Genomic DNA, 53976 nt, shown 5'->3' with positions numbered 1-53976 from the left:
CTTTGCGGCGCTCGATCTTGGGGTGCTGGCGGGCGAGGCGGCAGAGGCCATGGCGCCGATGGTGGAGGATAGCGGCCGGCACCTGGAGGCAGGGCCGTTTCCCGCCACGCCCATTGCGGGCGATGCGCGATTGTTGATGCAACTGACCGTCAATCTGATCGAGAACGCCGTGCATCACACGCCGGAGGGGACGGCGATCCGCGTGGCGGTGGTGCGTGATGACGATGCTGTGGTGCTGCGCGTGGCCGATACCGGGCCGGGCATCGCCGAGGCCGATCGCGCGGTGGCGCTGCGGCGGTTCGGGCGGCTGGACCGCAGCCGGGGCATGCCCGGCCATGGCCTGGGGCTGTCGCTGGCACAGGCGATTGCGCGGCTGCATCACGGGGTGCTGGTGCTCAGCGATGCGCAGCCGGGATTGTGCGTGGAGGTCCGGTTGCCCGCCCGCGCCGAAGCGTAAAAAAAAGGGGCCCGGACAGCGGATGCTGCCCGAGCCCTGTGGTTCAGAGCTTGACGCCAACCTCTGCACCGATGGTGCGCGGCGCGTTGAAGTTGCCGTAATCGCCCAGCACGTTGCTGATGCTGCCGGTCAGGCCGGGCAGGCTGTTCGACGGATCGCGCCGATAGACATAGGCTTCGTTGAACAGGTTGCGCGACCAGACCGAGAACGTGACCTTGCGCCCGTCGTGCAGGTCGATGTCCGCCACCGACAGGCGAGCGTTCACCAGGAACGATGCGTCGTTCTTGGTCGCGAACTGGTCGAACGTCTGGGTTGCCTGGGCATAATTGGCGTCCAGATGCGCCTTCAGCGTCACGCCGCCCAGCGGCAGGGCATAGTCGATCGCGCCGCTGGCCGCGTTGCGGGGCGTGAACACGATATAGACGTTCTGCACCACGTTGGTGAACGGGTTCAGCACCGGCGGGATCTTGGTATAGGTATAGGCGTACGACCCCGTCAGCGTCAGCCCCTGGACCGGATTGACGGTCAGGTCCGCCTCGATCCCGCGGATCCTGGTGGTGCCGGGGGCATTGATCGTCTCGACCGTGTTGCGGTTCGAATTGGTGATCGCGTCGAACGACACCGAGCTGAAGTCGATCTGGCTGTTCTTGCGGTCCATGATGTACGCGGCGAGGTTCAGCCGGACGCGGTGGTCGAGGAATTCGGTCTTTGCGCCGATTTCGTACGACTTGACGTCCTCCGGCCCGAATTCGCGATAGTTGACCGAGCGCGAACTGGCGCCGCCCGAGCGATAGCCGGTCGCGTATTTGGCGTACAGGTTGATCCCCGGCGCCGCATCGAACGCCAGCGTCGCCATCGGATTGAAGCGGCTGGTGTTCTGGTCATAGGTATAGGGGCGGGCGATGTTGTTGACGATATAGAGCTGGCCGCTCTTGTCGTCCCACGTGCCGCGACCGCCGACCGTCAGGTGCAGCACGTCGACGGGCGACCAGGTCGCCTGGCCGAACACGGCATAGCTCTTGGCGAAGGCGCGGCTGGCGCGGTCGATCGAGCGATGCCCCGGCTGCTGGTTGGTCGGATCGTTGATCGTATAGCCGGTGCCGTCGGCGTTCCAGGTGTTCGAGTTCGGCGTAGCCGCGTCGTCGCGCGCGGTTTCGTTGAAATAATAGAGCCCGGCTGCGTAGTCGATGTTGGCGAGGCTGCCGACTGCCTGGAATTCCTGGCTGAACTGGTGCTGGTACAGGTCGGCGAGACTGTAGCGGCTGAATGCGCCATTGGCGGCGAACACCGGCGGGCGATGCGCGCCGCCGCTATTGTCCCACTGCACCGAGCTGACATCGCGCCATGCGGTGATCGAGCGCAGTTCGATTTCCGGGGCGACCTGCCACTTCAGATTGGCGGTATAGCCATGGGTCTTGTCGACGCTGGGCTGTTGCGGCACGCCGATGTCGGCGGTCTTCATGCGGCTGTCGCCATTGACCTGGACGATCGACGGCACCGGCTTGACCGATCCGGTCAGTGTCGTCGTGCTGGTGCCGGGCAGCACGCAGGTGCTGGTGGCAGTGACGGCACCGGCGGCGCAATGGTTCGGATTGACGTTGAGCAACTGGCTGTAGAACGGCGAGTTGGCGTCATAGCCGACATCGTAGGACAGATCGGCCGTGAAGTTCGACGCCGGCTGCCAGCGCACGGCGGCGCGGCCGCCGCGACGGTCATAGTAGTTCCAGCCGGTCTGCCCGGCGAGCGGGTTCTTGGTCGTCGGCCCCTGATACTGGACGACGCCGTCCAGCTTCACGCTGAAGCCGGCGACGGTCGGCAGGTCGATATGCACGTCGCCATTATAGCCGCCATAGGTGGCGACACCGGCAGTGGCGCGCATGTCGAACACCCCGGTCGGCGCCTTGGTGACGATGCTGAGCGCGCCGCCTTCGGTATTGCGACCGAACAGCGTGCCCTGTGGCCCTTTGAGGACTTCGATCCGCTCGACGTCGAACAGCGCGGCGTTGAGCCCGTGCTGGCGGCCCAGATACACGCCGTCGATATAGACGCCGACGCCCTGTTCGCGCGCGGGCTGGTTCGCATCGAGCGGGACGATGCCGCGAATGCCGATGGTCAGCGCGGTCTGGCGCGCTTCGAACGTCGCGACGCGCAGGCTGGGGACGGCGCCGTCGGCGAGGTCGTAAAGGCTCTGGACGTGGCGGTCGGCCAGCGCCTGGCTGTCGAGCACGGCGATGGCGATCGGGGTCTTTTGAAGATTGGTCTCGCGCTTGGTGGCGGTGACGACGATTTCGTTCAGGCCGTTCTGCGAATCATCGACGTCGGCGGGCGTCGGATCGGTGGCGGGCGCGGCGGGCGTCGGGTCGGATTTCCCGGTGTCGGCCAGTGCGGGCGTGGCGATGGTGGCGATCATCGCGCTGCCTAGGAGCAGCGCGGTACGGAAGCGCTTGGTAGTGAGCATTGAGAGTTTCCCCTTCGTCGGGACCTTTCCCGAGTCGAGGGGGAACTAGTCAGATGTCGGGGCAGTATTGTTACAGTGATTGTAACAATACTAGTATTGCCGGTTCATTTTCGTTTCATAATCCCGGAATCGGTAGTATTGATACTTGTAACCTCTGACAAACTTATGTGCTAACGTAATATAGCGTGCATCAGGAACCCGTAATACTGGGGAGCATCATTGTTGCAAATCTGCATCACATGGACGCAAAAGCGTTCGGCGATGCGGATCTCCGCCGTCAGTTCGGCTTTGCATCCGTCGCATAGGCGCGAAGGAAGACGTCGGTCACATAGGCCGCCTCTTCCGCAATGGCGTTGCCGCCGCCGAGTTCCTGGCCCCACAGCAGCCGCTGGTGTCGCCCCCCCATGCACAATATTGCAAGCACGCGGGCGACACGCAGCGGATCGTCACGCCGCAACTGGCCGGCGTCCATCGCCTCCCCGATAAAGCGCGCGAGCAGTTCGTGCGTGCGCTGCGGCACCCGGCGGTAAAAGATCGTCGCGACCTCCGGGGAGCGTCCCGCCTCCGCCGCGATCAGGCGGTGCAGCTGCAACGCATCGGTCGACGTCGTCTTGGTGATGAACCGCTCGGCGAACTCGCACAGCGTGGCGCGGAGGTCGGCCGAGGGCTTGAGCAATCCGGCCAGCTGCTCGCGAAAGGCGACCGTGGCCTCGTCCAGCACCGCCGCGAACAATTCCTCCTTGGACGGGAAATAACTCCACAGCGTGCCCTTGGACCCGCCCAGTTCGGCAGAGATCGCCGACATCGACGTGTTGGCATAGCCATGGTCCATGAAAGATCGATAGGCGATCGCCACGATCGCGGCGCGCCGGTCCTGCTTGCGGGCCTCGCGCTTGCTGGGGGGCTTTGCTGGGATACTCTCCATAGTAATCGTACTATAGGGTACGGTAATGGCTTGACAAGGGGCAGGCGCCACGCCATCTGCCGCGCCGTACTAAACAGTACGGTATATAAAAATCATGACAGTGCCAATGTTCCGTCCGTTTCTGCTTGCTGCGGTTGCCGGGTCCGCCGTCCTTTCGGCGTGCGCGCCCGTGCCCGATCTGGGCGCGCGGCCCGAGGTGCGCGCGGCGACCGACTATGCCGCCACGCAATCCCTGGCTGGGGCGGCGGCCTGGCCCGAGTCGCGCTGGTGGAGCGCCTATGGCGACGCCCAGCTCGACGCGCTGATCGAGGAGGGACTGGCCGGATCGCCCGATCTCGCCGCCGCCGCCGCACGGCTGCGCTCGGCCCGTGCGCTGGCCGAACAGGCGGGCGCAGCGCAGCTGCCGACGCTGGGCGTCGAGGGTGCCGCGAACGAATCCAAGCAGAGCTACAACAACGGCATCCCGCCGGCGTTCGTGCCCAAGGGGTGGAACGACACCGGGCGTGTCGCCGCCAGCCTGAATTTCGATTTCGACCTGTGGGGCAAGAATCGCGCCGCGCTGGCCGCCGCCACGTCCGAGGCGGAGGCGTCGCGGATCGACCTGGAACAGGCGCGGCTGGTGCTGTCGACCAACATCGCCGCTGCATATGCCGATCTGGCGCGGCTCGGCGCCGAGCGCGTCGTGCAGCAACAGGCGCTGGATGTGCGTACCCAGACCCGGCAGCAGGTTGCCGACCGGGTTGCGGCGGGGCTCGATACCCGCGCCGAGCTGAAACAGGCGGATGCGGCGCTGCCCGCCGCGCGCGCCGATCTGGCCGCGACCGACGAAGCCATCGGGCTGACGCGCAACCGCATTGCCGCGCTGCTCGGCAAGGGGCCGGATCGCGGGCTGGCGATCGCCGTGCCCACGACGGTCACGGTATCGCGCGCAGTACCGGCGGGCGTGACCACCGACCTGATCGGGCGCCGCCCGGACATTGTCGCGGCGCGCGCGCGCGTCGAGGCGGCGGCGGCACGGATCAAGGTTGCGCGGGCGGACTTCTATCCGTCGCTCAGCCTGGGCGCGCTGGTGGGATTCCAGTCGCTGGGCCTCGACAATCTGTTCAAGGGCGGATCGACCTATGGCCAGGTCGGCCCGGCCGTCAGCCTGCCGATCTTTCGCGGCGGGCAGTTGTCTGGCCAGTACAAGGGCGCCCGCGCCGCGTATGACGAAGCGGTCGCCAGCTATGACAGCGTCGTCACCGGCGCCTTCCGCGACGTGGCCGACGCCGCCGTCAGCCAGAGCGCGCTGGCGGTGCGCCTGTCCGAAAGCCGTCAGGCGCTGAGCGATTCCGAGCAGGCCTATGGAATCGCGCAACAGCGCTATCGCGGCGGCCTGTCGCGCTTCACCGACGTACTCACTGCCGAGGAGCGCGTGCTCCAGAACCGCAGAATCGTGGCCGATCTCGATGCGCGGGCCTTCGCGCTCGACATCCAGCTCGTTCGCGCGCTCGGCGGCGGATTTTCCAGCAACACCGCGGCGGACGCCGCACGCAAGGACCCGACCCATGGCTGATGCCGATCCCGCTCTCACCGCCGCTCGCGCCGATGTGGCGCCGGCACCGTCCAACCTGCGCAAGAAGCTGCTCGGCGGCATCGGTGCGGTCGTGCTGGTCGCCGGCATCGGCTATGGCGCGTGGTACACGCTGGTCGGCAGCCATTATATCAGCACCGACAACGCCTATGTCGGCGCCGACAGCGCCAGCGTCACGCCGATGGTCGCGGCGCAGGTGAAGAGCGTCGCGGTCGCCGATACCCAGGCGGTGCGCAAGGGCGACGTGCTGGTCCAGCTGGATGACAGCGACGCGCGCATCGCGCTGGCCCAGGCCGAGGCCGAGCTGGCGCGTGCCGGCCGCCAATATGGCCAGGCATCGGCGACCAGCACCGCGCTGGCCGCGCAGGTGCAGGCGCGCGAGGCGGACATCACCCGCGCCCGCGCCCAGCTGATCGCGGCGCAGGCCGATTATGACCGCGCGCGCATCGACCTGGAGCGCCGCCGCAAGCTGGCGCCCAATGGCGCGGTGTCGGGCGAGGAACTGACCAGCGCGACCAATGCGTTCGCCACCGCGCGCGCCAATCTGGAACTGGCCCGTGCCGGCGTGGCCCAGGCAAGCTCGACGCGCGGGGCGGCGACCGGCCAGCTGGAAGCGAACAACGCGCTGATCAGCGGGACCACCGCCAAGACCGCGCCCGAAGTGCTCGCGGCGCAGGCCAAGGTGGAGCAGGCGCGGCTCGATCTGTCGCGCACCGTCATCCGCGCGCCGATCGACGGCATCGTCACGCGCCGCAACGTCCAGGTGGGCCAGCGCGTGGCGCCGGGCACCCAGTTGATGCTGATCGTGCCGGTCGGCCAGCTCTATGTCGACGCCAACTTCAAGGAAGGCCAGCTGACCAAGGTGAAGGTCGGCCAGCCGGTCACGCTGACGTCCGACCTGTATGGCGGCGGCGTGGAATATCACGGCAAGGTCGTGGGGCTTTCGGGCGGCACCGGATCGTCGTTCGCGCTGATCCCGGCGCAGAACGCGACCGGCAACTGGATCAAGGTGGTCCAGCGCCTGCCGGTGCGCGTCGCGCTGGACCCCATGGAGCTTCAGGCGCACCCGCTGCGCGTGGGCCTGTCGATGGATGCCGAGATCGACGTCTCGGCCAAGTGAGGACCGGCGCATGATTGCCAAGGCCGACCAGGTCATGCCGATTACCGGCTTCCGCCTGATACTTGCGGGCGCGGTGCTGGCGCTCACCAATTTCATGGTGGTGCTCGACACCACGATCGCCAACGTGTCGGTCCCGCATATCGCCGGCGGCCTTGGCATCTCGGCCAGCCAGGGGACGTGGATCATCACGTCCTATGCGGTGGCGGAGGCGGTGTGCGTGCCGCTGACCGGCTGGCTGGCCGGGCGGTTCGGTGCGGTGCGGGTGTTCACGATCGGCATGATGGGCTTTGGCCTGTTCTCGATGTTGTGCGGCATGTCGACCACGCTCGGCATGCTGGTGGCGTGCCGGATCGGGCAGGGGCTGTGCGGCGGGCCGCTGATGCCGCTGTCGCAGACGCTGCTGCTGCGCATCTTCAAGCCAGAGCAGCGCGCGCAGGCGATGGGCGTATGGGCGATGACCACCGTGGTCGCGCCGATCCTGGGCCCGATCCTGGGCGGTACGATCAGCGATACCTGGTCGTGGCACTGGATTTTCTTCATCAACATCCCCGTCGCCGCGCTGTGCGCGTTCGGCGCGATGCGGCTGCTGCGCGCGGCGGAGACGAAGACCGAGCCGCTGCGCGTCGATCGCGTCGGGCTGATGCTGATGCTGCTGTGGATCGCCGCGCTTCAGATCATGCTGGACCTGGGCCGCGAACATGACTGGTTCCACGACACCACGATCGTGATGCTGGGCGTCGTCGCGCTGATCGGCTTTGCGGTGTTCCTGGCATGGGAGCTGACCGAGGCCGAGCCGATCGTCGATCTGCGGGTGTTCCGCCACCGAGGATTCACGGTATCGGTGCTGTCGCTGTCGCTGGCGTTCGGGACGTTCTTCGCGTCGGTCGTCATCATCCCGCAATGGCTCCAGATGAGCCTGGGCTACACCGCGACCTATGCGGGCTATGCGACGGCGTTCAACGGTGTGGCGGCGGTCATCATGTCGCCGATCGTCGCCAAGATGACGAACAAGTTCGATCCGCGCGGGCTGGTATGCTTCGGCATATTGTGGCTGGCGCTGACGTCGCTGCTGCGCGTCCACTGGAACAGCCAGGCCGATTTCTGGTCGCTGGCCTTCCCGCAGATGCTCCAGGGATTCGGCATGCCGTTCTTCTTCATCCCGCTGACCACGCTGGCGCTGGGATCGGTCGAGCCGCACGAGACGGCGTCGGCGGCGGGCGTCATGAGCTTCCTGCGCACGATGGCGGCGGCGATCGGGACGTCGATCGCGACGACGATGTGGGACAATGACGGCCGCGTCGCCCGCAGCGAACTCGTGTCCAAGCTCAACACCCAGAGCATCCAGGATTCGATGATGGCGCAGGGCTTTTCGCTGGATCAGGTGCGGTCGGTGATCGTGCGGCTGGTGGATAACGAAAGCACGGCGCTGGCGACCAGCCATATCTTCGCGCTGGCGGCGGTGATCTTTACCGGGGCGGCGATGATCATCTGGCTCACCCCGCGACCAAAGCGCGCGGTCGCCATGGGGGCCGCGCACTGACGAATATCCAGCGGTCGGGAACCTTTATGCGCTGACTGCATTGTGGAGCCCCATGGAGCCAATGTCCGCATTGCGCGCGATTAGATATTCCGCCGCGACACGATGGGCGTAGAGGGGGCCTGCAATGCAGGGTGAACCCGTCAAGATCCTCGCCGTCGATGACGTCGAAGACAATCTGACCGCGCTGGAGGCGCTGTTGGCGCATGACGGGCTGACGCTCGTCAAGGCGCGTTCGGGCATCGAGGCGCTGGAGGCGCTGCTGGTCCACGATGTCGCGCTGGCGCTGCTCGACGTGCAGATGCCGGGCATGGACGGGTTCGAGCTGGCCGAACTGATGCGCGGCACCGAACGCACCCGGCGCGTGCCGATCATCTTCGTCACCGCTGCGGCAACCGACGAGCGCCGCCGCTTTCGCGGATATGAAACGGGCGCTGTCGATTACCTGTCGAAGCCGGTCGATCCCCAGATCGTGCGCAACAAGGTGGAGATCTTTGTAGAGCTGTTCCGCCACCGGCGGGAACTGGCGCGGCAGCGCGACGAGAATGCGGCGGCGCTCGCCCGCTTGCAGGCGCATGGGGACAATTCGCCGTTGGCGATCATCGAATTCGACGCCGAACAGCGCATCATCGCCTGGTCGCAGGGTGCCGAGCGCATCTTTGGCTGGCGCGCCGCGGAGGTCGAGGGGTTTTCGGCGCAGGATTTCGACTGGCTCGACGCTGACGACGCCGGCCCGTTCGCGGCGCTGATGCGCGAGATGATCGCCGGGGAGCGCGTGCGCGCGATGCATCCGCTGCGGATGCGGACTTCGGTCGGCGCGCGCGTCGATTGCGAATGCTATTGCTCGGCGCTGCTCGACGGGGCCGGGCGGCTGTTGTCGGTCAACATCCAGATCCTCGACGTGACCGAGCGCAAGCGCGCGGAGGAAACCCAGCGGCTGCTGATCGGCGAGCTGAACCACCGGGTGAAGAACACGCTTGCCTCGGTCCAGGCGATCGCCACCCAGACGCTGCGCCATTCCTCGGGCCCGTCGGATTTCGCGCCGACCTTTATCGGGCGCATCCATTCGCTGGCGCGCGCCCATTCGCTGCTGAGCAGCACGACATGGCAGGGGGCGAGCCTGCGCGAGTTGGTGGAGGGCCAGTTGCACACCGGCACCATCGATCCCGAGCGGCTGATCGCGTGCGGCCCGGAACTGGAACTGGCGCCCGAGCCGGCGCTGCATCTGGCACTGGTGCTCCACGAGCTGACGACCAATGCGAACAAATATGGCGCGCTGTCGGTGCCCGAGGGCGCGGTACGGCTGGAATGGCATGTGGCCGACGGGATGCTGGCGCTGGACTGGCGCGAAAGCGGCGGGCCCGCTGTCGCGCCGCCCGCGCGCAAGGGCTTCGGCACTGCGCTGATCGAGCGCAGCCTGCGCGCCGAAGGGGGGAGCGCCACGCCGCTCTATGGCCCGGACGGCATGGGCTGGACGCTGGCGCTGCCCTATGCCGCATCGACGCAGGCGGGGCGCCGGGCACAGGCCGGTCCCGCACGCGGGCGCATCGGCGCCGGCGATTTTTCGGGTGACGCGCTGCGGGGCAGGCAGGTGCTCGTGGTCGAGGACGAGCCGCTGGTCGCGCTCGAGCTGGTGTCGATCCTGCGCGATGTGGGCGCGGAGATCGTCGGGCCGGCGGCCAGCGCGGATCAGGCGATGGCGCTGATCGCGGACGCGCCGATCGACGTGGCGCTGCTCGACGGCAATCTGCAAGGTGCGATGGTGGATGCGGTCGCGCTGGCGCTGGTGCAGCGCGACGTGCCGTTCCTGTTCGTCAGTGGCTATGGCCGCGAGCATCTGCCCGCCGGGTTCGACGAAGTTGCGATCGTCAGCAAGCCGTTCGATCCAGGCCAGTTGATCGCGGCGGCGGTGCGGCTGCTGGGGGCGGGGGCGCTGGCGGTGACGGATGCAGAGGGAGGGATGCGATGACTCAGGCCACTGCGCATATCGGGCGGGACCGGTATGCCACTCGGATCGAAGTCGGTCCCCGAATGGTGACGGCGGACGAGCCGGCGTCGCGCGGCGGCGGCGATACCGGATTTGCCCCCTATGACCTGCTGCTCGCCAGCCTGGGCGCGTGCACCGCGATCACGCTGCGCATGTATGCCGATCGCAAGGCATGGCCGCTGGAATCGCTGGACGTCGTACTGCGCCTGCACGGGGTTGGCGAGACCTTGCGGATCGAGCGGGTGCTGACGCCGCAGGGGCTGGACGACGAACAGGCGGCCCGGCTGGCAGAGATCGCCGAGAAGACCCCCGTGACGCTGACGCTGAAGCACGGGCTGCCGATCGACACGCGACTGGGGTGAGTGTTTGTGTGGAAATTCGCTCTTCCGCGAATTTCCAAGCGGGCGCTGAAGCATCGCGGCGTTTGGCGGATCGCGGCAATGTGCCGTAGAAACGCGGGATGGTCGATACGAGCACGGTAATGGACGATTCGGCGACGCTGCTGGTGGTCGATGACGACCGCGAAATCCGGATGCTGCTGGCCAACAGCCTGGGCACGCGCGGCTACCGCGTCGAGACGGCGGGCGACGCGCGCGAGATGGATGCCATCCTCGCGCGGACCAGCGTGGATCTGGTGATCCTGGACATCATGATGCCGGGCGAGGACGGGCTGACCGCATGCCGCCGGATCGCGCAGCCGGGCGGCCCGCAAGTGATCCTGTTGAGCGCGCTGGGCGAGGAACAGGACCGTATCCTGGGCCTGGAAGTCGGCGCCGGCCATTACCTGCCCAAGCCGTGCAGCCCCCGCGAAATTCTGGCGACCGTGCGGGCGGCGCTGCGCAAGCGGGGGGCGCCTGCGGTCGCCGCGCCCGGCAACGATGCCTATGTGTTCGAAGGGTGGCGCATCGACCTGGATTCGCACGAGCTGTTCGATCCGGACGGCGTGCTGGTGGGGCTCACCGATGGCGAATTCGCGGTGCTGCGCGTGTTTGTCGAGCGGCCGCGCCGGGTGCTCTCGCGCGAGGCGCTGCTGTCCGCTGCGCGTGGGCCGGATTCGGATGCCTATGATCGCGCGATCGACGTGCAGGTCAGCCGGCTGCGGCGCAAGCTGCGGGCCGGGGGCGAGGAAATCATCCGCACGGTGCGCAACGAAGGCTATCTGTTCGTACCGCGCGCAACCCGATTGTGAGCCACGGGCGGCGGGACCGGCGGTCGTCGCTGTTTGTGCGCGTGTTCGCGCTGATGCTGGTGTGTGTCTGTGTCGTGCAGGCAATCAATTTCGCCCTGCTGATCGCAGTGCAGCCGCCCCGTGCCAGTGTCTACACGATCAGCCAGATCGCCGAGGCGCTGACCGATAGCAGCGCGCGCACCGATTTGCGAGTGACTCGGCTGGCGCAGGTCGATCGAGCGCCCTGGCATCCGCGCGCCGAGCGGTTCCAGCTCGCGCTCGCGATGGTGATGGGGGTGTCGCCGGATCGCGTCCAGATCAGCTTTCCCACGCCGTTTCTGCAACGCCCGCCGATCTATGACCGCGCTAGCGTGCCGCCGCCAGCGCTGGGCGCGATCCGCGCGGTGGCTCGCGACCTGGTGGTGATCGACGAATTCCGGGCCGAGTTCCGCCGCGCCGACGGCAGCTGGCTGCGCGTTGAGCCCCTGCGCGCGGTCGATCCGTGGCGGTGGTTCCTGCTGTTCTGGCTGGTGCTGGCGGTGGTGGCGGTGGCGCCCTTTGCCTGGATCCTCGCGCGGCGGCTGGCGCGGCCGATCGGTGCGTTTGCGGCGGCGGCGGAGCGGCTGGGCCGCGATCCGCGCGCGGCGCCGCTGACCGTGGAGGGGCCGGCCGAGATCGCCGAGGCGGCAGAAGCGTTCAACCGGATGCAGGCGCGGCTCAATCGCTATGTCGACGATCGCACCACCGTGATGGCGGCAGTGGCGCACGACCTGCGCACCCCGCTGATGCGGCTGGGGCTGCGGCTGGAAAGCGTGGAAGAGCCCGTGCGCGCGGCGTGCGAGCACGACCTGCGCGAGATGCAGGCAATGGTTTCCGCCGTGATGGCGCATGTCCGCGACGCGGGCACGCTGGCGGCAACGCGCCGCCCGCTCGACCTGCGTTCGCTCGCCGAGACGGTGGTCGACGATATGAGCGACCGGGGCGATCCGGTGACGATCCTGCCCGGCGCGCCAGTGGTGGTGGAGGGCGATTCGATCGCGCTCAAGACGCTGATGACCAACCTGGTCGGCAATGCCGTCAAATATGCCGGGGACGCCGCCGTGACGCTGTATCGGCGCGAGGGGCTGGCGGTGATCGAAGTGCAGGACAGTGGCCCCGGCGTCGCCCCCGACGAGATCGAGCGGCTGTTCGAACCCTTTTACCGGGGCGAGAAGTCGCGCAGCCGCGACACCGGGGGATCGGGCCTGGGCCTGGCGAGTGCGCGGGCAGTGGCGCGCGCGCATGGCGGCGAGGTGACGCTGGAGAACCGCGCCGAAGGCGGTATGGTCGCGCGGGTGACGCTGCCCGCCTGACGCCGGTTTCGGGCTGTTGTGTCCGGGGTGGGCCGTGATAACGCTGTCATTGGACGGTGACCCTTCGCAAACAGGCGGGCGCCTTCGCGACGCGACGGGATCGGAGGGGATATGGACATGCAACAGGACCACGCCGTGCCGACGCGCACCGCCGCATGAGCGGCCCGCTGGCGACGCTGGCGCTGGTCGCCGCGAGCATCGGCGCGGTGATCGTGCTGGTGCTGCGCTTCAAGCTCCAGCCGTTCGTCGCGCTGCTGCTGGTCGCGCTGGCGACGGGGCTGGCGTTCGGTGCCGATCCGCAGGCGGTGATCGCCGCGATCCGCAAGGGCACGGGCGAGGCGCTGGGATTCGTCGCGGTGGTGATCGGGCTGGGGGCAGTGTTGGGCGGGCTGCTGGAGGCGTCGGGCGGGGTCCATGCCATCGCCCACCGGCTGCTTGACCTGTTCGGCGAGCGGCGGGCGCCCTGGGCGCTGACCGTGATCGGCCTTGTCGTCGGTATCCCGTTGTTCTTCGACGTGGCGTTCATCGTGCTGGCGCCGCTGCTCGCGACCCTGTCGGTGCGGGCAGGGCGGCGCGTCACTTATTTCGCGCTGCCGCTGCTCGCGGGCTTGATGACGATGCACGCGCTGTTGCCGCCGCATCCGGGGCCCGTTGCGGTGGCCGAGTTGCTCCATACCGATTACGGGCTGATGGCGCTCTATGGCCTGATATGCGGGATTCCGGCGGCGATCCTGGCGGGGCCGGTGTTCGCAACGCTGTTCCACGGCGCGCCGGGCTTTGGCGACCAGACGCCGCCGCCGATGCTGGACGAGAACGCGCCGCAGACCGACCCGATCGGCTTCTGGACCGCGCTGGTCGCCATGCTGTTTCCGCTGGTGCTGATCCTGGCCGCGGCGGTGGCGGGGCAGGCAATGCCGGCGGGCGGGCTGCGCAGCGCGCTGTTGTTCGTGGGGCATCCCTTCACGGCGCTGATGCTGGCGGTTTTGTCGGTCACGCTGTGGCTGCGGGGCAGGCACGGGGCCGACTGGACGATCCTGTCGCGGATCATGACGCGAGCGCTGGAGCCGGCGGGCGTGATCGTTCTCATCATCGGCGCGGGCGCGGCGTATAAGGAAGTGCTGATCGAATCGGGCGCGGGACAGCAGATCACGGCGCTGGTCACGGCGGCGCAGCTTTCGGTGCCGGTATTCGCGTTCCTGCTCGCGACGTTCGTGCGGGTGGCGCAAGGATCGGCGACGGTGGCGATGGTGACGGCGGCGGGGCTTGCCGGGCCGCTGATCGCATCGGCGGGGCTCAGTCCGGGCCGCGTCGCGCTGGTCACGGTGGCAATCGGCGCGGGGGCGACGGTGGTCAGCCATGTCAACGACACCGGATTCTGGCTGGTGAAACAATATCTGGGGCTGAGCGAGGCGCAGACCTTTCGCAGCTGGACGCTTGGCGCGACGATCGCCGGGCTCGCCAGCTTCGCAATCGCGCTGATGCTGTGGCCGTTTGCATGAAGGGATTGCGCAGGATGAGGATCGACCGCCGCACGCTGATCGCGGGAATCGCGGTGCTGCCGCTGCTGCCCCGGCTGGCTTGGGCAGCGCCGGAGACGGTGGGCGGGATCGAGCGGTTCGATCCCGAACTGGATAGCATTCTGGATACCGGCGCGCCGATCGAAGTCGTCGCCGACGGCATCCAATGGGCCGAGGGGCCGGTGTGGGTGAAGGATGGCGCGTACCTGCTCTTCTCCGATCCGCCCGCGAATATCGCCTATCGCTGGAAAGAGGGGGAGGGGAAGTCGATCTTCCTCAAGCCATCGGGGCTGGTAGGGCCGGTCCCCGCCGCGATCCGCGAGCCCGGATCGAACGGGATGACGCTCGATGCCAAGGGTCGGCTGGTGATCGCCGACAGCGGCACCCGCGCAATCACGCGCGTCGATCTGGCCACCCGCAAACGCACGATCCTGGCGGCGCGGTACAAGGGCAAGCGGTTCAACAGCTGCAACGACGTGGTCGTCGCCGCCGACGGCGCGATCTATTTCACCGATCCGCCCTATGGGCTGACCGAAGGGGACACGTCGCCGCTGAAGGAACTGGCGTTCAACGGCGTGTATCGGCTGGCGCCCGATGGTTCGGTGGCGCTGATCGACCCGACGCTGACTCGCCCCAACGGCATCGGTCTGTCGCCCGACCAGCGCACGCTGTACGTGTCGGTGTCCGATCCGGCGCTGGCGATGATCCATGCCTATCCGCTGGGCAGCGATGGGCTGGCGCGCGGATCGCGGGTATTCGCCGATTTCCGTGCCGATGTGGCCAAGGGGCTGCCCGGCCTGCCCGACGGGATGAAAGTGGCGGCGAGCGGGCATCTGTTCGCCAGCGGCCCCGGCGGCATCCACATTCTCGCGCCCGATGGACGGCGGCTGGGGCTGATTTCTACCGGCAAGGCGGCGGCGAATTGCGTGTTCGGCGAGGATGGCCGGACGCTGTTCATCACGTCCAGCGACAAGGTGGTGCGTGTCCGTCTGAAAATACCGGGGTGGTGAGCGGGCGGCGGCGTGCTTAAGTCCGGGGGATGGCAGAGCTAGAGGCGATTCCCGCCGCAACCGTGATCGTGATGCGCGACGTGCCCGGCGGCGCGCCCGAAATCCTGATGGTGGAGCGGGCGCGGGCGATGACCTTTGCCGGGGGCGCGCTGGTGTTTCCCGGCGGGCGAGTCGATCCGGGCGATCGGGCGCTTGCGGCGCTGTTGATGCCCGATGATCCCGAAGAGGGCGCAGCGCGGATCGCGGCGGTGCGCGAGACGCTGGAGGAAGCGGGCGTCGCCGTGGGCCTTACCGTGGAGCCTGCGCATATCCCGTTGCTCCGGAGCAGGCTGTACGCCGGCGAGCCGATGGGGGCGCTGCTTGCCGGGGCGGGGGCGGAATGGGCGCTCGACACTCTGGTGCCGTTCGCGCGTTGGCTGCCCAGCATGGTGCCGCACAAGATCTTCGATACGCGATTCTATCTCGCCCGCGTGCCCGTCGGCGCGGAGCCGGTGGTCGACGGCAACGAGAATGTCCGCGTCTTCTGGACCACCGCGCGCGCGGTGCTCGATGCCGCCGATTCGGGCGCGGCCACGGTGATCTTCCCTACGCGCCGCAACCTGGATCGGCTGGCGGGGTTCGCCAGCTTCGCCGAGGCGGCGGCCGATGCCGCGACGTATCCGGTGCGCACGATCACGCCCTGGATCGAGGCGCGGGGCGGGGTGCCGCATCTGTGCATCCCCGAAGGGCTGGGCTACCCGATCACTGCCGAACCGCTCGACCGGGTACAGCGGGCGTGACGGCGCTGCGCCGTGCCCTGAAGGCGCTGGTCGTGCTGGCGGTGCTGCTGGGGATCGCGTTCGGGCTCTATGCCCTGTTGCGCAACCGGCCGCAGGACCTGCCCTGGACCCGGCTGGACCTTGGCGCGCCGATCGGGGCGTTCACCGGGCGCAAGCTGGCGGGGCTGACCGACGAATATGCGCATTGCCGCGCGCTGCTGCGCACCGCCGGCGTGCGCTACACCATGTTGCCGCCGCGCAAGGGCGAGGGGAAGTGTGGCTATGCCGACGCCGTCCGCTTCGCGCCGGGGGGCACGCAGCAGATCACGTACAGCCCGGCGAACCTCGGCATCGCCTGCCCGGTCGCCGCCGCGCTGGCGGTGTGGGAATGGGACATCGTCCAGCCCGCCGCGCAGAAGCATTTCGGCGCGCGGGTCGAGCGGATCGAGCATCTGGGCAGCTATTCATGCCGCCGCATCTATGGCCGCAGCGCAGGCGACTGGAGCGAGCATGCCACGGCGGACGCCATCGACATCGCCGGCTTTCGCCTGAGCGACGGCACGCGCGTCAGCGTGCTGGCCGACTGGGACAAGGGAGGGGCGAAGGCGGCGTTCCTGCGCGACGTGCGCACCGGCGGGTGCCGGCTGTTCTCGACGGTGCTGTCGCCCGACTACAACGCCGCGCACCGCGACCATTTCCATTTCGACCAGGCCGAGCGTGGCGAGATGGGGTGGCGTTCGTGCCGATGAGCCCCTCGCCGGGAGGGGCTCGCCCGGTCAGTTGGGGAGGGCGGCCGTGTCGACCTTTTCCACCCATTGCGGGAAGAAGGCCGGCTGGCGATTGGACCAGCCCGATGCGGTCGCGGCGGCTTCGCTGATCGACTGGAGCAGCTTGCGGCGCAGATCGGGGTGGAGATGGGGCAATGCCGCCGCCGAGCAGAACGCGGCGGGCAGCCACGGCCGCACTTCGGCGCCCATCAGCCGCTCATAGAGAAAGCGATAGGCGGAGAAGCTGGTCAGCCGACCCTGACCCAGATCGAACGCCGACACGGTCACCAGCGGCGCCATGAACGGTTCGATCGCGTCGAGATCGCTGTCGTCGGGCATCAGCGCGCGGACTTCGACCAGTCGCTCGTACATATGCGCCTGGGCGCGGATGCTGGCGGCCTCCACCGGGTCGCGCGACCAGCGCTCGACGGCGTCGTCGCGTTCGAGCCCGATGTCGAGCGCGCGGCGCACATAACGCTGGGTCGCGGCGCTGAAGCCCGCAAATTCCTTCATTTCGGCCAGCGTCATCGCGCCTTCTGCCGGTTTCATCCGTGATGCCATTGCACTTACTCCCACCCCGCTGGTCGCCTTGGACAGAGATGCTGTACGCTCGTGGTTAACTGGCCAATGAACTGCCTGTTCTTTTCCCGTTCATTATAGGAACCGGAAATCGTGTTGCGGTGCAACATCGGTGCGATGAATCGAACGCGCCTGCCCTGAAAAAGCGTGTCGGGAAGCGCTTCCCCAGCACAAATGCTGCCTTTCCTTGATGCCGCGGTGCGGCGTGGCGGGACAGTAGGGAGTGATCCTTACGGATATTCCGAGAGGAAAGAGGGGGCATTCACGCGCGATTCAGCCGGTTCCTGCGGTCCATCGGCTCGACGCAACGGTTCGTCGGATCGGAGCGCCCGGACCCTGTACCTTCGTTCTATGATCTGGCTATCAGGCTTCAACGAAGTCGCTTCCTGACCGGGGGGTCCATGAATTTCCGAGTTTTCGCAGCGCGTTTTGCGCTGGTGGCGGTTTGCGCCCTGATGACTGCGATCCCGGCCCAGGCAAAGGGCATGTTCTGGCAGTGCGCCCCCTACGCTCGCGAAATCTCGGGCGTTAACATTCGCGGCAATGCATGGACCTGGTGGTCGCAGGCCGAGGGGCGCTACGAACGCGGCAATGCCCCGCAGGTCGGCGCCGTGATGTCGTTCCAGCGCACCGGCCGTATGCCGCTCGGCCATGTCGCCACCGTGTCGCGCATCGTCAACGACCGCGAAGTGCTGCTCACCCATGCCAACTGGTCGCGCCCCGGCCGTATCGAGCGCGACGTCCGCGCGGTGGACGTGTCTGCCGCTGGCGACTGGAGCGAAGTCCGCGTGTGGTTCGCACCCGTCGGCGGGCTCGGCACCTCGACCTATCCGGTCAACGGCTTCATCTATGCCGACAGCGCCCCTGCGCAGGGCCTCGACACCCCGCTGCTGATCGCGAAGAAGGCCGACAAGACGCTGGTCGCCTCGCTCCAGCTCGACCTGTCCAGCCTCAAGACGATCCAGGGCGTCAACTGAGCCGGTCTCAAGCCCTCGGCTTGAAGGTCATCCCCGCGCCGTTCATGCAATAGCGCTTGCCCGTCGGCTTCGGCCCATCGTCGAATACATGGCCAAGATGGCCGCCGCAGCGCCGGCAATGCACTTCGGTGCGGCGCATCCCCAGCGTCGAATCGATCCGCGTGCCCACGGCGTTGGGCAGCGGCGCATAGAAGCTCGGCCAGCCGGTGCCGCTGTCGAACTTGGTGGTCGACGAGAACAGCGGCAGCGCGCAGCCGCCGCAGCTGAAGATCCCGGCGCGATGTTCGTTGTTGAGCGGGCTGGAATAGGCGCGCTCGGTCCCTTCCTTTCGCAGGATGTAATAGGCGGCGGGCGACAGCCGCTTCTTCCATTCGGCGTCGGTCAGCTGAAACGGGAATTGCTGTGCCGCCTCGGCGGGGCCGGAGCCGCACGCAGCGGTCAGGCCACCGAGCGCGGCGACGGTCAGAAACGTGCGGCGATCATGGTGCATGATGGTCTTCCAAGCGGAGGTTGCCTGGATATAGGTTCGCGGCGCGGCAGCAAAAGGATGCAGCCGCGCGCGCATATCTTGGTTTAATAGCGGCTCAGCTCCGCCGGCATGCTGCGATAGCCATGGACGAAGCACGCCGCGACACGCTCCGGCTCGCGCAGCACGTTCACGCGCAGACGGCGCTTCGCCATTTCCTCCATCAGGATGCCGATCTGCAATTCGGCCAGCCGCGCGCCGACGCAGCGATGGATCCCATGGCCGAACGCGAGGTGGCGGCGGGCATTTTCGCGATCGAGGATGATCTTGTCGGCCTCCGGGAAAATGCTCTCGTCGCGATTGGCCGAGACGTACCACAGCGCCACCTTGTCCCCGGCGCGGATCTTCTGCCCCTCCAGCTCGGTGTCGGCGGTCGCGGTGCGGCGCATGTGCGACAGTGGCGTCTGCCAGCGGATGATTTCCTGCACCGCATTGGGGATGAGGCCGGGATCGGCCTCCAGCCGGGCGCGCTGGTCGGGGAATTGTTCGAGCCCCCAGGCGAACGCACTCATCGAATTGCGCGTCGTGTCGTTGCCACCGACGATCAGCAGCAGCAGATTCCCCAGGAATTCGTGCTGGTCCATATGCGCCATCGCATCCGAATGGATCATCATCGAAATCAGGTCGGGCGTGGGCTCCTTGCCCAGCTTGCCCTGCCACAGCTGGCCGAAATAGGCCGCGCATTCGAACAGGTGCTGGAGCCGCAACTGCTTGCGCGCCGGGTCCTTGACGATTTCGATGTCACCCGCCCAGTCGGACCAGAAAGTCAGCTTGCGCCGGTCCTCCCACGGAAAGTCGAACAGGATCGCCAGCATCTGCGTGGTCAGTTCGATCGAGACGCGATCGACCCAGTCGAATTCCTGTCCCACCGGCAGCGAATCGAGGATCTCGGCGGAGCGCGCGCGGATATTGTCGCTCATCCGCGCCATTTCGCTGGGCGTGAAGGCGGGGGCGATCGTGCGGCGCTGGGCGGTGTGCTTGGGCCGGTCCATCGCGATGAACATCGGCATCTTGATATCGCCCTCCTGATAATCGGCGACGGTGATACCGCCGACTTCGGAGGAATAGAGATCGGGCAGCGACTCCACCTGGACCAGCGGCTTGTACGCCGTGACCGACCAGAAGGGGCCGAACGCGCTGTGTTCGGTGTAATAGACGGGGGATTCGGTACGCAGCTTTCGCGCCGGTTCCTGCCAGGTGTCGTCGCGATACAGTTCGGGTCGGCTCAGATCGAGCGGGTCGACATGCGTGTCCGTCGCCGATTCGGGCGCAAGTGTTGCCATGGTGCCTCTCCTGTATTTTGGTACAGGAGACGCCTAACTTACAGTTGTGTCAATAGTGGTTGCGTTCGTTTGAAAATGCGCTGCGGCGCATTTTGGCGGCACCAGCCCGCTCCCCCACCCGGCCACCCAACGCCAGTGTATTCTATGGGTGGCCGGGTGGGGGAGCGGGCTGGTGCCGCCCCGAAATTCGCTCTTTCGCGAATTTCCACTCAACGCCCGAACAGCTTGCCAAGCCGCAACTTGGGGCTGCCCGACTTGAGCACTCCGCGCCGGAACCAGCGCGCGCCCAGCGTGACGGTGAGCGCCACCCACAGCGCCTGCCACGCGATCGCCGCGGCATGGCGCCACAGATCGGGCGAGTTCCCGGCGCGGGCGATCATCGCGAAGGGCGAGCTGAACGGAAACAGCTCGGCGGCGGTCGCTATCCAGCTTTCGGGATTGTTGGCGGCGGAGAGCGAGGCGCCGAACATCAGCATCTGGAAAACGGTGATCGGCAGCGACAGCATCTGCAGCTCGCGCTGAGTCGAGGTCTGGGCGCCGATGCTCAGGAACACTGCACCCAGCAGCATATACGCCATGGTGAAATAGGCGACGAACAGCAGCGGATAGGCGATCGGCCCCACCGCCGCGCCCGCGCTGAAGAAGTCGTTGAAGACCGGCGCGGGGAGGAATTTCGCCGCATTGGTCAGCAGCGTCGCCCAGAAGAGCAGGAACAGCAGCGCCGACCCGAACATCCCGATCAGCTTGCCCAGGAACACGCTTTCCAATGGCACGGCGGCGGCGAGGATTTCGATGACCTTGTTCGACCGCTCTTCCGCCATCGTCCCCACTGCCTGGCCCGACAGGAACAGCGTGAGGAAGAACATGGCGAACACGCCGATCGACGCGGCCTGACCCTGGCCCCCGGCCGACGCCGTGCCGCGCTGGACCACCGTCTTGGTGGCGGTGCTTACCGGCGCGGTGCTGCCCAGTTCCTGCACGCGCAGGGCCTGTTCGGCGAGCTGGCCCAGAAACTGCGCCTCGGTCCAGCCGCGCGGGACATACAGGATGTCGGGCGCATGGAGCGGGCCATAGAGCACGGCGGCGACGTCGCGATTGCCGTCGAACAGCGCGCGCGCCTGCGCGGCGGGATCGCCCGCCGGGGTCTCGATGGTGAGCGCAGGCGGCATCAGATCGCTCTTTTTCGGGAAGAGCGTGCGCAATTGCCGGTCCACCTGGCGCAGCGCGGGCGCCTGTTCGGGCGGGGCGATCACCACCATCTGCAGCTTGCTGTCATCGCCGACGATCGATTGTGCGCCGAGCCCGCCGACCGTGCCAAAGGCAAGGAACATCACCGGCGCGAACAGGAACAGCAGGAACGTGGGCGTGAATACCGTCGCCACGAAATCGCGGCGCGCCACGGTCATGGTCTGGCGCCACAGGCGTTTGAAATCGCTCACTGCGCGTCCTCCAGTGCCTGTTCGCCGACGATCCGCACGAACGCATCGTGCAGCCCGGGCCGCTCGATCGACAGCCCCGCGACGCCGAAGCCGCCGTCGATCAGCCGCACCAGCAGCGCCTCTATCCCTTCGCCCGGCACGGTGAAGCGCCAGCCGCCATTCGCGCGCTCGGCATCGGCGGGGAGCAAAGCGCCCGCGCCCTCCACATCGTGATGGGGGGTGTACTGCGCCTTGAGCGGGAGCAAAGCGCGGGCATCGTCCACCGTCCCCTCGAACCGCACGCGCCCGCCGGCGATGATCGACAGCCGGTCGCACAGCCGCTCGGCATGCGCCATGACATGGGTGGAGAACAGGATCGTCGCGCCGCGATCGCGCTGCGCCAGGATCAGCTTTTCCAGCCGCTCCTGGTTGACCGGATCGAGTCCCGAAAAGGGTTCGTCGAGAACGAGCAGGTCGGGTTCGTGGACGACCGAGCCGAGCAGCTGGACGAGCTGGGCCATGCCCTTGGACAGCTTGCGGATCTTCTCGTCGCCGGCATGGGCCAGCCCTGCGCCCTCGAGCAGCACGTCGGCGCGCTTGCGCCCCACCGCCCAGGGCAGCCCGCGCAGCGCGCCCATGAAGGCGATCGCCTCGCGCGCCTTCATGTTGGGATACAGGCCGCGCTCCTCGGGCAGATAGCCGACCCGGTCGCTGGCATCGCGGGGATTGGCGTGGCCCAGCAGCGTACGTGCGCCCTCGTCGGGCTCCAATATGCCCAGCAGCATGCGCAGCGTCGTCGTCTTGCCCGCGCCATTGGGGCCGAGCACACCATAGATCTGGTTGGGCAAGACCGCGATGTCGACGCCGTCCACCACCCGTCGATCGCCGAAGCGCTTGACGAGCCCCGTGGCGCTTACCGCCAAAACGCTGCTCAAATTATCGCCCTCCTAATCCTATTCCGTGGTAGCGGGTGCGCGTGCGGCAAGACAAGCCATTGGAAGCGCGGATCAAGGCGAAAGCGAGCGAAATCGGGTTCGCCGATTGCGGGATCGCGCGCGCGGACGCGGCGCCCGCCGCGGGCCGGCGGCTGCGCGAATGGCTGGAAAGCGGCGCCCACGGATCGATGCTGTGGATGGAGGAGCGCGCGCACCAGCGCGAAAGCCCCACCGCGCTGTGGCCCGAAGTCCGATCGGTGATCGCGCTCGGCATGAGCTATGCCCCGGCAACCGATCCGCTGGCGCTGGCCGGGGAGGGCGAGCATGCCCGCATCTCGGTCTATGCGCAGGGTGCGGACTATCACGACGTGGTCAAGCGGCGGCTGAAGGAACTGGCGCGCTGGCTGGTGGCGGAGGCGCCGGGGGCGGACGTGAAGGTGTTCGTCGATACCGCGCCGGTGATGGAAAAGCCGCTGTCCGAAGCGGCGGGGCTGGGGTGGCAGGGCAAGCACACCAATCTCGTCAGCCGCAGCCATGGCAGCTGGCTGTTCCTGGGCGCGATCTACACCACGCTGGAGCTGGCGCCCGACGATGCGGGGCGGCAGAGCTGCGGCAGTTGCGATGCGTGTCAGGTGGCATGCCCGACAGAGGCCTTTCCGGCGCCCTATCGGCTCGATGCGCGGCGGTGCATCTCGTACCTGACGATCGAGCATAAGGGGCCGATCCCGGTCGAGTTTCGGGCGGCGATGGGCAACCGCATCTATGGCTGCGACGATTGCCTGGCGGTGTGCCCGTGGAACAAGTTCGCGGCGGCGGCGCAGGCGAACCTGGCCTTTGCCCCGCGCGCCGAGCTGACCGCGCCGGCGCTGGCGGACCTGCTGGCGCTGGACGATGCGGGATTTCGCGAAGTATTTTCCGGATCGCCGATCAAGCGGATCGGGCGCAACCGGATGACGCGCAACTGCCTGATCGCGGCGGGGAACAGCGCCAGCGCGGCGCTGGTGGCGCCGGTGGTGGCGCTGCTCGACGATCCGGCGCCGGAAGTGCGCGGCGCGGCGGTATGGGCGCTGCGGCGGCTCGATCCGGGATGCTGGGAAGCGGCGCGGGCGGCGCGGGTGGCGGGGGAGGCGGACGCCGATGTGCGGGCCGAGTGGCTCGCGACGGATGCGGCTTAACGCTTCGCCAAGGTCGCCGCGCTATACGGGCGCCATGCGCGCGCTGCTTCCCCTGCTCCTGATCGCTGCCCCGGCCATGGCCGCCGACGAGCCGCCGCATACCGGCGTGGCCGGCAGCCGGTCGATGCCCGAGCTGTCCGATATCGCGCTGTTCGCCTGCGCCGCCGCAGGGGTGTGGTTCGCCCGCCGCCGCCTGCGCGCGCGCTTTCGCAAGCCGAAGGATTGACTCACCGCCCGCCCTCCCGCAGCGGAACGGGCATGGCCGATATTCTCGACACGCTCGAAGCCACGATCCGCGAACGCCGCACCGGCGATCCCGATGCCAGCTATGTCGCGCGCCTGACGCACAAGGGCCGCGCCAAGATCGCGCAGAAAGTGGGCGAAGAGGCCACCGAAGTCGTGATCGCCGCGATTCAGGGGGACGCGTCCGGGCTGGTCGGCGAAGCGGCGGATTTGATGTTCCACTTGTGCGTCCTGCTCGCCGACATGGGCCTTGGTCTCGACGATGTCCGCGCCGAACTCGCCCGGCGCGAAGGCGTTTCGGGCATCGTGGAGAAGGCGAGCCGTCCGGCCTGAGCGGGCGCTTGCCCCGGCGGTTGGTCGGGGGCATGGATCGGCGCGAACCCGCAACTGCGTGAGGGAACGCCATGCCGATCGACGCCACTCGCCCCTATGACGACCAGAATATCTTCGCGAAGATCCTGCGCGGCGAGATTCCGGCGCGCCGGGTGTACGAAGACGACTTCGCGCTCGCCTTCCACGATATCAATCCGCAGGCGCCGCACCACATCCTGGTGATCCCCAAGGGCCCGTATGTGTCGTGGGACGATTTCTCGGCCACGGCGTCGGATGCCGAGATCACAGGATTCGTCCGCGCGGTGGGCGCGGTTGCGCGCGAGGCCGGGTTCGTCGCCCCCGGCTATCGCCTGCTCGCGAACACGGGAGTCGATGCGCATCAGGAAGTGCCCCACCTGCACGTGCATATCTTTGCGGGGCGCGCACTGGGGCCGATGCTGGCGGGGTAGGATTGCCCGCAACCGTCCCCTTCCGGTGCGGAATGGCCACCAAAACTCGTATCCTGCGCAACAATCTGGCGCAGGTCGCCGCCTAAGGGATTGCGCGACCCGCGTTTGCGGCTAGGCTCGCGCGCTTCACCAATGGGGCGGCGCAACGATCGCCGCGAAGGGGACCATCTAATGATATTCGGGCGCGTAAAGCCTCTCGATGCCATTTTGGCGACAGCCGAAAAGAAATCTCTCCATCGCTCGCTGGGCGCCTTCCAGCTCACCATGCTGGGCGTCGGCGCGATCATCGGCACCGGCATCTTCGTTCTGACGGCAGAGGCCGCGCAAAAGGCGGGGCCGGGCATGATGCTCAGCTTCGTCATCGCCGGATTCGTCTGCGCGGTCGCGGCGCTGTGCTATTCCGAAATGGCGTCGATGGTCCCGGTGTCGGGTTCGGCCTACACCTATAGCTATGCGGTGATGGGCGAGATGCTGGCCTGGATGGTCGGCTGGGCGCTGGTGCTTGAATATGCCGTGGCGGCTGGCGCGGTGTCGGTGGGCTGGTCGGGCTATTTCGTCGGGTTGCTGCGCGAATATCTGGGGCTCGCTTTGCCCTCGTCGATCGTCAACGCCGATGCGCTCATCGCCCATATCCAGGTCGCGTTCGGCGCGACCCAGACCGAGGCGATCCAGACCGCGATCGCGACCGGCGGCTATGTGAACCTGCCCGCGATGCTGATCGCGCTGCTCGTCACCTGGCTGCTGATTGTCGGCACCAAGGAGAGCGCGTTCGTCAACGCCATCCTGGTCATGGTCAAGATTACGGCGCTCAGCGTGTTCGTCATCCTGGCGCTGCCGGTGATGAAGTCGGCCAATTTCCATCCGTTCATGCCGCTGGGCATCGGCGGCGTATCGGCGGCTGCGGCGTCGATCTTCTTTGCCTATGTCGGCTTCGACGCGGTTTCGACCGCCGCCGAGGAAACCAAGAATCCCCAGCGCAACATGCCGATCGGCCTGATCGGCAGCCTCGCGATCTGCACCATCTTCTACATCCTGGTCGCCGCTGGCGTGATCGGCACGGTCGGTGCGACTCCGCTGGTGGATGCCGCCGGCAACGGCATTGCCCCGGGCAGCACCGAACTCGCCGCTGCCTGCGCCAATATCAGCAGCCAGGCAGTGGTCTGCTCGAAGGAAGCGCTGGCGTGGACGCTGCGCGAAATCGGCTGGCGCGAAATCGGCAACCTGGTCGGCCTGGCAGCCGGCATCGCGCTGCCTTCGGTCATCCTGATGATGATGTTCGGCCAGACCCGCATCTTCTTCGTGATGAGCCGCGACGGCCTGTTGCCCGAAGCGCTGAGCAAGGTGCATCCGAAGTACAACACGCCGCACGTCGTGACGATGATCACGGGCGTGTTCGTGGCCCTCTTCGCGGCGCTGTTCCCGGTGGGGGCGCTGGCCGACATCTCGAACTCGGGCACGCTGTTCGCGTTCGCGATGGTGGCGATTGCGGTGCTGGTGCTGCGCAAGACCGATCCGAACCGCGTCCGTCCGTTCCGCACCCCGGCGATCGGCATCGTCGCGCCGATCGCGGTGCTCGGCTGCCTGTACCTGTTCTTCAGCCTCTCGCTCTACACGCTGTCGCTGTTCGTCGGCTGGGCAGTGCTCGGGCTGATCGTGTACTTCGCCTATAGCCGCAGCCACAGCCATGTCGGGCGCGGCCTGGTGGAAGTCCATGAAACCGATGCCGACGCGCCGCCACAGCCGGTGCCGCCGATCGGCGACGCGCATACGCCGGGGTTCAAGGACGCCTGATCGGCGCCCACCTCGCGCAAAGGGAAAGGGCCGGGGGAGCGATCCCCCGGCCCTTCTTTTTGTGCCAAATCCGAAGCGGCGATCAGCCCAGCCGGGCCTCCGCCAGCGCCTTGAGGTCCACTTCGGCGCGGGCGCCGTAGTGCTGGATGATCTCCGCCGCGCAGATCGCGCCGAGGCGCAGCGAATCCTCGATGCTCTTGCCCCGCGCCTGGCCGTGCAGGAAGCCGGCGGCGAACATGTCGCCGGCGCCGGTGGTATCGACCAGCTTGTCGATCGGCTCGGCGGGCACTTCGACGCGGGCGCCGTTGGCAACTGCAATCGCGCCCTTTTCGCTGCGCGTGACGACGAGCAGCGGCACCTTGTCCGCCATATGCGCCACGGCCGCCTCGAACTCCTCATGCGCGCACAGCGCGAGCAGCTCGTTCTCGTTCGCGAACAGGATGTCGATCAGCCCGTCGGCGATCAGCTGGCGGAAATCGTCGCCGTGGCGCGAGATGCAGAACACGTCGGACAGGGTGAAGGCGACCTTGCGGCCATGGGCGCGGGCAATGTCGATCGCCTTGCGCATCGCGGCGCGCGGCTCTTCGGGGTCCCACAGATAGCCTTCGAGATACAGGATCGCGCCGCTGGCGATCACCTGCTCGTCGAGCGCGGCGGCGGGCAGGAACTGCGACGCGCCGAGGAAGGTGTTCATCGTCCGCTGACCGTCGGGCGTGACGAAGATCAGGCAGCGCGCCGTGGTCGGCTGGCCGGGGCGGACGGCAGTGTCGAACGCGACGCCTGCCGCACGCAGATCGTGGGCGAATACGGCGCCGAGCTGGTCGTCGGCGACCTGGCCGATGAACGCGGTCTTGCCGCCCAGCGCGGCGATGCCGGCGACGGTGTTGCTGGCCGACCCGCCCGATACTTCGCGGCCCGGGCCCATCTTGGCATAGAGCGCATCGGCTTCCTCGGGCGAGAACATGAGCTGCATCGAGCCCTTGGCCACGCCGATTTCCTCGATGAAGCTGTCTTCGGCCGTTGCGAGGATGTCGACGATCGCGTTGCCGATCGCGACCACGTCATAAGTGGTGCTGGTCAAGTCATGGGCTCCAATTGGGTTGCGTAGGGCCCCTAGAGACGGGCAAGGCATAGTGCAATGATTCAGGCATTCTACCTATCCCTTGCCCAGTTGACGGATCGCCGCATCGCGATGGTGTTCCTCAAATCGCTGGCGGTGACGCTGCTGGTGTTCGCGGCGGCGGGGGTGGGGCTGTGGTTCGCGATGGACGCACTGCGCCAGGCGCTGGGCGGCTGGCTGGGCGTGGGCGGCGACAATGGCGTGTTCGCGAGCGTGGCGACGGTAGTGCTGATCCTGCTTGCCTGGTGGCTGTTGTTCCGCGCGATCGCGGTGGCGGTGATCGGGCTGTTCGCCGACGATGTCGTCGCGGCGGTCGAGGCGCGGCACTATCCCGGTGCCCATGCCGGTGCGCAGCCGGTGCCGCTGGGGCGATCGCTGGCGATGGGGTTGGGGTCGGCGGGGCGCATCGTGGCAGCGAACCTGGTGCTGGTGCCGGTCTATCTCGCGCTGGTCGTCACCGGCGTGGGGACTGCCGTGCTTTTCTTCCTGGTCAACGCATGGCTGCTGGGGCGTGACCTGGGCGACATGGTGGCGGCGCGGCACATGCCCTATGCGCAGCTGCCCCAGTGGCGGCGGCAGACCCGGTGGCGCCGATTCGCATTGGGGGCGATCGGCACCGGGCTGTTCCTGGTGCCGGGGCTGAACCTGGTGGCGCCGATCGTCGGCGCGGCCATGGCGACGCATGCATTCCACCGTGGGAGGAAATGATGAAGGTCTGGATCGTGGCGCCGCTGCTGGTGCTGGGCGCGTGCAGCAACGTGGTGCCCGAAGCACGGCCGGCGGGCTATGTTCCCGTGCCGGTGCGCGGCGCAGCGCCAGTTCCCGCCAGCGTCGGCGCGATTCAGGGGCTCACCGGGCCCCGGCTGATCGGCCAGCTGGGCACGCCGCTGCTTGACGTGAGCGAGGGGGCGGCGCGCAAGCTGCAATTCGCCGGGCCGATCTGCGTGCTCGACGCCTATCTCTATCCGCCCCGGGGCGGGCGCGGCGAGCCGGTGGTCAGCTATATCGACACCCGCCAGCGCGACGGCAGCCCGATCGACCAGGCGAGCTGCCTCGCGGCGCTGGAGAAGCGCACGCCGGGGCGATAGTCCCGGTTTATTCCGGGCTTCGCACCGGAATGCCTGCCGCCGCGAGCGCGGCATGTGCCTGCGCGACGGTCGCTTCGCCGAAATGGAAGATCGATGCGGCGAGAACGGCGGAGGCATGGCCGTCGCGGATGCCGGCGACCAGATCGGGCAGACCGCCGACGCCACCGCTGGCGACCACGGGCACGCTGACCTGATCGGCGATGGTGCGGATCAGCGCGAGGTCATAGCCGTCACGCGTGCCGTCGCGGTCCATCGAGGTAACGAGCAGTTCGCCGGCGCCCAGCTCGGCAAGGCGCAGCGCGTGGGCGACGGCATCGATGCCCGTCGCGCGGCGGCCGCCATGGGTGAAGACTTCCCAGCGGCCCTCGGCGACGCGGCGCGCGTCGATCGAGGCGACGACGCACTGGCTGCCCATGCGATCGGCGATCTCCGCGACCAGTTCGGGGCGGGCGACGGCGGCGGAGTTGACCGCAACCTTGTCCGCACCGGCCAGCAGCAGCGCGCGGGCATCGTCCACGGTGCGCACCCCGCCGCCGACCGTCAGCGGCATGAAGCACACTTCGGCGGTGCGGCGGACCACGTCCACCATCGTGCCCCGCGCTTCGTGGCTGGCGGTGATGTCGAGGAAGCACAGCTCGTCGGCCCCGGCGGCGTCATAGGCGCGCGCCTGCTCCACCGGATCGCCGGCGTCGATCAGGTCGACGAAGTTCACGCCCTTCACCACGCGGCCATTGGCCACGTCGAGACAGGGGATCACGCGGGCACGGACGGTCATCGATATTCCTCCCCGGAACGGGGAGGGGGACCGCGACGCGCAGCGGCGTGGTGGAGGGGGCTCTCCACCAAGGGAATCGAATGGGGCGCCCCCCCTCCACCAGCTTCGCTGGTCCCCCTCCCCGTGCCGGGGAGGAGTGGCGTGGATATGCTCCTCATGCCCGCGCCACTTCGATCGCCCATTTCAGGTCGAGCCGGCCATCGTACAGCGCGCGGCCGGTGATGACGCCCTCGATACCGTCCTGGACATGGGGCGCGAGCGCGTGGATGTCGGCGATGTCGGTCACGCCGCCGCTGGCGACGACGGGGATCGAGACGGCGCGGGCCAGCGCCACCGTCGCCTCGACATTGCATCCCTTGAGCAGCCCGTCGCGGCCCACATCGGTGAAGAGCAGCGCGGCGACGCCTGCGTCCTCGAACCGGCGGGCCAGATCGACCACCGCCACGTCCGACACATCGGCCCAGCCGCGCGTCGCGACCAGCCCGTCGCGCGCATCGACGGCAACGACGATGCGGCCGGGGTTATCGCGCGCGGCCTCGCGGACCAGATCGGGGTTTTCCAGCGCGGCCGTGCCGATCACGACGCGCGCGACGCCCAGGTCGAGCCAGCGTTCGATCGACTCGCGATTGCGGATGCCGCCGCCCAGCTGGACCTTGCCGCCGAAGCGCTCGAGAATGCCGGCCACTGCGCCGCCATTGACCGATTCACCGGCAAAGGCGCCATCGAGATCGACGACGTGGAGCCATTCGGCCCCGGCCTCGGCGAAAATCTCCGCCTGCGCGGCGGGATCGTCGCCATAGACGGTGGCGCGCGCCATATCGCCTTCGGCAAGGCGCACGACCTGGCCGCCCTTCAGGTCGATGGCGGGGAAGATAATCAGGCTCACGCGAAGATCCTCCCCGGAACGGGGAGGGGGACCAGCGAAGCTGGTGGAGGGGGGGCGCCCCACGCGATTCCGTTGGTGGAGAGCCCCCTCCACCACGCCGCTACGCGTCGCGGTCCCCCTCCCCGTGCCGGGGAGGATTTAGAAATCAGGGGCGCCATGCGAGGAACCTTTCCAGCAGCGCGATGCCGTAGCGCTGGCTCTTTTCGGGGTGGAACTGGACGCCGACCATGTTGTCGCGCCCGATCGCGGCGGTCACTTCGCCGCCGTGGCGCGTGGTGGCGAGCACGCCTTCGCCCTCGAACGCGAAGCTGTGGAGGAAATAGGCCTCGCCCGGCTGGAGCAGCGGATGCTCGCCTGTCGGCACCACGTCGTTCCAGCCCATGTGCGGCACGCGCACGCCGGGCGCGGGGGGCATGGCGCTGACGATGCCGGGAATCCAGCCGAGCCCGGCGTGCGAGCCCAGCTCGTCGCCGCGCGTCGCCATCAGCTGCATGCCGACGCACACGCCGAGGAACGGCGCGCCCTGCGCCAGCACGCGGGTTTCCAGCGCCTCGACCATGCCGTCAATCTCGCGCAGGCCGCGCGCGCACGCGCCGAATGCGCCCACGCCGGGCAGCACGACCCGATCGGCGCGCAGCACTGCGTCCGGATCGGCAGTCACCGCGATGTCGGTCGCCCCCGCCGCCTTCAGCGCATTATGGACCGAATGGAGATTGCCCGCGCCGTAGTCGATCAGCGCGACGCTCACGCCGTAAGCGCTTCCAGCCCCGGCGCGACGATGCTGGGGGCGATTTCGGTGAAGCTGTATTCGGCAGCCCCGGCCAGCGCGAACGGATCGGTCGCGGCCCAGGCGCGGACGTCGTCCAGCGTGCCGCGCGCCAGGAACATGCCACCGGTCACCGGAACCTTGCGCCCCGCGACCAGCAGCCGCCCCTCGGCCAGCCCGGCCTTGAGCCAGTCGACATGGGCGGGGCGCAGCGCGTCGATTTCGGCGAGGTCGACGACATAGTTCAGCAGGACGACGATCATCAGAGCATGCCTTTGGTCGAGGGAATCGAATCGGCCTTGCGCGGATCGATCTCAACCGCTTCGCGCAGCGCGCGGGCCAGGCCCTTGAACGCGCTTTCGGCGATATGGTGGTTGTTCGATCCGTAGAGCGTCTCGACATGCAGCGTGATGCCGGCGCCCTGGGCGAAGCTGTGGAACCAGTGTTCGAACATCTCGGTGTCCATCTCGCCCAGCCGCTTCTGGCTGAATTCGGTCTTGAACACGAGGAAGGGGCGGCCGGAAATGTCCACCGCGACGCGGGTCAGCGTCTCGTCCATCGGCGACAGCGCGTCGGCGTAGCGGCGAATGCCCTTTTTGTCGCCCAGCGCCTTTGCCACTGCTTCGCCCAGTGCGATGCCGGTGTCCTCGACCGTGTGGTGCTGATCGATATGCAGGTCGCCGATCGTCTTGACTTGCATGTCGATCAGCGAATGGCGCGAAAGCTGTTCGAGCATGTGATCGAAAAAACCGATGCCGGTCGAGACGACATAGTCGCCGGTTCCATCGAGGTTGACCGTGACGTCGATCGACGTTTCGCTGGTCTTGCGGCTGATCGTGGCGGTGCGCATGGCGCCCCACATAGCGACCGCAGGATTCCATGCAATCTTGACCAGCGGGTTCGAGCCGCTACCCAAGGGGCATGACCGTAACCGTACCCGATAGCCTGATTCCCTATGACGAGATCGTCCAGGAGGCGCTGCGTGCCGTAGTCGGCCGCGTGCTGGGCTCGGTTGCCGCGACTCAGGCGCTGCCCGGCGCCCATCATTTCTACATCACGTTCAAGACCAGCGCCCCCGGCGTGGACATCCCGCAGCGGCTGATGGAGCGGTTCCCGGACGAGATGACGATCGTCATGCAGCACCGGTTCTGGGACCTGCGCGTCGATGCGGAGAAATTCTCGGTCGGGCTCAGCTTCAACCAGATCCCGTCGATCCTGACGATTCCGTTCTCGGCGATCACCGGCTTCCACGATCCGGCGGTGAATTTCGAACTGCGCTTCCAGGCGAGCGATGGCCCCGAGGGCCCCGAGCCGCATGACGAGGCCGAGAATGACGGCCAGGCGCCGATCGCGACTCCGGTCGAGGATGGGTCGAACGTCGTGTCGGTGGACTTCAAGCGGAAGAAATAAGGGCGGGGGCTGCGCGCCCCGCTCATTCCTCCGCGTCGAGTCGCAGGTCCGCGTCCGATGGCTCGTAGTCGAGAATGTCGCCGGGCGTGCAGTCGAGATAGCGGCAGATCGCGGCAAGCGTGGAAAAGCGCACGCCCTTCACCTTGCCCGATTTGAGCAGCGACAGATTCGATTCGGTGATGCCGATCGCCTCGGCCAGTTCCTTCGACCGCACCTTGCGCCGCGCGAGCATCACGTCGAGATTGACGATGACCGGCATCAGACGAAGCTGTCCAGATCGCGCTGCGCCTGCAACCCCGCCTCGATCGCCCAGACGGCGGCATAGGCAGCAATCGCCAGCAGCAGCGGCGCCGCCATCTGCGCGAGATAGATCGACGTCTGCCATACCGGGCCGGTCGGCGTGCCGCCGGACAGCAGCGATTCGAGCAGGCTCTGATAGAGCGGGTCGGTAAGTGCCCAGAAGATCGCGGCGATCGACGCGCGGCGGAGCCATCGCAACACCTGCGGCAGCGTGCCGGCGCCGCGTCCGCCCAGCCGGCGCAGCGCGAGCCCGACGCTGAACAACAGCACGGCGAAGGGCAGCTTGGACACCGCCTCCACGCCCGCCAGCCCCAGCCGAATCTCGGGGCGCGCGACATAGGTCTCGAACCGGGCCTGCGCTTCGGGCGACGCGATCACCAGAACCCGTACTTCTTGTGCGAGCAGCATCGTCGGCTCCGCCTTCCACACACAGCCATCGCCGCCGCCGCAATAGGGCTTCGCGCCCGGGGTTAGCCCCGCAAAGGCAATGACGGGCGCCATGACGAGCGCCGCGATGAGGAACAGCGCGCCGAGCACGCGGCAGCGCGCCGCCTTGCGCGGCGGTAGCCAATAGCTGTCCTGCATCACATTCTTTCTGTTTGACGAAAAGTTATTGCGATTATACGCATGTTTCGCGGCTTGGCGACAGTGTGGCCGCGAAAGGGAGATGGAATCATGTGGAAAAAGGGCGTCATTGGCGCAGCGATGCTGCTCGCCTGTTCTCCGGCCAGCGCGCAGGAAAGGGCGAACGGACGGGTGGGGCCAGAGATCGCGATCGGCGTCCTCGAACACGGCGCCAATTTCCATCCGCTGGGCAGCCAGCTCATCTTCGACCGCCCCGCGCTGCCGCCGGGGCAGATCTATGACGGGAGCGAGGAAGACGGCACCGTCGATGTCCAGCTCGCCTATCGCACCGCGCCGCTGCGGTTCCTGCTCAAACCCCGTCTGGCGGCCAAGCTCCAGATCAACACGGCGGGGCGGACCAGCTTCGCCAGCCTGGGCGCGGAATGGCGCCAGCATGCCCTGCGCGGCAGAGTCTACGCGCAGGGCGGGATCGGCGTGACGATCCATAATGGCTACAGCTTCACGCCCGATCCCTTTGCGCCCGGCCTGAGCGGCAGCGAGGCGTGGCGGCGGTACGACATTTACCGCCACCACACGGCGTTCGGATCGCGCGTACTGTTCAATCCCAACGCTTCGATCGGCGTTCGCCTCGATCCGCGATGGGCGGTCGAGGCGACGTGGGAGCATTTCAGCCACCGCCGCCTGTTCTCGGATCGCAACCCGGGCATCGACAATGTCGGCATCCGGCTCGTGCGAACGCTGGGGCGGCGCTAGAACGCCAGCCTTGCGCGCCCGATCACGCGGTCGCCCGCGTGGCGGGCGTCGGCATAGGGTGACGTGCCTGCGCGGCGATCGATGTCGGTGCCGACATAGTCGAGGCCGAGCGTGAAGCCGAGCAGGCTGCGTTCGATGCCTACATGCCAGTCGCTGTAGCTGCCGGTCGGGCGCAGGCGCGCCGCGCGCGCGTCGTCGGTGCTGCCGCTGGAGCGGCCGATCCCGGCGGAGACGCTGAACGGCGTCGCGGGAATGCCGGCACGGGCATCGGCATAGAGGTACAGATTGTCGCCGCCGATCGCGTTCTGGTCCGGGGCATAGACCAGCCCCGCCTGTGCTCGCAGCGGGCCGAGCGAATAGGCGGCGCTGCCGCCCAGCTCCCAATAATCCATCTTGCCGCGCGCATCGATGAAGAAGTGCCCAGTCGCATGGCCGCGCAGCTCGAAGCCACCGGCGCGAAAACTGCGACCGATTTCGAGGTCGGCGACGGCCGCCGCCTCGCCGTGGCGCACCGAGTCGCGGGTATCCACGACTCGGCTCGACAGGTCGAACCCGGCGAGGCCCAGCGACAGATCGGCAGACGGGGAGACACGCCCCTGGCTCCAGCTCAGGCCGCGCCGGTTCTCGTCGGTGGCGATTTCGACCCCTCCGCTTGGCAGCGACTGGGCATGGGCGGGGGCGGCGAAGGCGGCCAGCGCCAGCGCGGCGTAAGCAATCCGCATCGCGATCATCCGCCGGTCCTGCGGTGCATGCGGTCTAGCGTGTCGGTGAGTGCGCCGTGATCTTCACGGGCGACATCGACCAGATGGCCGTGCACGTCCTCGGTGCGGCGGGCCACCTCCTCGGCGATCGCCGCGCGCTGGGTGGCGCACCAGCCGGCGCGGCTGCCCTGTGCCACGGCATCGCGGCGCAGCGACGCCTGGAGCGTGGTGCCCGACGGGTGCAGCGCCTCGCGATCGACATGCAGGTCCGCGCGCCAGGCGCAGCGCAGTGTCGAGGGCTGGCCAGCGGGGGCGACGCTGCCGATCTGGCGATGGCTGACCGCGATGCGGCTGCGATAGCGGGCATCGACCGGGCCGGTGGCGTGATCCAGGCGGACCTGGTGTTCGATTTCGCGCGGGGGCAGGGTGGCGGTGGTGCCGAGCAACAGCCCGGCGGCAAGCGATAGGATCATGGTTCGTCTCCTGCGGAAAGCCCCGGCCTTTTGCGGCCGGTGGCGCGCCGACGGGACGGGTGTCGGCACCCTCCGATCTAGGGACGGTGGCGGACAGGGCAAGTTTCCTAATGTTTCCAAGGCGCGGCACACGCCCGCGCATCCGGGCTTGGCGAAGCCGGGGTTTTGCTCCTAGAGCCCTGCGCAAACGATCCGGAGGCTTTCATGACCGACACCCGTACCGAAACCGACTCGATCGGCGCGATCGAAGTTCCCGCCGATGCCTATTGGGCGGCGCAGACCCAGCGCTCGATCGAGAATTTCCCGTTCGGCGCGCAGGAGCGGATGCCGATCGGCATCGTCCATGCGCAGGCCATCGTGAAGCAGGCCGCGGCGCGCGTGAACGTGAAGCACGGGCTGGACCCCGAGATCGCCAAGGTGATCGATCAGGTCGCGCAGGAAGTGATCGACGGCAAGCTCGACGACCAGTTCCCGCTGGTGATCTGGCAGACTGGCAGCGGCACCCAGACCAACATGAACGTGAACGAAGTCATCGCGGGCCGCGCGAACGAAATCCTGACCGGCAAGCGCGGCGGCAAATTGCCCGTCCACCCGAACGATCACGTCAACATGGCGCAGTCGTCGAACGACAGCTTCCCCACGGCGCTGCACATCGCCGCCGCGCGTGGCGTCACGCTGAAGCTGTATCCGGCGCTCGACCGGCTGTTCGCCGCGCTCGACAAGAAGGCGAAGGACTGGGATCACATCGTCAAGATCGGCCGCACGCACTTGCAGGACGCGACGCCGCTGACGCTGGGACAGGAATTCTCGGGCTATGCCGCGATGCTGGCGTCGGCCAAGGCGCGCTTCGCCAGCGTGCTCGATCTCGACATCTTCAAGCTGGCGCTGGGCGGCACCGCGGTGGGCACGGGCCTCAATTCGCCGCCGCATTATGCCGAGGACGTGGCGGCGGAGATCGCCAACATCACGGGGCTTCCCTTCGTCACGGCGCCGAACAAGTTCGAATCGCTGGCGACCAAGGACCAGCTGGTGAACCTGTCGGGCACGCTCAACACGCTGGCGGTGTCGCTGACCAAGATCGCCAACGACATCCGCCTGCTGGGCAGCGGCCCGCGTTCGGGGCTGGGCGAGCTGGACCTGCCAGCGAACGAGCCGGGCAGCTCGATCATGCCGGGCAAGGTGAACCCCACCCAGTGCGAGATGCTGACGATGGTGGCCGGCCAGGTGATCGGCAACCATGTCGCGGTGACCGTCGGCGGGATGCAGGGCCATATGGAGCTGAACGTGTTCAAGCCGCTGATCGGATCGAACGTGCTGCGCTCGATCGAGCTGATGGCGATCGGCATGACCAGCTTCGCCGAGCGCACGATCGACGGGCTGAAGGCGAATGAGGGCCGGATCAAGGAACTGGTCGACCGCTCGCTGATGCTGGTCACCGCGCTGGCGCCCGCGATCGGATACGACAATGCGGCCAAGATCGCGAAGAACGCGCACGAAAAGGGCCTGACGCTCAAGGAGTCCGGTCTGGCGCTCGGGCTGGTGGACGAAGCCACCTTCGACAAGTTCGTCCGCGCCGAGGAGATGATCGGGCGGTAAGGCTGTCTCCCCACCCCGTCATCCCAGCGAAAGCCGGGATCTCGTGCGGTAGCGCTGCACCGTCGCCGCCCGGCCCCGATGAGACCCCGGCTTTCGCCGGGGTGACGGGCTGGGGGCGGGCGCCGGCCTTCTCTCCCATCGTCATCCCGGCGCAGGCCGGGATCTCGTGCGGTAGGGCAGCACCGTCGCCGCCTGGCCCCGACGAGACCCCGACTTTCGTCGGGGTGACGGATGTGGCGCGTGACAGGGTGGGCGGTCTCGGATGGTTCTCCGCCCTTGTCACCCAGGGCTTGACCCAGGGCCCAGCTTGATTGGCTTGCACTTCAAGCACAGATGGCACCGTGTCGCCGGGGAAGAACCGAAGAAGCGGAGCCCCGAGTCAGACTCGGGGTGACTCGTAGGGTGCAGCCAAGGGAACAAACTCGCGCGCTCGCCCGCTTATCCCCCGAACCATTTCGGGAGCATCACATGATCGGCAAGGCAATCGCAGGGTGGATCGGGAGCAAGATCGACCAGCGGGACGGCGAGGGTGGCACGATGGGTGCCATTGTCGGCGTCGTCGTATGGGAAGTCGGCAAGCGCGTGGTGCCCGCGGCGATCGTGCTGGGCGCGGCAGCCTATGGTGCGCGCTATGTTTCGCGGCGGATGGAGCAGGCGTGATGCGCGGGTTGATCGGCGCGCTGATCGGCAGCCGGGTCAGCCGCACTCACGGCGGCGGCGGTGCTAAGGGTGCGGTGATGGGCTATGCCGCGCAGCGCATGATCGCCCGGATGGGCACGCCGGGATTGCTGCTGGCGGGCGGATATGGCCTGTGGCGCTATGCCGCCGATCGTCGAAAGCGGCGCTCGAACCGCACCGTGTGACTTGACGGCGGGGGTGGTCGCACGCCAGTAGCGCCCATGCCCCACCGCTCCGAGAACGATCCCCATAAATTCCGCCGCCGCGGCGTGCTGTTCGTGCTGTCCTCGCCATCGGGCGCAGGCAAGTCGACGATCGCGCGCAAGTTGCTTGCCGCAGACGACCAGCTCGAAATGTCGGTGTCCTACACGACGCGCGCGATCCGCCCCGGCGAAGAGGACGGCAAGGACTATCATTTCGTCGATCTCGAGAAGTTTCGCGAGATGGTGTCGAACCACGAGTTCCTCGAATGGGCGCATGTGTTCGACCAGCGTTATGGCACCCCGCGTGAGGGCGTGGAGAAAATCCTCGCCTCCGGGCGCGACGTGTTGTTCGACATCGACTGGCAGGGCGCGCAGCAGCTGTTCCAGCTGGCTGGCGGCGATGTGGTGCGGATCTTCATCCTGCCGCCGTCGCTCCCCGAACTGCGCGAGCGGCTGATCAACCGGCGCACCGATTCGATGGAGATCATCGACCGCCGCATGGCCCGCGCCACGGCCGAGGTGAGCCATTGGGACGGCTATGACTATGTGCTGGTCAACGACGAAGTCGAGCAGTGCTTCCAGTCGGTGCACACGATCCTGAAGGCCGAACGGCTCAAGCGTTCGCGGCAGACCGGGCTGATCGGTTTCATTCGCGGGTTGAACAAATAGGGCGTCCGCTGGTTCGCTAACCCGCAGACGAACACGGGAGAGCGATATGGCGAAGCTGTTGATGGGCGGCGTGCTGGGCGGGGTGGCGATGTGGATCGTCGGCTTCCTGTTCTGGGGAACGCCGTTGAGCCGGATCGCCGTGTCGCGCACCGACGAGCCCGTGAGTGCCGCGCTCCAGCGCGCGCTGGCGGACAATCTGGGGACGCTGGGCACCGGGGCCTATCCGATTCCGTGGGCGGGGACGCCGGCGGGCACGCAGCTTCACGGGCAAGGGCCGGTGGCGATGATCTTCTTCAACACCAGCGGCTTTGCCATTCCCGATAGCGGCGCGCTGATCGGCGGGCTGGTGCTGGCGATGCTGTGCGCGTTGCTGATGGCGTTTGCCGTCCGCGCGGTGGCGGGCGGACGCGATTTCGCCGGGCGGCTGAAGATCGTGGCGGCGGTGGCCGTGGCGGTGACGGCCTATACCGATCTGGGCCAGCCGATCTTCAACCACATGCCGCTGGGCTATTTCCTGTTCCTGTGGATCAGCGACGTGCTGTCGTGGATCGCGGCGGGCGCAGTGATCGCCTGGGCGCTGCCCCGGGCCGGCGTGGTTGCGCGCTACGAACCGCTATAGCAGCGAAAGGAACCGCGCGCCGGCGTCGAAATCGGCGCGGTGGGCGGCGCGGGTGGTGGAGGCGAGGTCGTCCTGGCCCCACATTTCTTCCTGCCACGCTTCGTCGACCTGCGCCGCGTGCCACACCGTATCGGCATCCGCCGCGCCCTCCAGCAGCGCCAGCGCCGCGACCAGCGATCCGCTGACCGTTACCAGCGGCGAGAGGCCGGCGAGGCGGAACGGGTCGAGCGCGGCGACTGCTTCGCCCAGCCGCGCGACGGTGGCCGGGGGCTGGGCGCGGTGCATCACACCGGCGACCGTTTCGAAATGCACGTCGTAGCGCCCGCGCGCCCAATCGAGCAGCGGGTCCCATGCCGCCTGCTGGCGCGCGACCAGCGGTTCGGGCTCGGCGGCGCGATAATAGAGCAGGTCGCTTTCGCCATAGGCGGCGAGGCCGGAGGCAAAGGCGGCGGGATCGGCGCCGATCCGGTCGATTGCGGCATTGGCCAGCCCGGTCAGCGGCATCGCGCGCGGATCGAGCGTATCGCCGACCCCGCGCCATTCGTCCGCCACTGCCTCCGCCAGTTGCGGGGTCGGCAGGATCAGGGGTACGCGACCCGGCGTGCGCACCGGCTTGCCGTCCAGCGCGATTCCCGCTTCCTCGACGCTGACGTCCTTCCAGAAACGCTTCACGACGGCTCCGGCGTCTTCCAGCGGCGCGCCATCGCGCGGGGTACCACGGCCATCATGTACAGCGCCGACAGCAGGATCGCGCCGCCCAGCACCGTCTGTTCCCATGCCTGCGCCCGGCCCGCGAGCACCAGCCCGAACACCGCGCCCGCCGTCGCGAGCAGGTTCACCGCGACGATCGCGTAATAGCGTTTCATCGCCAGCCGGTCCGCGTCGGTCATAAGCTCTCCAGATGCGCCGCCAGCGCGCTTGCATGCGGCACGACGTGAGTCGCGCCCGCTGCCGACAGTTCCTGCGCGCTGTGGTAGCCCCATGCAACACCCACGGGATGCGCGCCGGCATTGACCGCCATCGCCATGTCGAAGCTGGTGTCGCCGATCATTGCCGTGGTGTGCGGCGCGGCGCCCGCTTCCGCCATTGCCAGTTCCACCATCGAGGGATGCGGCTTGGACGGGTGGCGATCGGCGGTCTGCCGCGTGACGAAGCGGTGGCTAAGCCCATGATGCTCCAGGATCAGGTGCAGCCCGCGATCGGACTTGCCGGTCGCGACGCCCAGCATCCAGCCGGCGGCGTCGAGCGTGTCGATTGCCTCCCGCACGCCGTCGAACAGCGGTTCGGGGTCGAGCGCGTTGCTGGCGCGCATTGCCCAGAACGCCTGCTTGTATCCCTCCGCCATGCTGGCGTGCAGCGCAGGGTCGGCATCGGGCAGCAACTGCGCGATGGCGGGAACCAGGCTGAGGCCGACGATGCTGCGGATCGCATCGCGCCCCGGCGGCTCCAGCCGCGCGGCGACGAAGCATTCCTCCATCGCGCGGCAGATATTGGCCTGGCTGTCCACCAGCGTGCCGTCGCAGTCGAACAGCGCGAGGCGGTTCATCGTGGCGCGTCGGTGGGGCAGGGGGCGTCGGGGCGCGGGCGGACGACGAAGCCGATGCCGTCTGCCGCGGGCGCGCCCGTAACCGTCCGGTCGGGGCAGGGCGCGAGGACTTCCACCGTCCGGGCATCGCGCCAGCGCAATTGCGCCTCCGCGCCGTCGGGTTCGGCCTTGGTGCGGACCTGCGCGATGGCGAAGGTCGCGCGCACGTCCTGATCGGGCACCCGCCCTTCGGCGGGGAAGTCCGGCACTTCCGACGGATTGAGCGCGATGTGGCGCGACGCAGGCGAAATCGTCAGCGTCAGCCGCCCGGCGACGTCGCATTCCTGCTCGCACCACAGGCGCGCGACATGCGTGCGATCGGGCGAGCGCGCCTCGACCAGTATCCAGTCTTCGCCCTCGATCCCGCCGCATGCCGCCGCGAGCAGGGGCAGCAGCAGCGCCGCCGCCCGGAACACGCCGCGCCTCATTCGCCGCGACGACGACCGCGCTCGCCGCGGCGTTCCTTGCGCATCGACTTGGCATGGGCGCGGCCCATCGCCTTTTTCTGTTCGCGCGAGGGCGGGGGCCGCCCGTCGAGCAGCTCGATCTCGCCCAGATGCTCCTCGAACCCCAGCGTCTTCATCGATTCGGCGAAGTGGCTGGGCAGTTCGGCGGTCACGTCGATCTTGCCGCCATCGGGATGGTCGATGCGGATGCGGCGCGCGTGCAGGTGCATCTTGCGGCTGATCCCGCCGGTCAGGAATGCCTCCTGCAGCCCGTATTTGCCGTCGCCGACGATCGGGTGGCCGATCGCCGCCATATGGACGCGCAGCTGGTGGGTGCGGCCGGTGAACGGTTGCAGCTCGACCCAGGCGGCGCGATTGCCCGCCTGTTCGATCACGCGATAACGGGTGCGGCTGGGGGCGCCTTCCTTCATGTCGACATGCATCTTCTCGCCGCCGGTGCCCGGCTGCTTGGCGAGGGGCAGGTCGATAAAGCCGTCCTCGATCTCCGGCACGCCCATCACCAGCGCCCAATAGATCTTGCGCGCGGTGCGGCCCGAGAACGATTTGGCGAAGAACGCGGCGGCGCGCGAGGTGCGCGCGATCAGCAGCGCGCCCGACGTGTCCTTGTCGAGTCGGTGGACCAGCTTGGGCCGCCCCTCCAGGTCGAACTGGATTCCGTCGAGCAGGCCGTCGACATGCTCGTGCGTCTTGGTGCCGCCCTGCGTCGCCAGGCCCGGCGGCTTGTTGAGCACGATCGCCTGGGCATCCTTGTGGATCACCATTTCGCGGATGAAGCTGGTCTGGTCCTCGCTCAGCGGGTTGCGCTGGATCTTGGGCTTGCCGGCGACGTCGGGCTTGGGCTGTTCGGCGGGGGGCACGCGGATCGTCTGCCCCTGCGTCACGCGGTCGCCCGGTGCGGCGCGGGCGCCATCGACGCGCAATTGCCCGGTACGCGCCCAGCGCGATACCAGGTTGAAGCTGACATCCTCCATATGGCGTTTGAACCAGCGATCCAGGCGGATGCCGTCGTCGTCGGCTCCGACGATGAACTGGCGGACTTCGTTTTCGGCGCTCATGCCACGGCTTTCACAAACTGGAGTCCCAGCGCCAATGCGGCGATGGACCCGATGACCGAGGCAAGGATATAGCCGAGCGCGGTCGGCCAGTCGCCGCGCTGGAGCATCGACATCGTGTCGAGCGAAAAACTGGAAAAGGTGGTGAAGCCGCCGAGCACGCCGATGGCGAGCAGCAGCCGCAGCGTATCGGTGCCTTGCCCGATCCGCGCCAGCGTGCCGACCAGCACGCCCATCAGCAGTCCGCCGATCAGGTTGACCGCCAGCGTGCCCCAGGGGAAGCCCGGGCCGAACAGTGCCGTCGCGCCGGTACCGACAAGGTATCGCGCGCCGCTGCCCACTGCGCCGCCGAGCATGACTAGAAATAGAGAAGGCATAATCCCGCGGTTAGCGCGGAATGGCGCCGAGGGAAACCTCCGGGTTACGCCCCGTGGTTGACGACCATGTCGATGTCGGTGCCGCCATCGGGCCGATTGGTGAGGAACAGGACATAGGCGCCGTCGTCGCGGGCGCGGGTGCCGCCCAGGATATGCTCCTTGCCGTCGATCTGGTGTTCGGCGGTGTAGCCGGCCTTTACGGCCCGGGTGTAATACCAATCGAGCATCGTCTGCATCGGCTGCGGCGATGAGAAGCTGACGACGCGCAGCGCGCATTTGCCGGCTTCTGTCCCGGCGGCCTCGGTCACGCGCGCCTGGGGGAAGAGCGGGAGATCGGCGGGCAGCCGCTGCGCCCAGCTGGCCGAATAGGTGAGCGATGCGGCACACTGGCTGGTGTTGCCGCCCTTTTGCCGCTGCGCCAGCCCGCCCAGCGTCACGCTTTCGCGCGCGGCGGCGCATTGGGCGCAATCCTTGCCGGCGACGGTCGGGGCGGGGGTCTTCATAAGCCCGGTCGTATCGAACTTGTCGGTGTTTGCGGCGACCGCGTCGTTCGGGACGGCGCCCGAATAGGGCTGGTTCGCCGGGCGGATCGCGTCGCTGTTGGCCTGCTGGCCCAGCTGCGGATCGACCATGATCTGGTCCTGGAGCGCGCCGGCAAGCTGGGGGTCGAGGATGTTGACCGCCGCCGCATCGTTTGCTGCCTGGCCATCGTCGGCGCGGCATCCCGCAAGCGCCAGCGGGAGAAAGACGAAGACGAAAACGAAGAAGTTGCGGACCATCGGACGCTCCTGAAGGTGCGCAATCCCTGGCACAGGAAGGTTAAGGAAGCGTTGGGCACGGTCGGCGCGGCGGGAACGCGGCCCCTGCGCGGGGCGTTGCGAGAGACAGAATCGGATTACTGTGCTATCTTGCCAACACACCTCGGAAGGGCCATCTTGCCGTCATGTTGAACATTCTATCGCTTCTGACCGGCGCCGTCGCCCTTGTGCTCGCGTTGATCGGCATCATCCCGATCATCTCGCTGGTAAACTGGATCGCGTTTCCGATTGCGCTGGTCGGCGCCGCGCTGGGGGCGATGTCGAGCAGCAATTCGGGGCGGAATCTAAACCTGCTGGTGCTGGTCATCAGCGGCTTGCGGCTGTTCCTGACCGGCGGATTGTTGTGAGTGGACGCTAGGCCCTCCCCGCGCGGAGAGGGCCCGGCGGCAATCAGAGGCGCGTGGTGCCCGGATAGGCGAACAACAGGTCGCTGCCCGCCTCTGCATGCAGTTCGGCATGGCCGTGCAGCGTGACGCATTCGCCCGCGCGGAACGCGACGCCGTCGACTACGCCTTCGCCCGTGACGGCGATCAGCCAGCCGGTGACGCCTTCGGGCAGCGTCAGCGTGCGGTGCCCGCCTTCCCAGCGCTCAAGCACGAATTTCGGCCCTTCGACCAGGATCGTGCGGTCGTCCGCGACCTTGCCCGGCATCGGATGCGCGACGAACGGAACGGCCTTCGCCACGGCAACGCCGTCGTCGAGGTGGAGTTCGCGCGGACGGCCATAGTCGTACAGGCGATAGGTGGTGTCGCTGTTCTGCTGGACTTCGATCAGCGTGATGCCCGCGCCGATCGCGTGGACCGTGCCCGAGGGGGCGTAGAAGAAATCGCCCGCCTTTACCGGCTTCCAATCGAGCAGCTGTTCGATCGACCCGTCGAGTGCCGCCGCCTTCAGCGTCGCGGAATCGACGGGCTGGTGCGTGCCCAGCGCGATCGTCGAATCGGGTTCGGCCGCCAGGATGATCCAGCATTCGTCCTTGCCACGCGGCAGGCCGCGGGCATGGGCCTGTTCGTCATCGGGATGGACCTGGACCGACAGCTTCTCGCTAGTGAACAGATATTTGATGAGCAGGTCGGGCGTCGCGTCGCCGGGCGTCTGGAACCAGATCTCGCCGACCGGGTCGCCATTCGGTGACGGGTCAGCGAAGCCCGGCCACAAGGTGTTGCGGCCCCAGGGTTTTTCTACGCGATGCGTTGCCAGAAGCGTGGCGGTCACTCATTCTCTCCGTGGTGGATGGCGAACCCCCTAGCGCAACGCGCCGCGCTTGTCTGCGATCCTTGTTCGCCCCGGCCACAAAGCCGCCGCGAAAAGGATTGTTTGAAGCCATGCGGCTCGGCTAAGACCCCTGCCCATGCGTACTCCATTGCCCCGCGTCTTCGCGCTCGCGCTCCTTCCGGTGCTTGCTTTTTCCATCACCGGTTGCGCCAGGAAGGGCGCCAAGGGGGACCTGCCCTATGTCGCGCGCGACGTCGGCACGCTGTATTCCGCCGCCAAGCAGCGGCTGGACCAGCACCAGTACAAGCTGGCCGCCGCGCTGTTCGACGAAGTCGAGCGGCAGCATCCCTATTCGGTATGGGCGCGCCGCGCGCAGCTGATGGGGGCGTTCAGCTATTATCTCAACGGCGACTATGCCGAATCGATCGCGTCGGCGCAGCGCTTCCTGGCGGTGCACCCGGGCAATCGCGATGCTTCCTATGCCTATTACCTGATCGGCATCAGCTATTACGAGCAGATCTCCGACGTCACCCGCGACCAGAAGATCACCCAGCAGGCACTCGATTCGCTCGGCGAACTGACTCGTCGGTATCCGAACACCAAATACGCCGCCGACGCGCGGCTGAAGATGGACCTTGTCCGCGACCATCTGGCCGGCAAGGAAATGGAAGTCGGGCGCTTCTATGAAACGCGCGGCCAGTGGCTGGCGGCGACGATGCGTTTCCGCACCGTCATCGACAATTACCAGATGACCACGCACGTCCCCGAAGCGCTGATGCGGCTGACCGAGGCGTATCTGGCGCTGGGCGTGCCGATCGAGGCGGAAAAGGCGGCGGCCGTGCTGGGCGCCAACTATCCGGGCACGGACTGGTACAAGCATGCCTACGAACTGATGCAGGACAACAAGGACAAGCTGCAAAAGGCACACGCGATCGTGGCGACGCCGGCGGGCTGAGCGCGTCGCGCGGAAGGGGCTTTCGTTCCTCCTCTGTTCCTGTCATAAGGCGCGCCGATGCTGACTGGGCTGTCCATTCGCGACGTGGTGCTGATCGAGGCGCTGGACCTGGAGTTCGGGGCCGGGCTGGGCGTGCTGACCGGCGAGACCGGGGCGGGCAAGTCGATCCTGCTCGACGCATTGGGTCTGGCGCTGGGCGCGCGCGGCGAATCCGGGCTGGTGCGGCAGGGCGCGGCACAGGCGGTGGTGACCGCGACGTTTGAGACTCCCGCGCCCGACAGTCAGATCGCCAATGCGATGGCGCAGAACGGGCTGTCGCTGGAGCCGGGCGAGCCGTTGCTGATCCGGCGCATCGTCAAGGCCGATGGCGGCAGCCGGGCGTTCGTGAACGACCAGCCCGCATCGGCTGGACTGTTGCGCGAACTGGCGCCGCATCTAGTGGAAATCCATGGCCAGCATGACGATCGCGGACTGTTGAACCCGCGCGGGCATCGGGTGCTGCTCGATGCCTTTGCCCGGCTCGATTCGGGGCAAGTGGCGATTGCGCACCGGGCCTGGCGAGAGGCGGAGGATGCGCTGGCAGTCGCCCGCGCCGAACAGGACGCCGCCGAGCGGGACCGCGAATGGCTGGAACACGCCGTCGCCGAACTGCGCGCGCTGGCGCCGGCGCCGGGCGAAGAGGCCGAGCTTGCCGAGCGTCGCGCGACGATGCAGCGCGGCGAGAAGGTCGCGGGCGAATTGCAGGCGATCACCGAATTGCTCGAAGGCTCCGAGGGCGGGCTGAGCGCGTTGCGCCAGGCCGCGCGCATCCTGGAGCGGATTGCCGACCAGCATGCGGCGCTGGAGGAAGCGTTGGCGGCGATCGATCGCGCGCTGATCGAGGCGGACGCGACGCAAAGCGCGATCGACAGCGCCGCCGACGCGCTCGCTTTCGATCCCGCCGCGCTGGAAGCGGACGAGACGCGGCTGTTCGAGCTGCGCGCCGTCGCGCGCAAGCACCGGATACAGCCGGACGACCTGCCCGAATTGTTCGAGACGCTGGAGGCGCGGCTGGCCCGTGTGGAGCAGGGCGGGGCTGGCATTGCGGCGCTGGAACTGGCGGTCGAAACCGCGCACCGCGCCTATCGCGACGCCGCGCAGGCATTGTCGGCGGCACGGCAGGCGGCGGCGACGCGGCTCGATTTGGCGGTGGAGAGCGAGTTAAAGCCGCTCAAGCTGGACGCCGCGCGCTTCCGCACCGTGGTGGAGCCGCTGGACGAGGCGCAGTGGAGCCCGAGCGGTATGGACCGGGTCGAGTTTCTGGTGTCCACCAATCCCGGCGCACCCTTCGCGCCGCTGATCAAGATCGCGTCGGGTGGCGAATTGTCGCGCTTCATCCTGGCGATGAAAGTCGCGCTGGCGGAAGAGGGCGGCGCGGGCACGCTGATCTTCGACGAAATCGATCGCGGCGTCGGCGGCGCCGTGGCAAGCGCGATCGGCGAGCGGCTGGCCCGGCTGGCGGGCACGGCCCAGCTGCTGGTCGTGACGCACAGCCCGCAGGTCGCGGCGCGGGGTGCGGCGCATCTGTTGATCGCCAAGCGCCATGACGGCATCGTCACCCGCACCGGGGTGACGCCGCTGAACCCTGCCCAGCGGCGCGAGGAAATCGCGCGGATGCTGTCGGGCGCCGAAATCACCGACGAGGCGCGGGCGCAGGCCGAACGGCTGCTCGAGCCCGCCTGAAGGCGCGAACCTGAACGAAGCTGTCCGCGATGCGACAGATGGCGACAAAAAACCACGAAGCGCGGCACAGCGTTGCGACAGGCGCGACCGATACCTCTTCTCGACCACTGCGGTGGTCGGGTTCGTAGAGGAGAAGTACGATGCAGAAATTTTCGCTGATGCTCGCCGGTCTCGGCATTGCCATCGCCGCCGTTCCGGCCGCCGCGATCGCCGCCCCGGCGCCGGCGCCCTACAGCTATCAGGCGGGTTGGCAGAACATCAACGCGCGCCAGGCGCGGCTTGAGGCCCGGATCAACCAGGGCATCCGTTCGGGCGCGCTGACGCGCAGCGAGGCGACGCGCCTGCGCAACGAATATCGTTCGCTGGTCCGGCTCGAGGCGCGCTATCGCGCCAGCCGTCCGGGACTGACGCTGGCCGAGCGCCGCGACCTCGACCGCCGCTTCGACGCGCTGTCGGCGCGGATCCGGATCGAGAAGCACGACCGCAACCATTACCGCCGCTGATCGGCGCGGCTGCGAAGCCAAGGGGCTCGGCCAGCGATGGCCGGGCCTTTTGCCATGGGCGTCAGCGCAGCGGCTTGCCGCTGTCCTTCCACTTGTCGAGGATTTGCGAGTCGGGGTCGGCGGGCCGGGCATAGGCGGCCAGCGGCGCGCCGCTCTCGACATGCGCAGGAGGCTGTACGGCGGGGGCGGGCGTGCCTGCCGTGGTCGCTACCGCCACGGGCGGCGTGAGAGTCTCGGGGACATGCGGTGCCGGCAGCGGCTCATGGCCCAGATAGGGCTGGCGGAAAGCGGCGGCGGTGCCCCACCATCCTTTCCAGCGGTGGAAGAAATGCGCGCCGAACGCGCCAGTCATCACCAGCCCCCGGTTCCACGCCGGGGTGACGGCATAGGTATGGTAATGCGTCGCCATGCCCACGGGCGCGAACACGGCGCCGCTGAGCGCGCTGGCGGCGACGCGGGCGGCGCGCAGCCACGGCCCGCGCGCGGGCTGGCCCCGGGCCATCGCACCGTTGCAGGTGAAGCTGAACTGGCATCCCTGACGCTCCGATCCCTGGAACACCACGCCGCACACGCTGGCCGGGAAGGCGGGGTGGCGCACGCGATTGAGCACGACCTGTGCCACGGCGCGCTGGCCGTCATCGGGTTCGTTCGCCGCCTCGTAATAGATCGCCGTGGTCAGGCACTGGAGCGCGCGCGCCTTGTCGGTTGCGCTGCCCGCGAGGCGGAACGGGGCGGCGGGCTGGATCGAGCTGTGGATTGTGTCGGCGGCAGGCACCGGCATGTCGGGCAGCGCGGCCGTGCCGGTGCTGCCGGCGGACGCGGCGCTGTCGTCGGCGATTGCGGTGTAATAGGCGGCGCCCGGGAAATGGTCCTCCGCCTCATAACCGGTGGCTGCGGGTGCGGAGACCGGCGCGGTCGGGACAGGGCTCAGCGCCTGTGCCGAGAAGCCGGCGCCGACCAGCGAAAGGACCAGAGCCGCCGCCAGTCCGCGCACCTGCATCCGAGTGAACCGCCGCCAGAACAATGCCGAATCCCCGCGTGGCCCCATGCCCCGCTGGCGCTGCCTATAGCCGCTGGCGCCCGTGCCCGCGCCCCCGGATTTCGCCGCGTCCCACGGCGAAACACTTGATGGTTAAGGTAATTTTGTCGGGCTGTAGCGCGCGCGGAAATCGTTGGCGAAGGCGGTCAGGCGCCCTTCGCCGATCGCGGCGCGCAGATCGGCCATCAGCGCCTGATAAAACCACAGATTATGCTCGGTCATCAGCATCGCCCCCAGAATCTCGCCCGCGCGGACCAGATGGTGGCAATAGGCGCGCGTCCAGGTGGCGCAGGTGGGACAGCCGCATTCGGGATCGAGCGGCCCCTGGTCCTCGGCGAACTTCGCGTTGCGGATGTTGATCGGGCCGGTCCGCGTGAATGCCTGTCCGGTGCGGCCCGATCGGGTCGGCAGCACGCAATCGAACATGTCGATGCCGCGCTCGACCGCGCCGACGATGTCGTCGGGCTTGCCGACGCCCATCAGATAGCGCGGCTTTGCCGCGTCGAGCTGGCCGGGCGCGTAATCGAGCACGCCGAACATCGCCTCCTGTCCCTCGCCCACTGCGAGGCCGCCGACGGCATAGCCGTCGAAGCCGATGTCTTTCAGCGCGTCGGCGCTCGCCTTGCGCAGATCCTGGTCGAGCGCGCCCTGCTGGATGCCGAACAGCGCCGCGCGTGCGGCATGATCGCCGCCCGAATCGAACCCTTCGCGGCTGCGGCGGGCCCAGCGCATCGAACGCTCCATTGCCCGGGCCTGCACGTCGCGCGTCGAAGTGGTGGGGACCAGCTCGTCGAACGCCATGACGATGTCCGAGCCGAGCAGCCGCTGGATCTCCATCGAGCGTTCGGGGCTGAGCAGATGCTTCGACCCGTCGAGATGCGACTTGAACGCCACGCCCTCTTCCGAACGCTTGGTCAGTTCGGACAGGCTCATCACCTGATAGCCGCCCGAGTCGGTCAGGATAGGGCGATCCCAGCCCATGAAGCCGTGCAGTCCGCCCAGCCGGTGGACACGCTCGGCGCCGGGGCGCAGCATGAGGTGATAGGTATTGCCGAGCAGGATGTCGGCGCCGGTCGCGCGCACGTCCTGCGGCTTCATCGCCTTCACGGTGGCGGCGGTGCCCACGGGCATGAAGGCGGGCGTGCGGATTTCGCCGCGCTGCATCGCGATGGTGCCCAGCCGGGCCTTGCCGTCGGTGGCGCGTATGGTGAACTGGAAGCGGGGAAGGGACGTTGTCATGGGGACGGTCCCTTGCCGTCTTGCGGCGCGTGAGTCGAGGGAGAGCGGGTTTTGAACGAACGGGACGATGCGCTGCGGGCGAAGGTGGCAGTCGCGAACTTGCTGGCACCCTTGCCGACCGCGACGCACGCCGAGGCGTTCACCGAATTGCTCGCGCGGCCGGGCGTGCGGATCGAGCGGATCGTGTCGCGGGGGCAGTCCACGCCGGAGGACGCGCCGATGGTGCAGGACAGCGACGAATGGGTGCTGCTGGTCGAAGGCGCGGCGGGCATCCGTATCGAGGATTCGGACGTGGTCACGCTGAAGCCCGGCGACCATCTGTGGATCGAGCGGGGTCGCAAACATTGGGTCGCGTGGACCGCGAGCGACCGCGCGACCATATGGCTCGCGGTGCACCTGGACTGATTGGCCGTCAGCGATGCGCGGCGACGTATTCCAATATGTCCTGTGGCGTGCGGAACTTGGCGTCGGGGCGCAGCACGCTCAGTGCCTCTTCGCTGGCATAGCCCCACAGCACCGAGCCGGCACGCATTCCCACTTCGCGCGCGGCATCCACGTCGCGGGTCTCGTCGCCGATCGCGAGCGTGTGGGCGGGTGACACGCGCATCTGCTTGAGCACGCGGCGGAATTTGGGCGCCTTGCCGAACAGCGACGATCCGCATGCATAGCATTCGATACGCGCCGCATGCTGGGGGCCGAGGATCTTGCGCGCATTCTCCTCGGAATTGGACGTAACCAGCGCGAGGCGGATGCCGCTGTCGGTCAGTTGCTCCAACAGGTCGGGCGTGCCGGGAAACAGCTCGATCTGGTGCGCGTTGCGGCCGATCAGGCGGCGGAGATAGCGGGCGATCAGCGGGAGTTTCCAGCGCGGAATCCCCAGGAACTGGATCACTTCGCGCGAGCTGCGGTGGCGCAGCATCTCGACCTCGTCCGGCTGCACGCTGCGAAACCGGAAACGCGCCGCAAGTTCGTCCACCACCGACAGGAACCAGTCACCGCTGTCGGACAGCGTGCCGTCGAAATCGAAAATAACCAGCCGGATCGGCTCGCCCCGCGTCCCGGCTGCGGCATCAGTCATGCGCGTGATTCCCGTGCAGCCCGCATTCCGGCCCATCCCCAAGCTCGATCTGCACGGTGGTATGGTCGATCCGATAGTCGTGCGCCAGCCGGTGCTGGAGGTCGGACAGGAACGCGTCGCCGGGATGGCCGCCCGGGATCACCAGATGCGCGGTCAGCGCGGTTTCGGTGGTGCTCATCGGCCAGATGTGGAGATCATGCACGCGGGTGACGCCGGGCAGCGCCGCCAGCGCGCGCTGGACGGCCGCGGCGTCGATGCCCTGCGGCACTGCCTGGAGCGCCATCACCACCGAATCCCGCAACAGCCCCCAGGTGCTCCACAGGATGACCGTGACGATCAGCAGGCTGACCGCAGGATCGATCCAGCTTGCGCCGGTCACGAGGATCAGCCCCGCTGCAATCACCACGCCCAGCGACACGGCGGCGTCGGCGGCCATGTGGAGATAGGCGCCCCGGACGTTGATGTCGCCGTGGCGCCCGCGCGCGAAGAGCAGTGCAGTGCCGAGATTGACGACGATGCCGATGCCGGCGACGAGCATCACCGGCCCCGCCTCGACCGGGGACGGATCGGCGAAACGCTGTGCCGCCTCCAGCGCGATCGCGCCGACCGCGACCAGCAGCAACACGGCATTGGCCAACGCCGCGAGGATCGAACTGCCGCGCAGCCCATAAGTGAAGCGTGGCGACGCAGGCCGCTTGGCCAGTTCCGCGCCCGCCCAGGCGACGAGCAGCCCCAGCACGTCGGACAGGTTATGCCCCGCGTCGGCGAGCAGCGCGACCGAATCGAGCCACAGCCCGGCGCCCCCTTCGACGACGACGAACGCCAGGTTCAGTGCGGTTCCGATCGCAAAGGCGCGACCGAAATCGGCGGGGGCGTGGCTGTGGCCATGGGCATGGCTGTGGTCGTGGTGCGCGGACATGGGCGTCTGCTTAGCGGGGCTGGGGCATGTGATGCTAGGACATCAGTTGCCGCGCCGCTTCTTGCCCGGCACATAGGGCGGCGGGCGCAGCGTCACCAGCTCGCTGCGGACGATCACGCCGTCCTTGTCGGCATCGAAGCGGGTGAAGAACATGTCGAATCGCTCGGCGAGTTCGGCAAAGGTGATGCGGTTGTCGCCGTCACGATCGACTTCGAACGCGCTGGGCAGGGCGTTGCGATCCCCCAGCCATCGCTCCGCCCAGTCGGAAAAGGCAATATAGCCGAGTGCGCCCTTGCGCCCCGTATCGATCGCATCGAAGCTGCGGCGCAGCCCGGCATCGAACTCCGCCCGCGTGACTCGCCCGTCGCCGTCCGCATCGAACGCCGCGATCATCATCCCCACCGGCTCGACGATCAGGTTCGCCGCCGGCTGCGGCGCGCGCGGGGCGACCACGGTGATCGCGGGGGTAGCGGGCGGCGGCGTGGTCTGGGCGAGCGCGGGCGTGGAGACGAAGGCGGCGAGCAACAAAAACGGGCGCATCAGGGTCCTTCCACCGGGTGGTGTGCGCCGCACCATGGACGCAGCGGGCGGGACGGTGAAGGGGGTTTGTCCGCTCACCGCAGCAACAGCGACGCATCCCCGTAACTGTAGAAGCGATAGCCCCCCGCGATCGCATGGGCATAGGCCGCCTGCATCCGATCCAGCCCCATCAGCGCCGATACCAGCATGAACAGCGTCGAGCGCGGCAAGTGGAAGTTGGTGACCAGCCCGTCGATGCCCTTGAATCGATAGCCGGGGGTGATGAAGATCGACGTGTCGCCTTCGAACGGGCGGATCACATCGTCCTCCCCCGTGGCGCTTTCGATCAGGCGCAGGCTGGTGGTGCCGACGGCGATCACGCGGCCCCCGGCGGCGCGGACGGCGTTGAGGCGGTCTGCGGTCGGCTGGTCGATGCGGCCCCATTCGGCGTGCATCTTGTGGTCGGTCGTGTCGCTGGCCTTGACCGGCAGGAAGGTGCCCGCGCCGACATGCAGCGTCAGCGTGGCGTGGCCGATCCCGGCGGCGTCGAGCGCGGCGATCAGCGCGGGCGTGAAGTGCAGCGCGGCGGTGGGGGCGGCGACCGCGCCGGGTTCGGCGGCGAACATCGTCTGGTAATCGTCGGCGTCGCGCGCGTCGGTGGGCCGCTTCGAGGCGATATAGGGGGGCAGCGGCATACGCCCGCAGCGTTCGAGCAGCAGCTCGACCGGCTCGTCGCCGCCAAATTCCAGCGCGAAGCTGCCATCCTCGCCCCGGTCGGAGGCCGTGGCAGTCACGTCCCGGCCGAAATCTATCGTGTCGCCTTCCGCAAGGCGCCGGCCGTTGCGGACAAAGGCGCGCCAGCGGCGGGGCCCTTCGCGCTTGTGGAGCGTCGCGCCGATCCGGGCATTGCCGCGCATCCCGTCGAGCTGGGCGGGGATTACGCGCGTGTCGTTGAACACCAGCAGGTCGCCCGCGCGCAGCATCGCCGGCAAGTCGCCGACATGCGCGTCGCGCGTCGCGTCGCCGTCCAGCACCAGCAGGCGGGCAGAATCGCGGGGCTCCGCCGGACGCAGCGCGATCCGCTCCGCCGGTAGTTCGAAATCGAAAAGGTCGACGTTCACGGTTCGAGTCGACGCCGCCTTATTGGGGCAGCGTCACTTTCTTCTCACCCTCGGGCAGGCCGGGCACGGCGACGGGCGCGGGCGCATAGGGCGGGGGATTGTCGGCGGCGACATAGGCGTGGATGATGCGCGTGGGGTATGCGGGCGGCTCGCCGCGTTCGATCTTGTCCACCCACTGCATCCCGTCCACGACGCGACCGAACACGGTATAGTCGTGGTCGAAGCCCAGGCGCGGGCCGAACATGATGAAGAACTGGCTGTTCGCGCTGTTCGGGTCGGTCGCGCGCGCGGCGGATACCGCGCCGCGCACATGCGGCAGGTTGTTGAATTCGGCCGGCACGTTGGGCAGGTCCGAACCGCCGGTGCCGTTGCCCTTGGGATCGCCGCCCTGCGCCATGTTCTCGCCA

Annotated in this window: 64 protein-coding genes (2 of these 64 only partly in view); 32 read left to right on the top strand and 32 right to left on the bottom strand. The window is 67.9% G+C overall.

Going from position 1 to position 53976, the window contains the following annotated elements; translation table 11 throughout:
- Window positions 1–457, top strand: partial view of an ATP-binding protein gene (locus ACG3SL_RS14795; RefSeq protein WP_448661945.1) — the end only. It extends 890 nt beyond the left edge of the window; the window shows 457 of its 1347 coding nt (coding positions 891–1347); its start codon lies beyond the left edge, outside the window; its stop codon occupies window positions 455–457.
- Window positions 458–500: 43 nt separating this feature from the next.
- Here the strand turns inward: ACG3SL_RS14795 and ACG3SL_RS14790 are convergent, their stop codons facing one another.
- Window positions 501–2915: a TonB-dependent receptor gene (locus tag ACG3SL_RS14790; RefSeq protein WP_448661944.1), complete on the bottom strand. Its 2415-nt coding sequence runs from the start codon at window positions 2913–2915 to the stop codon at window positions 501–503.
- A 277-nt stretch (window positions 2916–3192) separates the two neighbouring features.
- Entirely contained in the window at window positions 3193–3840 is a 648-nt protein-coding gene (locus ACG3SL_RS14785; protein ID WP_448661943.1) for a TetR/AcrR family transcriptional regulator, read from the bottom strand.
- A gap of 106 nt (window positions 3841–3946) precedes the next feature.
- Between ACG3SL_RS14785 and ACG3SL_RS14780 the strand changes: the two genes are divergently transcribed.
- From ACG3SL_RS14780 to ACG3SL_RS14730, 11 genes are all read left to right on the top strand, one after another.
- A complete protein-coding gene (locus tag ACG3SL_RS14780) occupies window positions 3947–5395 on the top strand; it encodes an efflux transporter outer membrane subunit (RefSeq protein WP_448661942.1) in 1449 nt (482 codons plus the stop codon).
- Window positions 5388–6533 (top strand): HlyD family secretion protein, encoded by a 1146-nt coding sequence (locus ACG3SL_RS14775; protein WP_448661941.1) that lies wholly within the window; start codon window positions 5388–5390, stop codon window positions 6531–6533. Before ACG3SL_RS14780 ends, ACG3SL_RS14775 begins: the two co-directional genes overlap by 8 nt.
- A 10-nt stretch (window positions 6534–6543) precedes the next feature.
- Window positions 6544–8073, top strand: a complete 1530-nt coding sequence (locus ACG3SL_RS14770) for a DHA2 family efflux MFS transporter permease subunit (RefSeq protein WP_448661940.1) — start codon at window positions 6544–6546, stop codon at window positions 8071–8073.
- A 124-nt stretch (window positions 8074–8197) separates the two neighbouring features.
- On the top strand, window positions 8198–10039 hold the full coding sequence (locus ACG3SL_RS14765; RefSeq protein ID WP_448661939.1) for a response regulator: 1842 nt from the start codon (window positions 8198–8200) through the stop codon (window positions 10037–10039).
- Entirely contained in the window at window positions 10036–10419 is a 384-nt protein-coding gene (locus ACG3SL_RS14760) for an OsmC family protein (RefSeq protein WP_448661938.1), read from the top strand. Before ACG3SL_RS14765 ends, ACG3SL_RS14760 begins: the two co-directional genes overlap by 4 nt.
- Window positions 10420–10517: 98 nt before the next feature.
- A complete protein-coding gene (locus ACG3SL_RS14755; protein ID WP_448661937.1) occupies window positions 10518–11246 on the top strand; it encodes a response regulator in 729 nt (242 codons plus the stop codon).
- Window positions 11243–12577 (top strand): ATP-binding protein, encoded by a 1335-nt coding sequence (locus tag ACG3SL_RS14750; protein WP_448661936.1) that lies wholly within the window; start codon window positions 11243–11245, stop codon window positions 12575–12577. Before ACG3SL_RS14755 ends, ACG3SL_RS14750 begins: the two co-directional genes overlap by 4 nt.
- Window positions 12578–12732: 155 nt before the next feature.
- Window positions 12733–14076 carry a GntP family permease gene (locus tag ACG3SL_RS14745; RefSeq protein WP_448661935.1) on the top strand — a complete coding sequence of 448 codons (1344 nt, stop codon included), beginning with the start codon at window positions 12733–12735 and terminating at the stop codon, window positions 14074–14076.
- A gap of 14 nt (window positions 14077–14090) precedes the next feature.
- Window positions 14091–15104, top strand: coding sequence for an SMP-30/gluconolactonase/LRE family protein (locus ACG3SL_RS14740; RefSeq protein WP_448661934.1), 1014 nt, complete (start codon window positions 14091–14093; stop codon window positions 15102–15104).
- 29 nt (window positions 15105–15133) lie between these two features.
- Window positions 15134–15883 carry an NUDIX hydrolase gene (locus tag ACG3SL_RS14735; RefSeq protein ID WP_448661933.1) on the top strand — a complete coding sequence of 250 codons (750 nt, stop codon included), beginning with the start codon at window positions 15134–15136 and terminating at the stop codon, window positions 15881–15883.
- A 5-nt stretch (window positions 15884–15888) separates the two neighbouring features.
- Window positions 15889–16611, top strand: coding sequence for an extensin-like domain-containing protein (locus ACG3SL_RS14730; RefSeq protein ID WP_448665137.1), 723 nt, complete (start codon window positions 15889–15891; stop codon window positions 16609–16611).
- Window positions 16612–16638: 27 nt separating this feature from the next.
- On the opposite strand, the gene ACG3SL_RS14725 is transcribed toward ACG3SL_RS14730, so the two are convergent.
- Entirely contained in the window at window positions 16639–17190 is a 552-nt protein-coding gene (locus ACG3SL_RS14725) for a hypothetical protein (RefSeq protein WP_448661932.1), read from the bottom strand.
- Between the two features lie 419 nt (window positions 17191–17609).
- Between ACG3SL_RS14725 and ACG3SL_RS14720 the strand changes: the two genes are divergently transcribed.
- Entirely contained in the window at window positions 17610–18185 is a 576-nt protein-coding gene (locus ACG3SL_RS14720; RefSeq protein WP_448661931.1) for a CHAP domain-containing protein, read from the top strand.
- 7 nt (window positions 18186–18192) lie between these two features.
- Here ACG3SL_RS14720 and msrB read toward each other — a convergent pair whose 3' ends face one another.
- From msrB to ACG3SL_RS14700, 4 genes are all read right to left on the bottom strand, one after another.
- A complete protein-coding gene (msrB, locus tag ACG3SL_RS14715) occupies window positions 18193–18675 on the bottom strand; it encodes a peptide-methionine (R)-S-oxide reductase MsrB (RefSeq protein ID WP_448661930.1) in 483 nt (160 codons plus the stop codon).
- 83 nt (window positions 18676–18758) lie between these two features.
- On the bottom strand, window positions 18759–19994 hold the full coding sequence (locus ACG3SL_RS14710; protein ID WP_448661929.1) for a cytochrome P450: 1236 nt from the start codon (window positions 19992–19994) through the stop codon (window positions 18759–18761).
- 209 nt (window positions 19995–20203) lie between these two features.
- Complete coding sequence (locus tag ACG3SL_RS14705) at window positions 20204–21433, bottom strand: ABC transporter permease (RefSeq protein WP_448661928.1); 1230 nt, start codon at window positions 21431–21433, stop codon at window positions 20204–20206.
- Window positions 21430–22347, bottom strand: coding sequence for an ABC transporter ATP-binding protein (locus ACG3SL_RS14700; protein ID WP_448661927.1), 918 nt, complete (start codon window positions 22345–22347; stop codon window positions 21430–21432). The genes ACG3SL_RS14705 and ACG3SL_RS14700 overlap by 4 nt, the downstream gene beginning before the upstream one ends.
- A gap of 41 nt (window positions 22348–22388) precedes the next feature.
- Here ACG3SL_RS14700 and queG point away from each other — a divergent pair, with 41 nt between their 5' ends.
- From queG to ACG3SL_RS14675, 5 genes are all read left to right on the top strand, one after another.
- The gene (queG, locus tag ACG3SL_RS14695; protein WP_448661926.1) at window positions 22389–23522 is read left to right on the top strand and encodes a tRNA epoxyqueuosine(34) reductase QueG; all 1134 of its coding nucleotides are present in this window, start codon (window positions 22389–22391) and stop codon (window positions 23520–23522) included.
- Window positions 23523–23556: 34 nt separating this feature from the next.
- Window positions 23557–23748: a hypothetical protein gene (locus ACG3SL_RS14690; RefSeq protein WP_448661925.1), complete on the top strand. Its 192-nt coding sequence runs from the start codon at window positions 23557–23559 to the stop codon at window positions 23746–23748.
- A 32-nt stretch (window positions 23749–23780) separates the two neighbouring features.
- Complete coding sequence (locus tag ACG3SL_RS14685) at window positions 23781–24098, top strand: phosphoribosyl-ATP diphosphatase (RefSeq protein WP_448661924.1); 318 nt, start codon at window positions 23781–23783, stop codon at window positions 24096–24098.
- A gap of 71 nt (window positions 24099–24169) precedes the next feature.
- Complete coding sequence (locus ACG3SL_RS14680) at window positions 24170–24547, top strand: histidine triad nucleotide-binding protein (RefSeq protein ID WP_448661923.1); 378 nt, start codon at window positions 24170–24172, stop codon at window positions 24545–24547.
- 171 nt (window positions 24548–24718) lie between these two features.
- Entirely contained in the window at window positions 24719–26338 is a 1620-nt protein-coding gene (locus tag ACG3SL_RS14675) for an amino acid permease (protein WP_448661922.1), read from the top strand.
- Window positions 26339–26420: 82 nt separating this feature from the next.
- Here ACG3SL_RS14675 and ACG3SL_RS14670 read toward each other — a convergent pair whose 3' ends face one another.
- Complete coding sequence (locus ACG3SL_RS14670) at window positions 26421–27419, bottom strand: adenosine kinase (RefSeq protein ID WP_448661921.1); 999 nt, start codon at window positions 27417–27419, stop codon at window positions 26421–26423.
- A 57-nt stretch (window positions 27420–27476) separates the two neighbouring features.
- Here ACG3SL_RS14670 and ACG3SL_RS14665 point away from each other — a divergent pair, with 57 nt between their 5' ends.
- Both ACG3SL_RS14665 and ACG3SL_RS14660 read left to right on the top strand, forming a co-directional pair.
- Complete coding sequence (locus ACG3SL_RS14665) at window positions 27477–28166, top strand: EI24 domain-containing protein (RefSeq protein WP_448661920.1); 690 nt, start codon at window positions 27477–27479, stop codon at window positions 28164–28166.
- Window positions 28166–28546, top strand: coding sequence for a hypothetical protein (locus ACG3SL_RS14660; protein WP_448661919.1), 381 nt, complete (start codon window positions 28166–28168; stop codon window positions 28544–28546). The genes ACG3SL_RS14665 and ACG3SL_RS14660 overlap by 1 nt, the downstream gene beginning before the upstream one ends.
- A 7-nt stretch (window positions 28547–28553) precedes the next feature.
- Here ACG3SL_RS14660 and hisF read toward each other — a convergent pair whose 3' ends face one another.
- The 5 genes from hisF to hisB all read right to left on the bottom strand — a co-directional run bounded on the left by hisF (window position 28554) and on the right by hisB (window position 31823).
- Complete coding sequence (gene hisF / locus ACG3SL_RS14655; protein ID WP_448661918.1) at window positions 28554–29321, bottom strand: imidazole glycerol phosphate synthase subunit HisF; 768 nt, start codon at window positions 29319–29321, stop codon at window positions 28554–28556.
- A gap of 154 nt (window positions 29322–29475) precedes the next feature.
- Window positions 29476–30207 carry a 1-(5-phosphoribosyl)-5-[(5-phosphoribosylamino)methylideneamino]imidazole-4-carboxamide isomerase gene (gene hisA / locus ACG3SL_RS14650; RefSeq protein ID WP_448661917.1) on the bottom strand — a complete coding sequence of 244 codons (732 nt, stop codon included), beginning with the start codon at window positions 30205–30207 and terminating at the stop codon, window positions 29476–29478.
- Window positions 30208–30352: 145 nt separating this feature from the next.
- Window positions 30353–30955 (bottom strand): imidazole glycerol phosphate synthase subunit HisH, encoded by a 603-nt coding sequence (hisH, locus tag ACG3SL_RS14645; protein ID WP_448661915.1) that lies wholly within the window; start codon window positions 30953–30955, stop codon window positions 30353–30355.
- Window positions 30952–31236: a YciI family protein gene (locus ACG3SL_RS14640; protein ID WP_448661914.1), complete on the bottom strand. Its 285-nt coding sequence runs from the start codon at window positions 31234–31236 to the stop codon at window positions 30952–30954. Before ACG3SL_RS14640 ends, hisH begins: the two co-directional genes overlap by 4 nt.
- Window positions 31236–31823, bottom strand: coding sequence for an imidazoleglycerol-phosphate dehydratase HisB (gene hisB, locus ACG3SL_RS14635; protein WP_448661913.1), 588 nt, complete (start codon window positions 31821–31823; stop codon window positions 31236–31238). The genes ACG3SL_RS14640 and hisB overlap by 1 nt, the downstream gene beginning before the upstream one ends.
- A 71-nt stretch (window positions 31824–31894) precedes the next feature.
- Here hisB and ACG3SL_RS14630 point away from each other — a divergent pair, with 71 nt between their 5' ends.
- Entirely contained in the window at window positions 31895–32383 is a 489-nt protein-coding gene (locus tag ACG3SL_RS14630; protein WP_448661912.1) for an SspB family protein, read from the top strand.
- 22 nt (window positions 32384–32405) lie between these two features.
- On the opposite strand, the gene ACG3SL_RS14625 is transcribed toward ACG3SL_RS14630, so the two are convergent.
- Both ACG3SL_RS14625 and ACG3SL_RS14620 read right to left on the bottom strand, forming a co-directional pair.
- Window positions 32406–32642, bottom strand: coding sequence for a helix-turn-helix domain-containing protein (locus ACG3SL_RS14625; RefSeq protein ID WP_448661911.1), 237 nt, complete (start codon window positions 32640–32642; stop codon window positions 32406–32408).
- On the bottom strand, window positions 32642–33268 hold the full coding sequence (locus tag ACG3SL_RS14620) for a hypothetical protein (protein ID WP_448661910.1): 627 nt from the start codon (window positions 33266–33268) through the stop codon (window positions 32642–32644). The genes ACG3SL_RS14625 and ACG3SL_RS14620 overlap by 1 nt, the downstream gene beginning before the upstream one ends.
- Window positions 33269–33358: 90 nt before the next feature.
- On the opposite strand from ACG3SL_RS14620, the gene ACG3SL_RS14615 reads away from it, so the two are divergent.
- Window positions 33359–34021 carry an acyloxyacyl hydrolase gene (locus tag ACG3SL_RS14615; RefSeq protein ID WP_448661909.1) on the top strand — a complete coding sequence of 221 codons (663 nt, stop codon included), beginning with the start codon at window positions 33359–33361 and terminating at the stop codon, window positions 34019–34021.
- Here the strand turns inward: ACG3SL_RS14615 and ACG3SL_RS14610 are convergent.
- Together ACG3SL_RS14610 and ACG3SL_RS14605 are read right to left on the bottom strand one after the other, a co-directional pair.
- Entirely contained in the window at window positions 34018–34743 is a 726-nt protein-coding gene (locus ACG3SL_RS14610; protein ID WP_448661908.1) for a TorF family putative porin, read from the bottom strand. The genes ACG3SL_RS14615 and ACG3SL_RS14610 overlap by 4 nt on opposite strands.
- 5 nt (window positions 34744–34748) lie before the next feature.
- Entirely contained in the window at window positions 34749–35195 is a 447-nt protein-coding gene (locus tag ACG3SL_RS14605; RefSeq protein ID WP_448661907.1) for a hypothetical protein, read from the bottom strand.
- Window positions 35196–35399: 204 nt separating this feature from the next.
- Here ACG3SL_RS14605 and fumC point away from each other — a divergent pair, with 204 nt between their 5' ends.
- From fumC to ACG3SL_RS14580, 5 genes are all read left to right on the top strand, one after another.
- A complete protein-coding gene (gene fumC / locus ACG3SL_RS14600) occupies window positions 35400–36791 on the top strand; it encodes a class II fumarate hydratase (protein WP_448661906.1) in 1392 nt (463 codons plus the stop codon).
- Between the two features lie 468 nt (window positions 36792–37259).
- Window positions 37260–37451, top strand: coding sequence for a hypothetical protein (locus ACG3SL_RS14595; RefSeq protein ID WP_448661905.1), 192 nt, complete (start codon window positions 37260–37262; stop codon window positions 37449–37451).
- The gene (locus ACG3SL_RS14590; protein WP_448661904.1) at window positions 37451–37654 is read left to right on the top strand and encodes a hypothetical protein; all 204 of its coding nucleotides are present in this window, start codon (window positions 37451–37453) and stop codon (window positions 37652–37654) included. Before ACG3SL_RS14595 ends, ACG3SL_RS14590 begins: the two co-directional genes overlap by 1 nt.
- A 36-nt stretch (window positions 37655–37690) precedes the next feature.
- Window positions 37691–38341, top strand: a complete 651-nt coding sequence (gmk, locus tag ACG3SL_RS14585) for a guanylate kinase (protein ID WP_448661902.1) — start codon at window positions 37691–37693, stop codon at window positions 38339–38341.
- A 46-nt stretch (window positions 38342–38387) separates the two neighbouring features.
- Entirely contained in the window at window positions 38388–38960 is a 573-nt protein-coding gene (locus ACG3SL_RS14580; RefSeq protein WP_448661900.1) for a hypothetical protein, read from the top strand.
- Here the strand turns inward: ACG3SL_RS14580 and ACG3SL_RS14575 are convergent.
- From ACG3SL_RS14575 to ACG3SL_RS14545, 7 genes are read right to left on the bottom strand one after another with little or no spacing between them, the layout of a single operon-like run.
- Entirely contained in the window at window positions 38955–39632 is a 678-nt protein-coding gene (locus tag ACG3SL_RS14575) for an ATP12 family chaperone protein (RefSeq protein ID WP_448661898.1), read from the bottom strand. The two genes, ACG3SL_RS14580 and ACG3SL_RS14575, sit on opposite strands and share 6 nt — an antisense overlap.
- On the bottom strand, window positions 39629–39850 hold the full coding sequence (locus ACG3SL_RS14570; RefSeq protein ID WP_448661897.1) for a hypothetical protein: 222 nt from the start codon (window positions 39848–39850) through the stop codon (window positions 39629–39631). Before ACG3SL_RS14570 ends, ACG3SL_RS14575 begins: the two co-directional genes overlap by 4 nt.
- Window positions 39847–40506 (bottom strand): HAD-IA family hydrolase, encoded by a 660-nt coding sequence (locus tag ACG3SL_RS14565; protein ID WP_448661895.1) that lies wholly within the window; start codon window positions 40504–40506, stop codon window positions 39847–39849. The genes ACG3SL_RS14570 and ACG3SL_RS14565 overlap by 4 nt, the downstream gene beginning before the upstream one ends.
- Window positions 40503–40961, bottom strand: coding sequence for a hypothetical protein (locus tag ACG3SL_RS14560; protein ID WP_448661894.1), 459 nt, complete (start codon window positions 40959–40961; stop codon window positions 40503–40505). Before ACG3SL_RS14560 ends, ACG3SL_RS14565 begins: the two co-directional genes overlap by 4 nt.
- A gap of 8 nt (window positions 40962–40969) precedes the next feature.
- Complete coding sequence (locus ACG3SL_RS14555) at window positions 40970–42067, bottom strand: RluA family pseudouridine synthase (RefSeq protein WP_448661893.1); 1098 nt, start codon at window positions 42065–42067, stop codon at window positions 40970–40972.
- Window positions 42064–42441, bottom strand: a complete 378-nt coding sequence (crcB, locus tag ACG3SL_RS14550) for a fluoride efflux transporter CrcB (protein ID WP_448661892.1) — start codon at window positions 42439–42441, stop codon at window positions 42064–42066. Before crcB ends, ACG3SL_RS14555 begins: the two co-directional genes overlap by 4 nt.
- Window positions 42442–42485: 44 nt before the next feature.
- On the bottom strand, window positions 42486–43220 hold the full coding sequence (locus tag ACG3SL_RS14545; protein WP_448661891.1) for a hypothetical protein: 735 nt from the start codon (window positions 43218–43220) through the stop codon (window positions 42486–42488).
- Between the two features lie 164 nt (window positions 43221–43384).
- Between ACG3SL_RS14545 and ACG3SL_RS14540 the strand changes: the two genes are divergently transcribed.
- Window positions 43385–43606 (top strand): hypothetical protein, encoded by a 222-nt coding sequence (locus ACG3SL_RS14540; RefSeq protein WP_448661890.1) that lies wholly within the window; start codon window positions 43385–43387, stop codon window positions 43604–43606.
- 43 nt (window positions 43607–43649) lie between these two features.
- Here ACG3SL_RS14540 and ACG3SL_RS14535 read toward each other — a convergent pair whose 3' ends face one another.
- Window positions 43650–44474, bottom strand: a complete 825-nt coding sequence (locus tag ACG3SL_RS14535; protein WP_448661889.1) for a class I mannose-6-phosphate isomerase — start codon at window positions 44472–44474, stop codon at window positions 43650–43652.
- 136 nt (window positions 44475–44610) lie between these two features.
- Here ACG3SL_RS14535 and ACG3SL_RS14530 point away from each other — a divergent pair, with 136 nt between their 5' ends.
- The 3 genes from ACG3SL_RS14530 to ACG3SL_RS14520 all read left to right on the top strand — a co-directional run bounded on the left by ACG3SL_RS14530 (window position 44611) and on the right by ACG3SL_RS14520 (window position 47654).
- Window positions 44611–45429: an outer membrane protein assembly factor BamD gene (locus tag ACG3SL_RS14530; protein ID WP_448661888.1), complete on the top strand. Its 819-nt coding sequence runs from the start codon at window positions 44611–44613 to the stop codon at window positions 45427–45429.
- Between the two features lie 57 nt (window positions 45430–45486).
- Window positions 45487–47151, top strand: a complete 1665-nt coding sequence (gene recN, locus ACG3SL_RS14525) for a DNA repair protein RecN (protein WP_448661887.1) — start codon at window positions 45487–45489, stop codon at window positions 47149–47151.
- Between the two features lie 140 nt (window positions 47152–47291).
- Complete coding sequence (locus ACG3SL_RS14520; protein ID WP_448661886.1) at window positions 47292–47654, top strand: hypothetical protein; 363 nt, start codon at window positions 47292–47294, stop codon at window positions 47652–47654.
- 61 nt (window positions 47655–47715) lie between these two features.
- Here ACG3SL_RS14520 and ACG3SL_RS14515 read toward each other — a convergent pair whose 3' ends face one another.
- Together ACG3SL_RS14515 and tgt are read right to left on the bottom strand one after the other, a co-directional pair.
- Entirely contained in the window at window positions 47716–48678 is a 963-nt protein-coding gene (locus ACG3SL_RS14515; RefSeq protein WP_448661885.1) for a cell wall hydrolase, read from the bottom strand.
- A gap of 108 nt (window positions 48679–48786) precedes the next feature.
- The gene (tgt, locus tag ACG3SL_RS14510) at window positions 48787–49932 is read right to left on the bottom strand and encodes a tRNA guanosine(34) transglycosylase Tgt (RefSeq protein WP_448661884.1); all 1146 of its coding nucleotides are present in this window, start codon (window positions 49930–49932) and stop codon (window positions 48787–48789) included.
- A 51-nt stretch (window positions 49933–49983) separates the two neighbouring features.
- Between tgt and ACG3SL_RS14505 the strand changes: the two genes are divergently transcribed.
- Complete coding sequence (locus ACG3SL_RS14505; RefSeq protein WP_448661883.1) at window positions 49984–50337, top strand: cupin domain-containing protein; 354 nt, start codon at window positions 49984–49986, stop codon at window positions 50335–50337.
- A 7-nt stretch (window positions 50338–50344) separates the two neighbouring features.
- On the opposite strand, the gene ACG3SL_RS14500 is transcribed toward ACG3SL_RS14505, so the two are convergent.
- From ACG3SL_RS14500 to ACG3SL_RS14480, 5 genes are all read right to left on the bottom strand, one after another.
- The gene (locus ACG3SL_RS14500) at window positions 50345–51010 is read right to left on the bottom strand and encodes an HAD hydrolase-like protein (RefSeq protein WP_448661882.1); all 666 of its coding nucleotides are present in this window, start codon (window positions 51008–51010) and stop codon (window positions 50345–50347) included.
- Window positions 51003–51929: a cation diffusion facilitator family transporter gene (locus ACG3SL_RS14495; RefSeq protein WP_448661881.1), complete on the bottom strand. Its 927-nt coding sequence runs from the start codon at window positions 51927–51929 to the stop codon at window positions 51003–51005. Before ACG3SL_RS14495 ends, ACG3SL_RS14500 begins: the two co-directional genes overlap by 8 nt.
- A 42-nt stretch (window positions 51930–51971) precedes the next feature.
- Complete coding sequence (locus tag ACG3SL_RS14490) at window positions 51972–52469, bottom strand: EF-hand domain-containing protein (RefSeq protein ID WP_448661880.1); 498 nt, start codon at window positions 52467–52469, stop codon at window positions 51972–51974.
- 74 nt (window positions 52470–52543) lie between these two features.
- Entirely contained in the window at window positions 52544–53569 is a 1026-nt protein-coding gene (gene queA, locus ACG3SL_RS14485; protein ID WP_448661879.1) for a tRNA preQ1(34) S-adenosylmethionine ribosyltransferase-isomerase QueA, read from the bottom strand.
- 19 nt (window positions 53570–53588) lie between these two features.
- Window positions 53589–53976 carry the 3' portion of a peptidylprolyl isomerase gene (locus ACG3SL_RS14480; RefSeq protein WP_448661878.1) on the bottom strand. It continues 299 nt past the right edge of the window, so only the last 388 of its 687 coding nucleotides appear in the window; its start codon lies beyond the right edge, outside the window; it ends in the stop codon at window positions 53589–53591.

It is taken from the genome of Sphingomonas degradans (assembly GCF_053502645.1).
Note: the sequence above shows the minus strand (reverse complement) of the source record. Positions and strands in the feature narration are given on the sequence as shown.

Bases quoted from the DNA above. Each gene is read 5' to 3' on its own strand.
- ACG3SL_RS14790 (WP_448661944.1), bottom strand. From the start codon at position 2,915: ATGCTCACTACCAAGCGCTTCCGTACCGCGCTGCTCCTAGGCAGCGCG.
- ACG3SL_RS14785 (WP_448661943.1), bottom strand. From the start codon at position 3,840: ATGGAGAGTATCCCAGCAAAGCCCCCCAGCAAGCGCGAGGCCCGCAAG.
- ACG3SL_RS14780 (WP_448661942.1), top strand. From the start codon at position 3,947: ATGTTCCGTCCGTTTCTGCTTGCTGCGGTTGCCGGGTCCGCCGTCCTT.
- ACG3SL_RS14775 (WP_448661941.1), top strand. From the start codon at position 5,388: ATGGCTGATGCCGATCCCGCTCTCACCGCCGCTCGCGCCGATGTGGCG.
- ACG3SL_RS14770 (WP_448661940.1), top strand. From the start codon at position 6,544: ATGATTGCCAAGGCCGACCAGGTCATGCCGATTACCGGCTTCCGCCTG.
- ACG3SL_RS14765 (WP_448661939.1), top strand. From the start codon at position 8,198: ATGCAGGGTGAACCCGTCAAGATCCTCGCCGTCGATGACGTCGAAGAC.
- ACG3SL_RS14760 (WP_448661938.1), top strand. From the start codon at position 10,036: ATGACTCAGGCCACTGCGCATATCGGGCGGGACCGGTATGCCACTCGG.
- ACG3SL_RS14755 (WP_448661937.1), top strand. From the start codon at position 10,518: ATGGTCGATACGAGCACGGTAATGGACGATTCGGCGACGCTGCTGGTG.
- ACG3SL_RS14745 (WP_448661935.1), top strand. From the start codon at position 12,733: ATGAGCGGCCCGCTGGCGACGCTGGCGCTGGTCGCCGCGAGCATCGGC.
- ACG3SL_RS14740 (WP_448661934.1), top strand. From the start codon at position 14,091: ATGAGGATCGACCGCCGCACGCTGATCGCGGGAATCGCGGTGCTGCCG.
- ACG3SL_RS14735 (WP_448661933.1), top strand. From the start codon at position 15,134: ATGGCAGAGCTAGAGGCGATTCCCGCCGCAACCGTGATCGTGATGCGC.
- ACG3SL_RS14725 (WP_448661932.1), bottom strand. From the start codon at position 17,190: ATGGCATCACGGATGAAACCGGCAGAAGGCGCGATGACGCTGGCCGAA.
- ACG3SL_RS14720 (WP_448661931.1), top strand. From the start codon at position 17,610: ATGAATTTCCGAGTTTTCGCAGCGCGTTTTGCGCTGGTGGCGGTTTGC.
- msrB (WP_448661930.1), bottom strand. From the start codon at position 18,675: ATGCACCATGATCGCCGCACGTTTCTGACCGTCGCCGCGCTCGGTGGC.
- ACG3SL_RS14710 (WP_448661929.1), bottom strand. From the start codon at position 19,994: ATGGCAACACTTGCGCCCGAATCGGCGACGGACACGCATGTCGACCCG.
- ACG3SL_RS14690 (WP_448661925.1), top strand. From the start codon at position 23,557: ATGCGCGCGCTGCTTCCCCTGCTCCTGATCGCTGCCCCGGCCATGGCC.
- ACG3SL_RS14685 (WP_448661924.1), top strand. From the start codon at position 23,781: ATGGCCGATATTCTCGACACGCTCGAAGCCACGATCCGCGAACGCCGC.
- ACG3SL_RS14680 (WP_448661923.1), top strand. From the start codon at position 24,170: ATGCCGATCGACGCCACTCGCCCCTATGACGACCAGAATATCTTCGCG.
- ACG3SL_RS14675 (WP_448661922.1), top strand. From the start codon at position 24,719: ATGATATTCGGGCGCGTAAAGCCTCTCGATGCCATTTTGGCGACAGCC.
- ACG3SL_RS14665 (WP_448661920.1), top strand. From the start codon at position 27,477: ATGATTCAGGCATTCTACCTATCCCTTGCCCAGTTGACGGATCGCCGC.
- ACG3SL_RS14660 (WP_448661919.1), top strand. From the start codon at position 28,166: ATGAAGGTCTGGATCGTGGCGCCGCTGCTGGTGCTGGGCGCGTGCAGC.
- hisF (WP_448661918.1), bottom strand. From the start codon at position 29,321: ATGACCGTCCGTGCCCGCGTGATCCCCTGTCTCGACGTGGCCAATGGC.
- ACG3SL_RS14640 (WP_448661914.1), bottom strand. From the start codon at position 31,236: ATGATCGTCGTCCTGCTGAACTATGTCGTCGACCTCGCCGAAATCGAC.
- hisB (WP_448661913.1), bottom strand. From the start codon at position 31,823: ATGCGCACCGCCACGATCAGCCGCAAGACCAGCGAAACGTCGATCGAC.
- ACG3SL_RS14630 (WP_448661912.1), top strand. From the start codon at position 31,895: ATGACCGTAACCGTACCCGATAGCCTGATTCCCTATGACGAGATCGTC.
- ACG3SL_RS14625 (WP_448661911.1), bottom strand. From the start codon at position 32,642: ATGCCGGTCATCGTCAATCTCGACGTGATGCTCGCGCGGCGCAAGGTG.
- ACG3SL_RS14620 (WP_448661910.1), bottom strand. From the start codon at position 33,268: ATGCAGGACAGCTATTGGCTACCGCCGCGCAAGGCGGCGCGCTGCCGC.
- ACG3SL_RS14615 (WP_448661909.1), top strand. From the start codon at position 33,359: ATGTGGAAAAAGGGCGTCATTGGCGCAGCGATGCTGCTCGCCTGTTCT.
- ACG3SL_RS14610 (WP_448661908.1), bottom strand. From the start codon at position 34,743: ATGCGGATTGCTTACGCCGCGCTGGCGCTGGCCGCCTTCGCCGCCCCC.
- ACG3SL_RS14605 (WP_448661907.1), bottom strand. From the start codon at position 35,195: ATGATCCTATCGCTTGCCGCCGGGCTGTTGCTCGGCACCACCGCCACC.
- fumC (WP_448661906.1), top strand. From the start codon at position 35,400: ATGACCGACACCCGTACCGAAACCGACTCGATCGGCGCGATCGAAGTT.
- ACG3SL_RS14595 (WP_448661905.1), top strand. From the start codon at position 37,260: ATGATCGGCAAGGCAATCGCAGGGTGGATCGGGAGCAAGATCGACCAG.
- ACG3SL_RS14590 (WP_448661904.1), top strand. From the start codon at position 37,451: ATGCGCGGGTTGATCGGCGCGCTGATCGGCAGCCGGGTCAGCCGCACT.
- gmk (WP_448661902.1), top strand. From the start codon at position 37,691: ATGCCCCACCGCTCCGAGAACGATCCCCATAAATTCCGCCGCCGCGGC.
- ACG3SL_RS14580 (WP_448661900.1), top strand. From the start codon at position 38,388: ATGGCGAAGCTGTTGATGGGCGGCGTGCTGGGCGGGGTGGCGATGTGG.
- ACG3SL_RS14570 (WP_448661897.1), bottom strand. From the start codon at position 39,850: ATGACCGACGCGGACCGGCTGGCGATGAAACGCTATTACGCGATCGTC.
- ACG3SL_RS14565 (WP_448661895.1), bottom strand. From the start codon at position 40,506: ATGAACCGCCTCGCGCTGTTCGACTGCGACGGCACGCTGGTGGACAGC.
- ACG3SL_RS14555 (WP_448661893.1), bottom strand. From the start codon at position 42,067: ATGAGCGCCGAAAACGAAGTCCGCCAGTTCATCGTCGGAGCCGACGAC.
- crcB (WP_448661892.1), bottom strand. From the start codon at position 42,441: ATGCCTTCTCTATTTCTAGTCATGCTCGGCGGCGCAGTGGGCAGCGGC.
- ACG3SL_RS14545 (WP_448661891.1), bottom strand. From the start codon at position 43,220: ATGGTCCGCAACTTCTTCGTTTTCGTCTTCGTCTTTCTCCCGCTGGCG.
- ACG3SL_RS14540 (WP_448661890.1), top strand. From the start codon at position 43,385: ATGTTGAACATTCTATCGCTTCTGACCGGCGCCGTCGCCCTTGTGCTC.
- ACG3SL_RS14530 (WP_448661888.1), top strand. From the start codon at position 44,611: ATGCGTACTCCATTGCCCCGCGTCTTCGCGCTCGCGCTCCTTCCGGTG.
- recN (WP_448661887.1), top strand. From the start codon at position 45,487: ATGCTGACTGGGCTGTCCATTCGCGACGTGGTGCTGATCGAGGCGCTG.
- ACG3SL_RS14520 (WP_448661886.1), top strand. From the start codon at position 47,292: ATGCAGAAATTTTCGCTGATGCTCGCCGGTCTCGGCATTGCCATCGCC.
- tgt (WP_448661884.1), bottom strand. From the start codon at position 49,932: ATGACAACGTCCCTTCCCCGCTTCCAGTTCACCATACGCGCCACCGAC.
- ACG3SL_RS14500 (WP_448661882.1), bottom strand. From the start codon at position 51,010: ATGACTGATGCCGCAGCCGGGACGCGGGGCGAGCCGATCCGGCTGGTT.
- ACG3SL_RS14495 (WP_448661881.1), bottom strand. From the start codon at position 51,929: ATGTCCGCGCACCACGACCACAGCCATGCCCATGGCCACAGCCACGCC.
- ACG3SL_RS14490 (WP_448661880.1), bottom strand. From the start codon at position 52,469: ATGCGCCCGTTTTTGTTGCTCGCCGCCTTCGTCTCCACGCCCGCGCTC.